A 57671-nucleotide genomic window follows, 5' to 3' on the forward strand; every position below is an offset into this window, starting at 1 on the left:
GTCTATCGCTAAGCCTGCTGGCACTGGCCATCGCGCAAACGGCGAGCGCGGCGCAGGACACCCGCGCAAGTGAATCGCAGGACAAGCCCGCCCATCTCGCCCCACTCGTCATCCAGGGTGATGTGCTCGGCCAGGCCAGCGACGAAGAAGTTCGGACCTACGCCGGCAGCCGCAGCGTGGTCGAGGCCGAGGACCTGAGGAAGGCCAGCGTACGCGGCCTGGACGACGCCCTGCAGCGGGTACCGGGGGTGAAGATTTTCGACGAGACCGGCACCGGCGTGTTGCCGCAGCTTTCCGTGCGGGGCCTGTACGAAAGCCGCAGCGGCCGCGTGCAGGCATTGGTCGACGGCATTCCGCTGGCTCTCGGCCCTTATGGCCAGACCAGCCTGTCGCTGTTCCCGCAGACCCTGGCCACCGTCGAGCGCATCGACGTGGTACGCGGCGGCGCAGCCGTGCAATACGGCCCGAACAACGTCGGCGGGGTAATCAACTTCATCAGCCCGCCGATCCCCACCGAGTGGGAAACCACCCTGCAGGAACGTGCCACCTTCGCCGCTGGCGGCCGCCAGTTGTGGGACAGCTATATCGGCACGGGCGGCCGGGTTACCGACAACTTCGCCCTGCAGCTTGACCTCAATACCCTTACCGGCGAATACGGCCGCGAGCATTCGGAAACCGAGGTGCAGAACTACCGCCTGCGCGGCCTGTGGGACATCGACGACACGCGCAGCCTGAGCTTCGGTCTGCAGCGCTACATCGCCGATGTGGACCTGGCCGGCGCGCTCAGCGTGGCCGACTACAAGGACGATCCACGCCAGTCGACCCGCGAACTCGACCGCTTCGAGGGCGACACCGATCGTGTCTGGGCCACCTGGAACCAGTACCTCGGCAGTTTCGGTCCCTTCGACAGCGTGGAGTTCAGCTGGACCAACTTCGTCCAGCACAGCTATCGCAACTTCATCGTCGGCCTGCCGTTCACTCCGGACGCCTCCCCCGCCACCCTGCAGGACGCACCGCGCGACTTCCGGGTCTGGGGCAGCGAGCCGCGCCTGAGCCTGAGCATCGACGGCGACACGGTCAGCCAGACCTGGGTGCTCGGCGCGCGCCTGGTCAGGGAGGACGTGGACTTCAAGGTCAACCGTGAAGACCTGAACACCGGTGTCCGCAGCGAGTTCCGCGACTGGACCTTCGACGACAAGGGCGAAGCCGCCTACATCAGCAACGCCATCAGCCTGCTCGACGGTCGCCTGACCATCACCCCCGGCATGCGCTACGAACACGCCACCATGGAATATGAGGGCAAGGTCAACGGCGTGACCCAGAAGCCACAGAAGAAGGTCGCCGAGGAATGGCTGCCAGGCCTCAGCATCGGCTACCAGTTGAACGACCAGTGGTTCCTCTATGCCGATGCCCAGCGCTCGCTGCGCATGCCGCAGATCACCTCGATCGTCTACGACGGCGATGTAGCCGCCGAGCTGGCCTGGAACTACGAAACCGGTGTGCGCTTCACGCCCTGGAATGGCCTGCGCATCGATGCGGGCGTATATCGCATCGACTTCAAGGACCAGATCGAATACAACGCCACAACGACACGCTTCGAAAACCTCGGCAGCACCCGCCACCAAGGGCTCGAGACCCAGCTGTTCTGGACCCCCGAGGCCATGCCGCAGCTGGATCTGCACGCCAGCTATGCCTACCTGGATGCCGAACAGCGCGCCGGGCAGTTCGCCGACAACGAGGTGCCCTTCTCTTCCAAGCACCAGTTCGCCATCGACGGGCGCTACCGCTTCGCCGAACACTGGACCTACAGCCTCGACGGCCTCTACGTGAGCAGCGCCTTCACCGACGCCGCCAACAGCGAGGACGAGAACGCCAGCGCCTCCGTCGGCAAGATCCCCGGCTACTGGCTGTGGAACACCGCGCTGGAACGTGAATTCAGACTGCGGGATGGCGACGTGCTGACCACCTCGGTGGGTATCAGCAACCTGTTCGACCGCGAATACTACTTCCGCGGCATGGATACCAGCCCATGGGGGCGCCAGCCGGCTCCCGGACGCACCCTGACGCTGGCGGCGAACTATCGCTTCTAGTCGCTGGAGCTCTGCCACGCCCGCTCGCACCCTTCGGTCGAGCGGGCACTCGGCGGCGAAAGCGCCTAGCGCCACCCTCCCCTCCGAGACGATCTGCGGATCCCCCGCAAAAGCCCAACAGGCCCTTTTCTACGGGCATAAAAAAAGCTGCCCTTGGCAGCTTTCAATGTTCCACCGCTTCATGGAAACGGCGGAGATATATGGCGCAGCGGACGGGACTCGAACCCGCGACCCCCGGCGTGACAGGCCGGTATTCTAACCGACTGAACTACCGCTGCGCGTCGGCCGGACTTTCGTCCGTATCTCGCAAGGATTGGTGGCTGATGACGGGATCGAACCGCCGACCCCCTGCGTGTGATGCAGGTGCTCTCCCAGCTGAGCTAATCAGCCGATCGCCTTGCGAGGCGCGCAATTTACTCACCCACCACCTGTAAGTCAACAACAGCATTGAATTTTTTTCGAAAAAGCACAGTCAACTACAATTGCCGCACAGCTTTGTAACCGCCCCAGGGCACCATGCCTCGCCAACGCTGTCAGTGTCCTGAGGATTTCACCGCGCCAAGGCCACGGCTGCGCCTGGAAGAACAGCAACGCCTGGGCCAAGGCTGGCCGCAAAGGGAACCCACAACAAAGCGCCACGGAGTATTTCGCTTGTCATTGCCAGGAAAGCTGCGCAACTACCGGCCCCCTGTCCCCTGGATCATCAGCGCCCTGTTGCTGTGCGCCTTCGCCGTCTACCTGGCCATGCAGATTCAGCACGGGTTGCACCTGGTTCGAGCCTCAGCCCCGACAGGCGGCGGCGAGCAGGCGTTTGGCAACTTCGCTCGTCCTGACCTGCAGCGACTGGAAACGCTCTTCGGCTCCGCCGCGCCAGCGCCGGGCTACGCGCCCTCCGCTAGCGACATCGGCCTGACCCTGCGCGGCAGCTTCGTGCATGCCGAGCCACAACGCTCCAGCGCGATCATCCAGCTCGAAGGCCAGCCACCCCGGCTCTACTGGCAGGGCGAGGCACTGGACAGCGGCATCAGCCTGCATGCCGTGTATCCGGATCGGGTGGAGATCCTGCGCAACGGCCATGTCGAAACCCTGCACTTTCCCCAGGTTCGCCCGACGACCTACATCCCCGACGAACCGCCCGAAGCGTATCTGGACGAACAACCCCCTGCCGAGTCACAAACCGAGGATGCACAGCTGATGCAGCAACAGATGGACGCCTTGCGCCAGCAACTCGAAGAAGCCGTGGACCAGACAGATCCCGCGCCCGCCAACGACCAGCCCACGGAAGACGATTGACCGATGCCCAAGCCTCTCTCGCGCCCGCTGCTTGTCCTGCTCGCCACCGGCCTGCTGGCCGCCCCCCTGCCCCTGCTCGCTGCCGAACCGGGTATCGAACCGAGCGGCACCCAGCAGGACGGCTGGACCATAAACCTCAAGGATGCCGATATCCGTGCGTTCATCGACCAGATCAGCCAACTCAGCGGGCAGACCTTCATCGTCGATCCCCGGGTCAAGGGCCAGGTCAGCGTGGTCTCGAACGCGACCCTGTCGCTGAGCGAGGTCTACCAGCTGTTCCTTTCGGTGATGGCGACGCACGGCTTCAGCGTTCTCACCCAGGGTGACGTCGCCCGCATCGTGCCCAATGCCGAAGCCAAGGCCGAGGCCGGTGGCGGCCCCACCGGTGGCGACCAGCTGGAGACGCGGGTGATCCAGGTGCAGCACACCTCCGCCGCCGAGCTGATTCCGCTGATCCGCCCGCTGGTTCCGCAATACGGTCACCTCGCTGCGGTTTCCTCGGCGAACGCGCTGATCATCAGCGACCGCAGCGCCAATATCGCTCGTATCCAGGACCTGGTGCGCCAACTCGACCAGGCCGAAAGCGGCGATTACGAGGTGCTCAACCTTCAGCACGGCTGGGCGGTGGACATCGCCGAAGTATTGAGAAACGCGCTGATCCGCGGCGAAACGAAAAGCCCATCCGGCGTGCAGATCATCGCCGACTCGCGCACCAACCGGCTGATCTTCATCGGCCCCCGCGACGCTCGTGGCAAGCTCGCCGCGCTGGCCCAGAGCCTGGATACGCCGACGACGCGCTCGGCCAACACGCGCGTGATCCGCCTGCGTCACAACGACGCCAAGTCGCTGGCTGAAACCCTCGGCGACATCTCCGAGGGCCTGACGGCCCCCGAAGGCGGCGAAACCCCGAGCGGCAGGCCGCAAAACATCCTGATCCGCGCCGACGAGAGCCTCAATGCCCTGGTGCTGCTGGCCGATCCGGAGTTGATCGGCACCCTGGAAAGCATCGTCCGCCAGTTGGACATCCCGCGCGCGCAAGTCATGGTAGAGGCCGCCATCGTCGAGGTTTCCGGCGACATCACCGACGCCCTCGGCGTGCAATGGGCCATCGACGCACGCGGCAGCACCGGTGGCGCCGGCGGGGTGAACTTCGGCAATACCGGGATTTCGGTGGGCAGCGTACTGAACGCCATCAACGAGAACGAAATCCCGAGCAACCTGCCCGATGGCGCGATCATCGGCATCGGCAGCCGCAGCTTCGGCGCGCTGATCACGGCACTCTCTTCCAATAGCAAGAGCAACCTGCTGTCGACCCCGAGCCTGCTGACGCTGGACAACCAGGAAGCGGAAATACTCGTCGGCCAGAACGTGCCCTTCCAGACCGGTTCCTACACCACCGACGCCTCGGGGGCCACCAACCCCTTCACCACCATCGAGCGCCAGGACATCGGCGTCACGCTCAAGGTCACGCCGCACATCAACGAAGGCGCCACGCTGCGGCTGCAGATCGAGCAGGAAATCTCCTCGATCGCCCCCAGCGCCAGCCTGACCGCCCAGGCGGTGGACCTGGTGACCAACAAGCGCGCGATCAAGAGCACCATTCTCGCCGAGGACGGCCAGGTGATCGTGCTCGGCGGCCTGATCCAGGACGACGTGACCCGCACCAATGCCAAGGTGCCGCTACTGGGCGACATTCCACTGCTCGGCGCCCTGTTCCGCTCGACCCAGGAAACCCACATCAAGCGCAACCTGATGGTCTTCCTGCGCCCGACGGTGATCCGCGACCGCGCCGGCCTGGCGGCCCTGTCCGGCAAGAAGTACAGCGACATCCGGGTGATCGAGACGGACTTGGCGAGCCCGACCATCCTGCCGGCCAACCCCTCGCAGCTTTTCGACGGCCAGGGCGAGCCGGCGCCAGCGATCGACCTGCGCCAGTGAGGACGGCGGCCCTCAGGGACTTCGAGATCGAGCCTGGCCCAACGCCCCCTGCCTAACGGCGTCGCCGGATGCGTAGGCCAGGCTGGCGGCCTGGTGCTTTTGTTGTAGGGGCGCGTTCAGAGCGCCGCCAGGCCCCGGGCGAGGTCGGCCTTGAGGTCGGCGACGTCTTCCAGGCCCACCGCGACGCGGATCAGGCTGTCGCGAATGCCGGCGTTCTCCCGCTCCTCGGCAGAGAGCCGACCGTGGGTGGTCGAGGCAGGATGGGTGATGGTGGTCTTGCTGTCGCCCAGGTTGGCGGTGATCGAGATCAACCGGGTGGCGTCGATGAAGCGCCAGGCGCCCTCCTTGCCTCCGGCCACCTCGAAGCTCAGTACCGCACCGAAGCCCTTCTGCTGCCGCTTCGCCAGCTCATGCTGCGGATGGCTGGGCAGCCCCGCATAGTGAACACGCTCGACCCCCGGCTGTTGCTCCAGCCATTCGGCGAGCTGCTGGGCGCTGGCACAATGGGCCTGCATGCGCAGGCGCAGGGTTTCCAGGCCCTTGAGGAACACCCAGGCGTTGAACGGACTGAGCGTCGGCCCGGCGGTACGCAGGAAGCCGACCACTTCCTTCATCTGCTCGTTGCGCCCGGCAACCACGCCGCCCAGGCAACGGCCCTGGCCGTCGATGTACTTGGTCGCCGAATGGATGACGATATCCGCGCCGAGCGCCAGCGGCTGCTGCAACACCGGCGTGCAGAAGCAGTTGTCCACCGCCAGGAACGCACCCTTGGCATGACAGAGCCGGGCCAGGGCGGCGATGTCCACCAGTTCGGCCAGCGGATTGGAGGGCGACTCGACGAATGCCAGCTTGGTATTGCCCTTGAACGCCGATTCCCAGGCCGGGAAATCGGTCAGCGGCACATACTCCACCTCCACCCCGAAGCGCTTGAAATACTTCTCGAACAACGAGACTGTCGCGCCGAAGACACTGCGCGACACCAGCACATGGTCGCCCGCCGAGCACAGGCTCATCACCGTGGCGAGAATGGCCGACATGCCGGACGCCGTGGCCACCGCCTGCTCGGCGCCTTCCAACGCGGCGATGCGTTCCTCGAAGGCACGCACCGTCGGGTTGGTGTAGCGCGAATAGACATTGCCCGGCACCTCGCCGGCAAAGCGCGCAGCCGCATCGGCGGCGCTGCGGAAAACGTAGCTCGACGTGAAGAACAATGGCTCGCCGTGCTCGGCTTCCGGCGTGCGCCGCTGCCCCGCCCGCACGGCCAGGGTGTCGAGCCCGACGCCTTCGAGATCGCTGTCCAGCCGCCCGGCTTCCCACTCAGTTGTCATGGTCGTCTCTCTCAGGCGTGAATCAGTTGTTGTACAGGTCGATGATGGCACTGACCGCGTTGGTCTTGGCCTTGCTCAGGTCGTTGCGCGCCTGCTCGATCTTGTGCAGATAGGCTTCGTCGATGTCGCCGGTGATGTACTTACCATCGAATACCGCGCAGTCGAAGTGCTCGATCTTGACCTTGCCGCCGCCCACCGCATCGATGAGGTCCTCCAGATCCTGGTAGATCAGCCAGTCGGCGCCGATCAGCTCGGCGACTTCCTCGGTGGTGCGATTGTGCGCGATCAGTTCGTGGGCGCTGGGCATGTCGATGCCATACACGTTCGGGTAACGCACCGCCGGCGCCGCCGAGCAGAAGTAGACGTTCTTCGCCCCCGCTTCGCGGGCCATCTGGATGATCTGCTTGCAGGTGGTGCCGCGCACGATGGAGTCGTCCACCAGCAGCACATTCTTGCCGCGGAACTCCAGGTCGATGGCGTTCAGCTTCTGGCGTACCGACTTCTTGCGCGCGGCCTGGCCCGGCATGATGAAGGTCCGGCCGATGTAGCGGTTCTTGACGAAGCCTTCGCGGAACTTCACGCCCAGGCGATTGGCCAGCTCCAGCGCGGCGGTGCGGCTGGTGTCGGGAATCGGGATAACCACGTCGATATCGTGCTCGGGGCGTTCGCGCAGGATCTTGTCGGCCAGTTTCTCACCCATGCGCAGGCGTGCCTTGTACACCGAAACACCATCCATCAGGGAGTCGGAGCGCGCCAGGTAGACGTATTCGAAGATGCATGGCGCAAGCTTCGGCGCCTCCGCGCACTGGCGGGTGAACAGCTTGCCGTCGGTGGTGATGTACACCGCCTCGCCAGGGGCCAGATCGCGGATCAGGGTGAAGCCCAGAACATCGAGCGATACGCTTTCCGAAGCGATCATGTACTCCACACCCTCGTCGGTATGCCGCTGGCCGAAGACGATCGGGCGGATCGCATTGGGGTCGCGGAAGCCGACGATGCCATAGCCGGTCACCATCGCCACCACCGCGTAGCCACCGCGGCAACGCTCATGCACCTTGCTCACCGCGGCGAAGACGTCTTCCTCGGTCGGCTGCAGCTTGCCGCGCACCGCCAGCTCATGGGCGAAGACGTTGAGCAGCACCTCCGAATCGGAGCTGGTGTTCACATGGCGCAGGTCCGACTCGTAGATTTCCTTGGTCAACTGGTCGACGTTGGTCAGGTTGCCGTTGTGCGCCAGGGTGATGCCGTACGGCGAGTTGACGTAGAACGGCTGGGCCTCGGCGGAACTGGAGCTGCCGGCGGTGGGATAACGGATATGGCCGATACCCATGTTGCCGACCAGGCGCTGCATGTGGCGCTGCTGGAATACGTCGCGAACCAGTCCGTTGTCCTTGCGCAGGAACAGACGGCCGTCATGGCTGGTCACGATACCGGCTGCGTCCTGGCCGCGGTGCTGCAGTACGGTAAGCGCGTCATACAGCGCCTGATTGACGTTCGACTTACCGACGATGCCGACGATGCCACACATGCAAGGAACCTCTCAGTTTTACAGGCTAACCGGATACCACGACAGGCCGGGCATCCGTAGAAATGGCTCAACCGGACGGGTTGAGCGAACTGGCGAACCACTGGCCGCTGAACCCGAGAATGAGGTTCTTCGACCAGTCGGCGATCAATAGAAAATGGGGCAACAGTGTCGACTCACGCCACCACGGATCCTGCTGCACCGGCGCCAGACTCAACAGGCCGGCAAGTACCACGACCAGCAATCCACCGCGTGCGGCGCCAAATACCATGCCGAGAAAACGATCGGTTCCCGACAATCCGGTAACCCTGATCAGTTCGCCGATCAGGAAATTCACCAAGGCCCCCACCAGCAGGGTGGCTACGAAGAGTATCGCGCACGCCGCAATGACCTGCGCCGAGGGCGTGCTGATGTATTCGGCAAGGTGGTGGGACAGCGCACCACCGAACATCCAGGCAACCACGCCGGCAACGATCCAGGTGAGCAGCGAAAGCGCTTCCTTCACGAAGCCACGCTTCAAACTGATCAGGCTGGATAGGGTGATGACAACGATGATGACCCAATCGACCCAGGTGAAAGCCACGGCGTCTTCTGCAAAGGAGGAAAGGCGGCGTATTTTAGCAGAGCGCGTCCCTGGGGGTAAGCGTCGAAAATCCCCAGCCAGATACGGCGGCACCGGCTACGCGCCGTCGATGCCCGGTTTTCAGCTGTCCTCGGGCTTGAAGCGCACGACGAAGCCATCCAGTTTCTGCTGTCGCTGCAACTGGTCACGCAGGCGGTCGGCCTCGGCGCGCTCCACCAGCGGCCCGACGAAGACGCGGTTCATGCCATCCGCCGTACGGATATAGGCGTTGTAGCCCTGGGACCGGAGGGTCTTTTGCAGGTTTTCGGCGCTGGCGCGATTGGACAGGCTGGCCAGTTGGATCGACCAGCTGACCGGCAGGTTGTTGCTGTCCAGGCGGGGCTCGGCCGCGGCCGGCTCGAGTGGCTTCGCCGGTGCGCCCGACTCCATCGGCTCGATGGGCTTGGCGGGTTCGGAAACTTCGCCAGTCGCGTCCGGCGAGGCGTCCTGAGGAGCCTCTTCCTCGATGATCTCGAAGCCCTCGGGCACCGATTGCGGCTCAGGCACTTCGGCCGGCTGCATCTCGATGGTCGCGCCTCCCGGCGCCGCCGGCATCGCCGGGGCATCGACGGTCACATGGCGCAGCTCGTCCTGCCGAGTGAACAGCATCGGCACGAAGATGACCGCCAGCGCAATCAGCACCAGCGCCCCGACCATGCGTTGCAGCAATCCCTTATCCAGCAATGCCATGCCCCTTCTCCTCAACCTGCCCTTGCAACCACGCCAGCGCTTCGGCCACACAGTAGAAAGAACCGAAGACCAGCACCTCGTCCGAGTCACCGGCCTTGGCGCACTGGGCCGCCAGTGCCTGCGCAACGCTCGCATACTCGCCGACCGATGCGCCGTGCTCAAGCAGGGTTTCGGCCAACTGGGCAGACGCCCGCGTACGCGGGGTCGGCAGGGGCGTCACCGCCCAGTCATCGATGTACGCGTGCAAGGCGGCGACGATACCATCAAGGTCCTTGTCCGCCAGCAGGCCGAACACCGCGAACCTGCGCCCCACGAGTGGTTGCAGGCGCTGGGCGAGGTAACTGGCGGCATGCGGGTTGTGTCCGACATCCAGCAGCAGCGAGACATCGCGGCCCTGCCATGCCAGCCGGCGGCGATCGAGACGACCGGCCACGTGCGTCTGCAGCAATGCCTCGGCCACGCTTGCGCAATCCCAGGGTAAACCAAGCAAGGCATAGGCCTGCAAGGCGAGCGCCGCGTTTTCCATGGGCAGGCTCAGCAACGGCAATCCGTGCAGTTCCAGAGGCTCCCCCGCCGGCCCGACACCACGCCAGTGCCATGCCTCGGGATCGATCGCCAGGTCGAAATCGCGCCCTCGCAGCAGCAGCGGCGCGTGCAGCGCCTCGGCCTGCTCCAGCAGCGAGGCCGGAACATCCAGGTCGCCGCAGAGCGCCGGCTTGCCTGCACGCAGGATTCCAGCCTTTTCGTAGGCGACGCTTTCGCGACTGTCGCCCAGCCAATCGGCATGATCCAGGCCGATGTTGGTGATCACGGCCAGCTCGGCATCGACCAGATTGACCGCATCGAGGCGGCCGCCAAGACCGACCTCCAGCACCACGGCATCCAGCCGGGCCTGCTCGAACAGCCAGAACGCGGCAAGCGTGCCCATCTCGAAATAGGTCAGCGAAACCTCGCCGCGCGCCGCCTCGACCGCTGCGAAAGCCTCACAGAGCTGGCTATCGCTGGCCTCGTGGCCGGCAAGTTGCACGCGCTCGTTGTAGCGCAGCAGATGAGGCGAATTGTAGGTGCCCACCCTGAGCCCCTGACGACTCATGAGCGAGGCGATGAACGCGCAAGTGGAGCCCTTGCCGTTGGTGCCGGTAACGGTGACCACCTGCGGAGCCGGCCGCGTCAGGCCAAGCCGCGCCGCGACCTCGCGGGCCCGTTCCAGGCCCATGTCGATGGCGGTGGGGTGCAGCTGCTCGAGATAGCCGAGCCAGTCGGCCAGACTCCGGGCGGTCATGCAGTGGCCGTTACCTGGGCCGGCTCGCTCGGGGACGGCAGCTTCTGCATCTGCGCCAGCAGGCGCGACAGGCGCGAGCGCAGCTCGGAGCGCGGGATGATCAGATCGATGGCGCCATGATCCAGCAGGAACTCGCTGCGCTGGAAGCCTTCCGGCAGCTTCTCGCGCACGGTCTGCTCGATGACGCGCGGGCCGGCGAAGCCGATCAGTGCTTTCGGCTCCGCGACGATGACGTCGCCGAGCATGGCCAGGCTGGCGGAAACGCCGCCATAGACCGGATCGGTCAGCACGGAGATGAACGGCAGGCCCTCTTCGCGCATGCGCGCCAGCACCGCCGAGGTCTTGGCCATCTGCATCAGGGAGATCAGCGCCTCCTGCATGCGGGCGCCACCCGAGGCGGAGAAGCATACCAGCGGGCAGCGCTTTTCCAGCGCCACGTTGGCGGCGCGGACGAAACGCTCGCCGACGACCGCCCCCATCGATCCACCCATGAAGGAGAACTCGAACGCACAGGCGACGACCGGAACGTTGACGACCTTGCCGCTCATGGCGACCAGGGCATCCTTCTCGCCGGTCTGCTTCTGTGCAGCGGAGAGACGGTCCTTGTATTTCTTGCTATCGCGGAACTTGAGGCGGTCGACGGGCTCCAGGTCAGCGGCGATCTCTTCGCGCCCTTCGGCGTCGAGGAACATGTCGAGCCGGGTGCGGGCGTCGATACGCATGTGGTGCTGGCACTTCGGGCATACATCGAGGGTCTTTTCCAGCTCGGGGCGATACAGCACCGCCTCGCAGGACGGGCACTTGTGCCACAGACCTTCAGGCACCGAACTCTTCTGCGTCTCCGAACGCATGATCGAAGGGATCAGTTTGTCTACCAGCCAGTTGCTCATGCTCTTGTTCTCCAAAGCTTCCAGTCCCGAGCGCAGGTGCGCTGCAGGCAGATTCATCGTTGCGACCGGAGGCATTCAAGCCCTCCCAGCCGCGTGAGCGATACGCCGGATGGCGCACTCGCGAAATTCCGACCCCGCCGACCGGCAGGAATCGCCAAACCCGGTGCTGGCCTCGCCAGCGACTCGTTACTGGACGGCCACGGCTGCCCTGGCGTCACATGGCCGAGCGCACACGCTGGATGAACGTCGCGACCTTGTCCGCATCCTTGATCCCCTTGCTCGCCTCCACTCCTCCGCTGACATCCACCGCGTAGGGACGAACCTGGGCGATGGCCTGCTGGACATTGTCCGCGGTCAGCCCCCCGGCAAGGATCAGCGGCTTGGACAAGGCAGGCGGGATCAGCGACCAGTCGAAGCGCTCTCCCGTACCACCCGGCACGCCCGCAACGAAGGTATCGAGCAGGATGGCACTGGCGTTCGGATAACGTGCGACCTGCGCGGCGATATCCTCGCCATTGCCGACCCGCAGCGCCTTGAACCACGGACGGTGGTAGCCCTCGCAATCGGCGGGCGACTCGTCGCCATGAAATTGCAGCATATCCAGCGGTACGGCTTCGAGCAGCTCGTTGATCTCGCAGCGACTGGCATTGACGAACAGCCCCACGGTCGTGACGAACGGCGGCAGCGCAGCGATGATTGCGCGTGCCTGCTGGACGCTGACCGCGCGCGGGCTGTGGGCGTAGAACACCAGGCCAATGGCATCGGCCCCGGCCTCGGCGGCGACCAGTGCGTCCTCGACACGCGTGATTCCACAAATCTTGCTGCGAACGACTGACAACGGATGCCTACCTGTTGGTAAAGAAACCGGATGGTAACAAAAGACCCAGGGCCTGCAAGCAAATAGGCGCAACGCCGCTCTGCTGGCAGATCATCGACGCGCGCAGTCCGGCAAGCCGGAGAGGAAATGCGGCCCGAGAAAACGCTTGGGCAGGACGAACTCCTCGGGATATTCCACCTCGACCAGATAAAGCCCATAGGGATGCGCCGTGACGCCGCCCTTCCGGCGTATGCGCGATTCCAGAACCTCTCGAGCCCATTCCACCGGCCGTTCGCCGGCACCTATCGTCATCAGCACGCCGGCAAAATTGCGCACCATATGGTGCAAGAATGCATTGGCGCGCACATCCATGACGATCAGGCGGCCATATTCGAGCAGTTCGAGATGATGAATGGTCTTGATCGGCGACTTGGCCTGGCATTGCCGCGCGCGAAATGCACTGAAATCGTGGGTCCCCACGAACGCCCTGGCCGCGGCTCGCATCAGCTCGATGTCCAGTGGGCGATGATTCCAGGTCACCTCTTCGGCCAGATGAGCCGGCCGAATCTGATCGTTGTAGATCACGTAGCGATAACGACGAGCCATGGCACTGAAACGCGCATCGAAGTGACTCGGCATCTCCTGGGCCCAGGTGACGCTGATATCCGGCGGCAGATTCATGTTCGCCCCCATCGTCCAGGCATGCATGCTGCGCTGCACGGGGGTATCGAAGTGCACAACCTGGCCGCTCGCATGGACCAGCGCATCGGTCCGTCCAGCACAGCTGAGCACGACGGGATGACCGCCGGCCACCTTGCTCAAGGCGGTTTCGAGTGATTCCTGGATCGAGGGAACGCCTGCACGCTGGCGCTGGAAACCACGATAGCGGGAACCCTTGTATTCGATACCAAGGGCGATTCTGGAAATGCCAACGGCAGCCTTGTCGGCTGCCGCTTCGGGTACTGCTTGGGTCATGGTCAGGCTAATTTGGCGAGCATCTCTCGCGCCTCTTGCTGCTGTGCATCGCTACCCTCGGTAATGACCTCATCGAGAATGTCACGCGCACCTTCGGCGTCGCCCATGTCGATATAGGCTCTGGCGAGATCCAGCTTGGTGGTGGTTTCGTCGGTATCGGAGAAGAAATCGAAATCCTCGTCCAACTCGTCGGCGGCAGTGGCGGCTGGTGCCACCGTGGCTTGAGCCGGCTGCTCCAGGTCATGGGACAAGCCCTGCAGTTCGGCCTCCACTTCCTCCAGCTGTTCGGCAAAGCTGTCGGCTTGGGGCTCGAGCTGCGCATCTTCCAGCGAAAGGTCGAAATCGTCCGGCAGCTCGGCGGCGCCAGCGCTGGGTTCAGCCAATGCGAAGTCGAGCTCATCGCCATCGGCAGAAGCCGGGGCGCCTGCAGACTCGCCGTCCAGGTTCAGCGAAAAGTCTTCATCGGCCAGGGGCTTGTCGGCCTCGTTCTCCAGATCGAAAGAAAAATCTGCTGCCAGCTCATCGGAACGAGTCTGATCTTGCCCAGCCTCATCCTCGAGATCGAAGGAAAAATCGCTCGCCGCCTGCGAACCAGTCGTGGCCAACGGCTCTTCATCCAACATCAGGTCATCCAGAGAGAGGTCATCTTCTTGCTTGGCAACGGGTTCGACAGTCGGACGCTCATCGTTCAGATCGATATCCAGATCATCCAGGCTCAAGTCGAACGCATCATCGAGATCCTGCCCCGCCACCGGCGCTACCGGCTCGTCAAGGTCAAGGTCGTCGAGATCGAGACTGTCCACGTCCAGCTGGCTGGCAGCCACCGCCGCTGCGGCCGCGCCGCCGGCTACGACCATTGCCGGGTACTTGCGCTTCAGCTGTTCGACATCATGGGAGGCGCCACCGATCTCACGCAATTCGGCTTCTTCGCGGGCAAAGCCATCGCGGTTACCCAACTCCGCATAGACTTCCATGAGCTTGAGTCGCAGGTCGCTGCGCTGAGGCTCATCGTTGAGGGCGTTCTGCAGCAGCTCGGCTGCCTGATTGAAGCGACCGTAGGCGATGTAGATCTCTGCCTCGGCCAGTGCATCACCAGTCGACGGCGCAAGCTCGTCAACGGTCTGGGCAGGTTCGGCGATAGCGGAAAGCGGGGCCGGCTGGCGATGCTCCTCGCCGATGTCGGCATATGCCGGCGTGCCGACCTCCAGATTGTCCACGACGCTATCGGCCAGCAGGCTTTCCTGCAGCTCCGCCTCCTTCATGGCGTTACGCCGGGACAAGGCCATCAGCCCGACCAGCAGCAATAGCAGCGCGCTACCGCCGAGAACCCCGAGCAGTAGCGTATTGGATAGAAGATCGTCGATCAGCCCCTTCGGCTCGGGCTCGCGGACGGGTGCTGCCGGCTTGGCAGGTGCTGGCTTTGGCGCCGGTTTGGCGGGAGCCGGCTTTGGCGCCGGCTTGGCTGCGGCCGGAGGCTCGGCGGGTACCGCTGCTGCGCCCTGCCCGGTCGGTTGCTCGTTGCCGCTCGCCGCGGGGCCGTCCGCAGGATCGGCGGAATCACCGTCGGTCGAAGCCCCTTCTGGGCTCGGCGCATCGACAGCCTGGCCATCGGCCGCCAACTGCGCCTGGAACTTGGCGAGCTGATCATCCTTGAGCTGCATCAACCGCTGGAGCTTCTCCAGCTGGCCCTGCAGGTCATTCAAGCGATCCTTCAATTCATCGTTTTCACGGCGGCTGGAGTCCAGGCTTTCCTGGGTGACGGCAAGCTTGTCACGCAGAGCCTGGTCGTTATCACCGGAGCCGGTATCGCTGCCTGCCGTCGACTTGCCCGCATCGGCGGCAACCAGGCGCAGACTGTCGCCGGTCTCGCTACGCGACGGTGCGGCTCCTGCCTCGGTGCGACGCGTTGCATCCAGCTGGCGCGTACCGGCAACGGCACCGCTTCTGGACTGGCGCCAGGCTGCGTTCTGTTGTGCAACCTGGCTGATGGCCTCAGCCTGGGAGCGACTGCCGATCTGCTCGGCGTCAGGCAGGCGCAGTACCTGCCCGCTCTTCATGCGGTTGATATTGCCATCGATGAAGGCGTTCGGATTCAGGTCCTGGATGGCCAGCATCGTCTGGTGCACGGTTCCACCACGACGATTCTGCTCGGCGATTTCCCAGAGTGTGTCGCGGGCCGACGTGCGGTATTCGTTGCCACCTTGCGAGACGGCAGCCGTGGAGACGCCGGTCACCGCTGGCGCAGCGGCAGGCTGGCGAGCCGGAGCAGGACGAGCCGGGGCGATACTCGGCGCCGGGGCGGCGATCGGCAGCTGCGGCGCGACGGCAACGGCAGTTTCCGGGGAGTACAGGGGCGGGTCGAGCAGCAGGGTGTACTCGCGAAGCAGGCGACCGCTGGGCCAGAGGACCTCTACCAGGAAGTTGAGATAGGGCTCACGCACCGGCTTGCTGGAGGAAACCTGAATGACACTCTTGCCATTCGGACGCAGTACGGGGGTGAACTTCAGATCGGTCAGAAAATACTGACGATCGATACCGGCCCGGCTGAAATCCTCCTGGGAAGCAAGTACCGGAACCACTTCGCCCGGAGCCAGATTATCGGCATCCAGCAGCTCGATTTCCGCGACCAGCGGTTGATTCAATGACGACTGAAGCGTGACCTCTCCCAACCCAAGCGCATGGGCCATTTCTGTAGTCAGCGCGGTAGCAGCCGCGATTGCCAGCACCAGATTGCGAACCCGAACCATTATTTAATCCCTTGTTTATCTTTTTCTCGAACTTCGAGAGGGTCTTATGCCACTGCCCGCGCCACCTCGTGGTGGCTCCCCATCAGCGATAAGCCGTTCAGCGCATCGGCTAGAATTATTCTTCGAATTTCGAGTAAGTATCTTTTACAGGTAGTGTTTTATCAACAACTCACCAGACTGCACGGCATTCAGTGCCGCGCCTTTTCGCACGTTATCAGACACAATCCACAAATTGAGTTCGCGCGGGTCATTCATTCCCCGGCGCAGCCTGCCCACATAGATGACATCCTGCCCAACCGCGTCACCGACGACTGTCGGATAGTCACCGGCCTCCACCAGCTCGATGCCCGGCGCTGCGTCCAGCGCCGCCGACAACCGGTCGACATCCACGCTTTCCCGGCTCAACAAGGACAGCACAAGGCTTTCTCCGAAGAAAACCGGCGCCTGCACGAACGTAACGGCCACAGCCAGCTCGGGGAGCCCCAGCAACTGCCGGAGCTCGTCGACCAGACGCCGCTCCTGCCGAGCATGTCCTTGGGCGTCGACCTCTTCGGTCTGCGCCAGCATGTTGAAAGCAACCTGCCGATCGAAAACCCGCGGTTCCAGGGGACGCGCATTCAACAACTCGGCGGTCTGTCGGGCCAGCTCGTTCACCCCGGCGCGCCCGCGTGTGGAAACCGGCAGGCAGGCCGTGACCGAGACGCGCTGCACGTCCAGCTGCTGGCGGACGGGCGCGAGCAAGGTGCTCAGCGCCACAGCCTCGGGGAGCGGGCTGGCGACGGCACGACAATCGTGCAATGTGTCGAGCAATCCGCCATTCACTTCGGGCACCAGGCACGGCAGATCATCTACCGAACAAGCGCCGCTCAGATCGACCATCAGGCAGCCCGCCGCCGCAGCCACTTCCCAATGGCTGGCGGCCAAGTCCGCATCGCATGCGAAAAATACCAGGCGCGCCTTGGTGAAATCGAACCCGGCGGTATCACGCACCCGCAGGTTACGCCCCTTGAACGCGTGCGCCTGCCCGACGGAATCGGCAGCATCCAGCAGATACAACTCCGCGACCGGGAAATCACGCTCTTCGAGCACTTCCAGCAGCGCCTCGCCAACCAGGCTGCTGGCACCGACTACTGCAACATCAACACGCGAGGGCATCGCCACCTCCAAGCATTACGGACCGGCACTGTAGCGAAATGGCCGCATGCTGCAAGCACCACTGCCAAGCGGCACATCGAGACAAATGAAAACGCCGCGATCGGGTCGCGGCGTTTTTTTTCACCCATCGGGCAAGCGATCAACGTTCCAGCAGGATTCGCAGCATGCGCCGCAGCGGCTCCGCGGCGCCCCACAGCAACTGGTCGCCCACGGTGAAGGCGCCCAGGTAGTGCGACCCCATGTTGAGCTTGCGCAGGCGGCCAACCGGCACGTTCAGGGTGCCGGTGACGGCAGCCGGACTCAGGTCCTGCATGCTGGCATCGCGATGATTCGGCACCAGCTTGACCCAGGGGTTGTGCTGGCTGATCAGCCCCTCGATGTCGGAGATCGGCACATCCTTGTTCAGCTTGATGGTCAGCGCCTGACTGTGGCAACGCATGGCCCCGACACGTACGCAGATACCATCGACCGGAATCGGGTTCTTGAAGCGACCAAGGATCTTGTTGGTTTCGGCCTGTGCCTTCCACTCCTCGCGGCTCTGCCCGTTCGGCAGCTCCTTGTCGATGTAGGGGATCAGGCTGCCGGCCAGCGGCACGCCGAAATTGTCGACCGGGAAGGCCTCGCTACGCTGGGTTTCGGCCACCTTGCGGTCGATGTCGAGAATGGCGCTGGCGGGATTGAGCAGGTCGTCGGCCACCGCCGCATTGATGGCACCCATCTGCTTGATCAGCTCGCGCATGTTCTGCGCGCCGGCACCGGACGCCGCCTGATAAGTCATGGCGCTCATCCACTCCACCAGGCCGGCCTCGAACAGGCCACCCAGCCCCATCAGCGCCAGGCTGACGGTGCAGTTGCCGCCGATATAGTTCTTGGTCCCGGCATCCAGCTGCTGGTCGATCACGCGGCGGTTCACCGGGTCGAGCACGATCACCGCGTCGTCCTGCATGCGCAGGGCCGAGGCTGCGTCGATCCAGTAGCCCTGCCAGCCGGCTTCGCGCAGCTTGGGGAAGACTTCGTTGGTGTAGTCGCCGCCCTGGCAGGTCAGGATCACATCGAGACCTTTCAACTCGTCGATGCTGTAGGCGTCCTTCAGCGCAGCGGTTTCCTTGCCAATATCGGGGCCCTGGCCGCCAACGTTGGAGGTGGTGAAGAACACAGGCTCGATCAGGTCGAAGTCCCGCTCTTCCAGCATCCGCTGCATGAGCACGGAACCGACCATACCGCGCCAACCGATCAGACCTACACGTTTCATCGCAACTACACCTATAGAAAAAGTGGCCCGCGCAGATTAAGGCGGGCCGAAAGATTACAACTTCGCGAGGGCCGCGACTACTGCATCACCCATCGCCTGAGTACCGACTTTGTTACAACCTTCGGACCAGATGTCGCCAGTACGCAGGCCCTGATCGAGCACATCGCTTACCGCCTGTTCGATGGCATCGGCCGCCGCGACCTGGTTGAAGCTGTAACGCAGCATCATCGAAACGGAAAGAATGGTCGCCAACGGGTTGGCGATACCTTTGCCGGCGATGTCCGGTGCCGAGCCATGACACGGTTCGTACATGCCTTTGTTGCCGGCATCCAGCGAGGCGGACGGCAGCATGCCGATGGAGCCGGTGAGCATGGAGGCCTCGTCCGACAGGATGTCGCCGAACATGTTGTCGGTGACGATTACGTCGAACTGCTTCGGCGCGCGCACCAGCTGCATGGCCGCGTTATCGACATACATATGGCTGAGTTCGACTTCCGGGTAGTCCTTGGCGACTTCCTCGACGACCGCGCGCCACAGCTGACTGGAAGCCAGCACATTCGCCTTGTCCACCGAGCAGAGCTTCTTGTTGCGCACCATGGCCATGTCGAAACCGACCTTGGCGATGCGGCGGATCTCGCTCTCGCTGTACGGCAGCGTGTCGTACGCCATGCGCTCGCCGTTCTCCAGCACCTTGCTCTCGCGCGGCTGGCCGAAGTAGATGCCGCCGGTCAGTTCGCGCACGATGAGGATATCCAGCCCGGCGACGATTTCCGGCTTGAGCGACGAGGCCCCAGCCAACTGCGGATAGAGCAGCGCCGGCCGCAGGTTGCCGAACAGGCCCAACTGGGAACGGATCTTCAGCAGACCACGCTCCGGACGGATGGCCGGATCGATGGTGTCCCACTTGGGCCCGCCGACCGCGCCCAGCAGAATGGCGTCAGCGGCGCGGGCGCGCTCCAGCGTTTCGTCGGCCAGCGGCACACCGTACTTGTCTACGGCCGCACCACCCAGCTCGTCATAGCTCAGCTCGAAGCCCAGATCGAACTTGTCACTGGCCAGCTGCAGCACCTTGACTGCCTCGGCCATGATTTCCGGGCCGATGCCATCGCCGGGGAGAACCAGAATCTGTTTGGACATTTCCTATTCCTTATAAGAGGTCACATCGAGGCAGGGCGTACCGATGGGCTGAGCCCACCTGGTTTTTCGTTCGGCACCAGCCTCGGCTTTTTTGCGTTGCCGAATGGCGCCGAGCAGTCGAGGCGCCATTGCGAGGATCTTTCCGCAGGATGAGACCGAACCCCACCCTGCTTGTCGTACAGACTACTTGATCGCGCCGAACAACCAAGGCTGGCTCTGCTGGTGGCGAACTTCGAAGGCCTTGATCGCCTCGGCGTCCTGCAGGGTCAGGCCGATATCGTCCAGACCATTGAGCAGGCAGTGCTTGCGGAAGGCATCGACCTCGAAGCCGTATTGCTTGCCGTCCGGACGGGTAACGGTCTGCGCAGCCAGATCGACGGTCAGCTGGTAACCTTCGGTCGCCTCGGCCTGCTGGAACAGCTCGTCCACCTCCTCTTCCTTCAGCACGATCGGCAACAGGCCGTTCTTGAAGCTGTTGTTGTAGAAGATGTCGGCGAAGCTCGGCGCGATGATGGTGCGAAAACCATACTCGTCCAGCGCCCACGGCGCATGCTCGCGGGAGGAGCCGCAGCCGAAGTTCTCGCGCGCCAGCAGCACACTGGCGCCCTGGTAGCGCGGGAAGTTCAGCACGAAGTCCTGGTTCAGCGGACGCTGCGAGCAGTCCTGGTTCGGCTGGCCGACGTCCAGGTAACGCCATTCGTCGAACAGGTTGGGGCCGAAGCCGGTGCGCTTGATGGACTTGAGAAACTGCTTGGGAATGATCTGGTCGGTATCGACGTTCGCGCGATCCAGCGGGCAGACCAGGCCGGTGTGTTGGGTAAAGGCTTTCATCGGTTCTCTCCTCAGGCCTGGATCAGTTCGCGCACATCGATGAAGTGACCGGTCACCGCCGCGGCGGCGGCCATGGCCGGGCTGACCAGGTGGGTACGCCCGCCGGCACCCTGGCGGCCTTCGAAGTTGCGGTTGGAGGTCGAGGCGCAATGCTCGCCGCTGCCCAGCTTGTCCGGGTTCATCGCCAGGCACATGGAGCAGCCCGGCTCGCGCCACTCGAAGCCGGCCTCGAGGAAGATCTTGTCCAACCCCTCGGCCTCGGCCTGCTGCTTGACCAGGCCCGAGCCCGGCACCACCATCGCCTGCTTGACGTTCGCGGCGACCTTGCGCCCCTTGGCGACTTCGGCGGCGGCCCGCAGATCCTCGATCCGCGAGTTGGTGCAGGAGCCGATGAACACGCGGTCCAGCTTGATCTCGGTGATCGGCTGGTTGGCCGCCAGGCCCATGTACTTCAGCGCACGGACGATGGAGTCGCGCTTGACCGGATCGGCCTCGACGGCCGGGTCCGGCACGTTCTGGTCGACCGCCAGCACCATCTCCGGCGAAGTGCCCCAGCTGACCTGCGGCTTGATCTCTTCGGCCTTGAGCTCGACGACGGTATCGAACACGGCATCGGCATCGGAAACCAGGCCCTTCCACAGCGCAACGGCCTTGTCCCAATCGGCGCCCTTCGGTGCGTACGGGCGCCCTTCGACATAGGCGATGGTCTTCTCGTCCACGGCGACCATGCCCACGCGGGCACCGGCCTCGATGGCCATGTTGCAGAGGGTCATGCGGCCTTCCATGGACAGCTCGCGAATGGCGCTGCCGGCAAATTCCAGCGCGTGGCCATTGCCGCCGGCGGTGCCGATCTTGCCGATCACGGCCAGCACGATGTCCTTGGCGGTGACACCGAACGGCAGTTGGCCTTCGACGCGCACCTGCATGTTCTTCATCTTCTTGGCCACCAGGCACTGGGTGGCGAGCACGTGCTCGACCTCGGAGGTACCGATGCCATGGGCCAGCGCGCCGAAGGCGCCGTGGGTCGAGGTGTGCGAGTCACCGCAGACCACGGTCATGCCTGGCAGGGTCGCGCCCTGCTCCGGGCCGATGACGTGGACGATGCCCTGGCGCACGTCGTTCATCTTGAATTCGAGGATGCCGAAGTCATCGCAGTTCTCGTCGAGGGTCTGCACCTGGATGCGCGAGACCTCGTCGGCGATGGCTTCCAGGCCGCCCTGACGCTCGCCCTTGGTGGTCGGCACGTTGTGGTCCGGGGTGGCGATGTTGGCGTCGATGCGCCACGGCTTGCGGTTGGCCAGGCGCAGCCCTTCGAAGGCCTGCGGCGAGGTCACTTCGTGGAGGATGTGACGGTCGATGTAGATCAGCGACGAACCATCGTCGCGCCGCTTCACCTCGTGCATTTCCCAGAGCTTGTCGTAGAGCGTCTTGCCGGCCATCGGACTTTTCCTCATCTGCTTTCTATGCGGGGCGAATAGCCCTTGCGCTTATGAGGGTGATGCTATGGGCTTGCATTGAATTACTCAAATTCATATTTTTTATCCAAAGCATTCCTTACAGGAATCACCATCAACGCGAGGGGAATGATGGATCTCGCCAACCTCAACGCCTTCATCGCCATCGCGGAAACCGGCAGCTTCTCGCTGGCCGCGGAACGTCTGCACCTGACCCAGCCAGCCGTGAGCAAACGCATCGCGGCACTGGAAATGCAGCTCGACGTGCGCCTGTTCGACCGCCTGGGCCGCGAGATCAGCCTGACCGAAGCCGGCCGTGCCCTGCTCCCGCGGGCCTACCAGATACTCAATGTACTGGACGACACCCGCCGCGCCTTGACCAACCTCAACGGCGACATCGGCGGGCGCCTGAGCCTGGCGACCAGCCATCACATCGGCCTGCATCGCTTGCCGCCGCTGCTGCGCGCCTTTACCCGCGCGCATCCACAGGTGAGTCTGGATATCCGCTTCCTGGATTCGGAAATAGCGTACGAAGAAGTACTGCATGGCCGTGCAGAACTCGCGGTCATCACCCTGGCCCCGCAGACGGCCGCGCCCATCCAGGCGGTCAAGGTCTGGGACGACCCGCTGGATTTCGTCGTCGCGCCCGAGCACCCGCTGGCGCAGAAGCCCGACATCACCCTGGCCGATGTAGCCGGCCATCCGGCGGTATTCCCCGGCGGCAATACCTTCACCCACCACATCGCCCAGCGCTTGTTCGAGCGTGAGGGGCTGACGCCCAATATCGCCATGAGCACCAACTATATGGAGACGATCAAGATGATGGTCTCCATCGGCATCGCCTGGAGCGTGCTGCCGCGCAGCATGCTCGACGAGCAGGTGGTGCGCCTGCCGCTGCCGGGCATCCAGCTGTCACGGCAACTGGGTTACATCCTGCACACCGAACGCACCCTTTCCAATGCCGCCAAGGCCTTCATGGCCCTGCTGGATGCCGACAAGGACCGCTTGCGCTGAGCCCTGGCCAACGGATAACGTCGATCCATAACAATAAGCGGAACGGCCATAAATGACCGATCACTCGTCCATCGCCGACACCCCGTCTTCATCTGCCACGCACAACCAGGAAGACCGCAACCACAGCGCCTCGTCTCGCTCCCGCACCCGCCCGTTCGACCTCGCCATCCCGCAAGGGCATCCCTGGAACGACACCGCTCACCTGCTGGCGGTGCTCGGTGATGCCCGCTTCGGCGTCTGGGCCTGGGAGCTGAAAACCGGCAGGCTCTACTGGTCGCCCCGCAGCCAGGACCTGTTCGGGCTCGATGGCGGGCCGGAGTTCGCCACAGGCATCGCCGGCTACCTGGAGCTGGTCGCCGAAGAGGACCGCGAGACGGTCGGCCAGGTCTTCGAGGCGGCACTGCACAACGACGACCGGCACCTGCGCCTGGAACACCGGGTCCGCTGGCCGGACGGCAGCCTGCACTGGCTGGAACTCACCGGGCAGCGCCACGGCGCCGAAGCGGCCGAACAGCCGATGCTGATCGGCGTGATTCGCGACAATACCGAACAGCGCCAGCAGGCCGAGGCGCTGCAGCAGAGCCAGGAGCGGCTGCAACTGGCCCTCGAGTCCGTCCAGCTGGGCACCTGGGAATGGCATATTCCCAGCGACATGCTCTATGCATCGGCGCGCGCCTCGGACCTGCAAGGGACCATGGAAGGCCCCTATCATGGCTCGTTCCGCGAGTTCTTCGCCCATGTACCGACCGAGGACCGGCAGAAGATGCGCCACGCCTACAGCGATCTGCTCGCGGGCCGCATCGAGCAGTACCAGGTCATCTACCGCGCCCAGTCGGCAAGCGGCGGCACCCGGCACCTGGAAAGCACCGCCAAGCTCTACCGGGACGCCGAAGGCCGCCCGCTGCGCATGGCCGGCATCATCATGGACATCACCGAGCGCGTGCTGCGCGAACAGCACTTGAGCGCCTCGGAGGAAAAATTCGCCACGCTGTTCCAGGGCAGCCCGGACCCCATCTGCGTCTCGCGCATCCGCGACGGCAGCTTCCTGGAAATCAACCCCAGCTTCAGCAAGACCTTCGGCTGGCAGCCGCAGGACATCGTCGGCCGCACCGCGCCGGAAATCGGCTTCTGGCGCGATGAGCGGCGGCGCCAGACGCTTTACGCACAACTGACCGCGGAGCAATCGCTGGAAAATGCCGAGGCCGAGTTCCGCTCGCGCGATGGCGAATCGATCACCTGCGTGGTGTCCAGCCGCTTCATTCGGGTCGAGCGCAGGCTGTGCATCATCACCACCTTTCGCGACATCACCAAACGCAAGCAGGCCGAAGCGGCGCTGCGCGCGAGCGAAGCGAAGTTCGCCAAGGCGTTTCGCGCCAGCCCGGACGCCATCACCATCACCGAGCGCGCCAGCGGCCGCTACATCGAGGTCAATGAAGGCTTCTGCCGGCTGTCCGGCTATCGCATGGACGAGGTGATCGGCCGCACCGCGCACGAATTGCGCGTCTGGCCCGAGTCCCAGCGCCAGGAAATCATCGAGGCGATCGAGCGCGAGGGGCGCCTGAGCAACCGTGAAATGCGTGGCATGGACCGCGACGGGCGGATCAAGCACATCGAGGTCTCGGTCGAACCCATCGAACTCGACGGCATGGACTGCCTGCTGCTCACCGCCCGCGACATCGGCGAGCTCAAGGCGGCGCAGGCGCAGGTCCATCACATGGCCTACCACGACCCGCTGACCAACCTGCCCAACCGCGCACTGCTGATGGACCGCCTGACCCAGCACAGCGCGCTGCACCAGCGCCACGACCTGCGGGGCGCCCTGCTGTTCCTCGACCTCGATCATTTCAAGCACATCAACGACTCGCTCGGGCATCCGGTCGGCGACGCCGTGCTGAGAATGGTCACCGCGCGGCTGGAAGCCAGCATTCGCCAGGAGGACACCGTGGCGCGGCTCGGCGGCGACGAGTTCGTCGTGCTGCTGACCGGTCTCACCGGCCGACGCTCGGAAGTCACCCGCCATGTCCGCCAGGTGGCGGAGAAGCTGCGCAAACTGCTCGCCGAGCCCATGCAGTTCGAAGGCCACCGCCTGCAGGTCACGCCGAGCATCGGCATCGCCCTGATTCCCGATCACGGGGCGACGCCGGCCGACCTGCTCAAGCGCGCCGACATCGCCCTCTACCGGGCCAAGGACGCCGGGCGCAACGCCATCCAGCTGTTCCGCAACACCATGCAGGAAGCCGCCAGCGCGCGCCTGCGGCTGGAGAACGAACTGCGTCAGGCGTTGCTACGCAACGAATTCGAGCTGCACCTGCAGCCGCAGGTGGATGCCCGCAACGGCCAGATCATCGGCGCCGAGGCGCTGTTACGCTGGCAGCACCCGCGGCAGGGCATGCAGACGCCCGCGGCGTTCATCCAGGTCCTGGAAGAAGGCGCCCTGCTGCCCGAGGTGGGCAGTTGGGTTATCGACGAGGCCTGCCGAATCGGCGCGGCACTGATCGAAGACGGCCTGGTCGATCCTGCCGCTTTCAGCCTGTGCATCAATATCAGCCCGCGGCAGTTCCGCCAGAACGACTTCGTCGAACGCGTCGTCCTGGCCCTGGACAAAAGTGGCTTGCCGCGCCAGATGGTGAAACTGGAAATCACCGAAAGCATCGTCATCCAGCACCTGGACGACACCATCGCCAAGATGCGCCGCCTGCGAAAACTCGGCATCGGCTTCGCCATGGACGATTTCGGCACCGGCTATTCGTCGCTCACCTATCTCAAGCGTCTGCCGGTGGACCTGCTGAAAATCGACCAGTCGTTCGTGCGCGACGCGATCGCCGATGGCAACGATGCGGAAATCATCCGCGCCATCGTCGCCATGGCCTCCAGTCTGGGCCTCGAGGTCATCGCCGAGGGCGTCGAGCAACGGGCCCAGCTGGACCTGCTCCAGCGGCAGGGCTGCCACCTCTACCAGGGCTATCTGTTCAGCCGCCCGCTGCCCGTCGCCTGCTTCCGCGAGCTGCTGGAGGCTGGCCGCTAACCACGAAAAAGGGCGCCGCAGCGCCCCGAATCGCTGTAGGAGCCGGCTTGCCGGCGATCCGCCGCAGCAGAGCATCGCAGCGAGGACTGGGCGTCCCCCAGACGCCTACAAGAAGCCCCCGGATCAGCCTTCCAGCGCCGGCCGCGGCTCGGCATTGATCGGGATGCGCTTGGGCTTGGCCTCTTCCGGCACGACACGCACCAGATCGATGTTCAGCAGGCCGTTGTTCAACGCGGCCCCCTTCACCTCGATATGGTCGGCCAGGCGGAACGACAGCTTGAAGGCGCGCTGGGCGATGCCCTGGTGCAGGTAGGTGACGTTCTGCGCCTCGTTTTCGCGCCGACCGCCACTGATGGTCAGCATGCTGCGCTCGACCTGCAGGTCGAGGTCCGACTCCTGGAAGCCGGCGGCCGCGATCACGATGCGGTACTGGTCATCGCCGTGCTTCTCGATGTTGTAGGGCGGATAGGAGCTGCCGGAATCGTTGCGCAGGGCCGACTCGAACAGGTCGTTGAAGCGGTCGAAGCCGACCGATTGGCGGAACAACGGAGCCATGGAAAAAGAAGTCATGATGCAAACCTCCTGAGATTTCAGCAAAGTCATGAGGCGGAACCCGAATTCGGCATTCCACATTGCCTAGATAGGAACCCTGTGCAAGATTTCAAGAGCCACTTCGTACACTTTCTGATCAGGAAACCCTCCATGCCCAAGGTCATGCTCATCACCGGCGCCAGCCGCGGTATCGGCGCTGCCACCGCGCGCCTGGCGGCTCGCCAGGGTTACGCCCTGTGCCTGAACTATCGCCAACGTGAGGACGCGGCGCTTTGGCTGCTCGACGAAGTTCGCGCGCTGGGCGCCCATGCCATCGCGGTGAAAGCCGACGTCGCGGAGGAGGACCAGGTGCTGGAACTGTTCGCCGCCCTCGACCACGAGTTCGGGCAGTTGGACGTGCTGGTCAACAATGCCGGCATGCTGGAGCGGCAGATGCGCCTGGAACAGATGGACGCGGCGCGCTGGACACGCGTGCTCGGTGCCAACGTGATCGGCAGCTTCCTCTGCGCGCGCGAGGCGATCAAGCGCATGTCCACCCGCCATGGCGGCCAGGGCGGTGCGATCGTCAACCTGTCCTCGGTGGCCGCGCGCCTCGGCGCGCCGGGTGAATACATCGACTACGCGGCAGCCAAGGGCGCCATCGACAGCATGACGCTGGGCCTGGCCAAGGAAGTGGCCGGCGAAGGCATACGCGTCAATGCCGTGCGCCCCGGCGTCATTCATACCGAAATCCACGCCAGCGGCGGCGAGCCGGAGCGGGTCGAGCGGGTCAAGGCGAGCGTACCCATGGGCCGCGGCGGCCAGGCAGAAGAAATCGCCGAGGCGATCCTCTGGCTCGCCAGCGAGCAGGCCAGCTATACCAGCGGCGCGCTGCTGGACGTCAGCGGCGGGCGCTGACCGCAACACCGCTCGACGATCCCCGTAGGCTGGGTTGAGCGCAGCCAAGCCCAACGAACAGATGCCGGGCATCACGCAGGATTTCGAGCAGGGGATGCGCTACGGCATCGCTTGCTCCATCCCCTACCCCAGCGCGGCCTGCCGGATGACGGTGGTATCGACGCCCAGCAGCGCATCGATGCGAGCGCAATCGTTCTCCCTGCGCAGCTCGGCGAACAACGCCACGGCCTCGGGATAGGTACGCGTCAGCAGCGCCAGCCACTGCTTGAGCCTGCCGGGCGCATAGCGCGGCGCTAGCTTGCCCCGCGCCTGTTGCCAGAAATCCACCAGCATGGGCCGGAACTCGTCCCAGCCCATCTCGGGTGCTACCCGTCCCGCCCGCGCCGCGGCGATCTGCCGGGCCAGATCCGGTCGCGAAACCAGCCCGCGGCCGAGCATGATGTCGTCGACACCGCTGACCTCCCGGCAACGATGCCAGTCGGCCAGCGACCAGATATCACCGTTAGCGTACACCGGCACATCCACCACGTCCCGCACCCTGGCCACCCACTCCCAATGGGCCGGTGGCTTGTAGCCGTCCGCCTTGGTGCGCGCATGCACCACCAGTTGCTCCGCCCCACCCGCCGTCAATGCCTGTGCGCAATCGAGCGCAGCATCCGGGCTGTCGAAGCCCAGACGCATCTTGGCGGTCACCGGAATATGCGCAGGCACCGTTCGGCGCACCTCGCGAAGAATGGCATGCAGCAGCTCCGGCTCCTTGAGCAGCACGGCACCGCCGCGCGACTTGTTCACCGTCTTCGCCGGGCAGCCGAAGTTCAGGTCGATGGCCGGCGCGCCCAGCGTGCAGGCATAGGCGGCGTTGTCCGCCAGGCACGCTGGGTCGGAACCGAGCAACTGCACCCGCAGCGGCGTACCGGCGCGGGTGACGGCGCCGCTCTCCAGTTCAGGGGCGAGTTTGCGGAAGCTGTTCTGCGGCAGCAGGCGATCGGAAACCCGGATGAACTCGGTCACGCACCAGTCGACCCCACCGACGCGGGTCAGGACATCACGGAGGATCTCGTCGACGAGGCCTTCCATGGGTGCCAAAGCGATTTGCATTGCGGATTCATCTGCCGAAAAGGGACGGCATTGTACGGAGGCCCGGTGGATTTATGAATCACCGCACGGCGTCCCGCCTCACCACAGCTTCCCGGGCCGCACGGCACGTATCCGGCCTTCCGCTATCGATCGCGGTGCCGCTCCAGCCGGGGGCGCGGGTGATGTTCCATATCCGTTTCGTTGTCACCGTGACCGGGTTCACCCGTTCTTGAACGCGGCGGCACCGATGAAGACCGACGTTGCGCCGAATCGTCGCGTTCATCCGCCTTCTCGTCATCCAGATATTCGATGCCCTTCCCCATTCCCATGGAACCGCTCCCGGCTGCACCCCGATCGACAGCGCCGGTGTTTTGCACCAAGGGCAGATCGGAAAACGGGGCGTCCTGCGCACCGGCGCCCACGGCGACAAGCATCGACACCAGGGCCGCTACAAGAACACGCATGGTCGTTACCTCCACCTCGCCTCTCATCGTTATAGGCAACGGGCGGGCAGTGGAGTGCGGTTGCCCTGGGCCATCGACGACCGGTGGCCCGGCCGGAACCGTCTTCGGCGGCCAGGGTCCGATTTACAAGGATGACCGTTCAGACTGCAGAGAAGGAAGCCATGGCCATGACACCTGCACTGATACTCGCGATGATGATCCTGGGCTGGATATCCGTGGCACTCGCCATGCTCTGGGGCATGCTGCGTATCGCACGCCGTCACCACCCACCGCGCCCCGTGCAACCTTCCATCCGCCGCCATGCTCATGCCGGGAGCCACAGGGTTTCGGCACACCTGGGCGCCTGAGGGGCTTTTTCTCAATTAAACCGTGACAGCCGGAATGAAAGCTGTAGAATGCGCGTCGCGGGATGGAGCAGTCTGGTAGCTCGTCGGGCTCATAACCCGAAGGTCGTCGGTTCAAATCCGGCTCCCGCAACCAATTTCAAAGGCCACTCGACGAGTGGCCTTTTTTGTTTTCGCAATCTCGCTACCTGCCATCACTTGCCGACCTAACCGCTTGAATGGAAAAACTTTTTTCAAAAATTCCGGTTGACAACGCATGGATTGGCTGTAGAATGCGCCCCCACAGACGCGGGATGGAGCAGTCTGGTAGCTCGTCGGGCTCATAACCCGAAGGTCGTCGGTTCAAATCCGGCTCCCGCAACCAAAACCACGAAAAAGGCCACTCATTCGAGTGGCCTTTTTCGTTTCCGGCATCCTTCCCCTCATGCCAGAGCTAATTCCTCCTGGCATCGCACGAACGAATTAAATCCCTCACGCAATGACTCGAGCCAATGCCAGAGTTATTACGCTTGGTAGCAAGAGAAGCGCACTTATAAAGTTCCCCGAGCATTAACCAAGCACCGCGCTCAACTTAGCCACCCTTGTTGAGAAGAATAAACATTAGCGGTGATCGCCATCTTGCCACTGGGTGCCATGCCGCAAACATCCGCCAAAAATACATCATCCTTATAAATCAAATAGTTATCAGAACCAAAAAACCTTCAATCAGGAAAATAACAAAAAATTGGCTAACCGTCTTGACTTCGGTTTCGTTATGACGGATACCTATTGCCCACAGGGAGCAACACGGTGCAGAGCAGTTTAAGACCAACAGGAAAGGTCAAGTTCTGCGGCGAAAGAATTAAATCCCCCTGCCTGAAAAAACAACCGCCAAGTGTGTTGGGACACTTTCGTTCGCCACCTGGTTCTTGATTGGCCTCGGGCAAATACCAGAGTGCGGTAGCTTTGCCTGATGTCGGCAAACAACCAGGATGGAGCGAACTGCCGAGCGGATAGTTACCAAAAGGCAGGCACTTATAAGTAAAACTTCACCACGGCATATATATGCCGATGGCGGTAGCTTTGCCCAAAACTTCTGTTTCATGCCTGTTCTTGTCGGCGCCTCATATGTTGCGCTAAGCGAGCGCTGCTGGCTGCCTTGTGCAGAAGTTCTTTCGAATCATTTTTCCTCTTTTGAATACAGATAGTTAGGTAATCGCAGGAAGCACCCATTCAACAGGAATGCCTTCTTATCTGCCTACCCACCGTTTCGCCTGGCCCGCGTGCAGGGAGATAAACGTGTTATCTACATTTCGCAGCCTTGAATATAAGGAAAAGGCATTGCTCGCCTGGGAAATGGAGCAAAACGGCTATGTCTGTATCCCCGGTTATCTAACCCCCCAGCAGTTGTCACAACTGCGCGAACAAGTGAAGGAACAGGCACGCCTCCATCGGGGTGAGTATTTCGCTCACCACGACGGAGCGGAAGTAGCCGGTTCATTGCTGGCCGTGCTGGGTGCCGCGCAGGAATTCAAAAGCCTGTTGGCCGACGTCTACCAGTTCGGCGCGGGTAAGCCGGCCCATAGCGACAGGATCTATCTGGTGATGCGTTGCCTACAAGGCCAGACGGGACGCAGGGAATCGAACTGCTACCACTTCGACGCCTCGCTGGTCACGGCCCTGGTGCCGGTGGAAATCCCGCAGGAAGGGGAAAGGCGCGGCGATCTGCTGCTGTTTCCCAACCTGCGCCGGATTCGCTCGTACGTGCTGTTCAACGTTCTGGAAAAGACCCTGCTGCAGAACCGCCTGAGCCGCATGTTGATCACCCGGGCGATACGCCTCGGTCTGCTCAAGCCACAGCGCCTGCAGCTGGTTCCAGGCAACCTCTACCTGTTCTGGGGCTATCGCTCCCTGCATGCCAACGAGCCCTGCGACCCGGCCTATCTCCGGGCCACGGCCATCTTCCATTACGGCGACCCCCACGCCGGTAGCCTGCTGACCCGGATGATCCTCAAGCACAACCAGCGCCGGGCGCGCCGTGCCAGCACGCTTGGCGAGCAACAACCGGTCTGAGCGGGCACCACCGCGCTCCGGGCCCGCCGGCAAGCGGCGCGACGCATCCTTGATAAGGAAATCCCCATGATCAATGTGACCAAGACTTACCTGGGCAACAAAAACAAGTTCAAGGCTTACGTGGATCGGATCTACAACTCCGGATGGCTCACCAACCACGGCCCCCTGGTAACCGCGCTGGAGCAGAGGCTGAAGGAGTACCTCGGGGTCAGGAACATCATCCTCACCAACAACGGGACCATCGCGCTGCAGATCGCCTACCGGGCGCTGGGGATCAGCGGTAGCGCGATCACCACGCCGTTCAGCTTCGTCGCCACCACCAGTTCGCTGCAATGGGAAGGCATCAGGCCGATTTTCGCCGATATCGACCCGGCAACCTGGAACCTCGATCCGGAGCAGATCGAGGCGAACCTGGCCAGCGACACCAGTGCCATCGTCGCCACCCATGTGTTCGGCAACCCCTGCGACGTCGAGAGTATCGAGCAGATCGCCCGCCGGCATGGCCTCAAGGTGGTCTACGACGGGGCTCATGCCTTCGGCGTACGCCAGCGTGGGCGATCGGTCTACAACTGGGGCGACATCAGTACCCTGAGCTTCCATGCGACCAAGCTGTTCCACACCATCGAAGGCGGCGCGATCGTCACCAATGACGACGAGATCGCCGAGCGGGTACGCCTGCTGTGCAACTTCGGCATCGTCGATACCGACCGCATCGACGGCATCGGCATCAACGCCAAGCTCAACGAGTTCTCGGCGGCGATGGGCATGTGCGTACTCGACGATATCGAGCTCATCCTCGAGAGCCGGGCCGAAATCGGCCACCGCTACGAGAAGGGCCTCGGCGACCATTTCGATCTGCAACAGCTGCAACAGGGCTGCCAGCGCAACTACAGCTACTTCCCCGTTGCCCTGGCCGACGAAAACCAGTTGCTGCGTTGCCGCAGCCAGTTGAACGGGAACGGCATCAATCCGCGCCGCTACTTCTACCCCTCGCTCGACACCCTCGAGTACCTGCAACCCCAGCAGCCGCAGCCGCGCTCGCGGGCGTTGAGCCGCCGGGTGCTGTGCCTGCCGATCTATCCCGGGCTGTCGCGCAAGGTGCAGGAAAGCGTCATGCAGACGCTGGTCCAGGAATCGATTCATAGCGCGCAATCCAGCCGAATCCTGTTCCAGCCGTTCGTCGAGGCGCTGGGCATGCTGAATGTCGCCGAGCAGGTGCCCAGCACCAGTGCCGGTGCTTTCCCCGAGCAATCCAGGTAGGCCCGCGCGCATGTCCGATCCCAAGCGGTTGTCGGTGATACGCAATACCGGCCTGAACTACCTCGGCCAGGCCTATGCCCTGCTGATCGGCATCCTGATCCTGCCGTTCTACCTGGGGCACCTGGGCGCCGAGGCCTATGGCCTGATCGGCTTCTTCGCCGTGCTCCAGGCCTGGCTGCAACTGCTCGATGCGGGCATGTCGCCGGCACTGGTACGGCAGGTAGCGCACTATCGCGGTGAGCACGAGAATCTCATCCGTGGCGGCGAGGCCGGACGCCTGCTGCGCGCCTTCGAACTGCTGCTGCTGCCCATCGCGCTGGCCGCCTGTCTCGCCATTTATCTGGCCAGCGGCTGGATCGCCCAGACCTGGCTGCAGGCCCGTGAGCTGAGTACCGACACGATCGGACAATGCATCAGCCTGATGGGCCTGATGGTCGGCATGCGCCTGTACGCCACCTTGTACAAGAGCGGCCTGCAGGGTGTGGAGCTGCATGGCTGGCTGAACGCGGCGAACATGGCGATCGCCACCCTGCGCTATCTCGGCGGGCTGTTGCTGGTCGCCCAGGTATCCCAGGAGCCGCTGGACTTCTTCGTGTTCCAGGCCGTGGTCGCCCTGGTGGAGGTCCTCGCCTTCGCCGCCAAGGCCTACGTCCAGTTGCCCAATCCCGGCCTGTTCACCGGCCTGGACTGGCGGGTGGTCAGGCCGGTATTGCCGTTTGCCGGCGGCATGTTCTTCACCTCGCTGCTGTGGATCATCCTGACCCAGCTGGACAAGGTGTTGCTGTCGCGGGTGCTGCTGCTCGAGGAATACGGCTACTTCTCGCTGGTGGCGCTGATCACCACCGGCATCATGACGCTGACCAACCCGCTGGTGCAGACGCTGCTGCCACGCATGACCATGCTGGTTGCCGAGGGGCGGATCGCCGACATGGAGGCGCTCTACCTCAACGCCAGCCGCTTCGTCTGCAGCCTGCTGTTCCCGCTCGCGGCGGTGATCGCCTATCACGCCAGGGCGCTGATCTTCGCCTGGACCGGCGATCCGCAGGCCGCCGACTGGAGCGAGCCGATCCTGGCCTGGTACGTGCTGGGCAGCGCCCTCATGGCGGCCGGGGCGTTCCAGTTCTACTTGCAGTACGCCTATGGACAGCTGCGCCTGCACATCGGGTACAGCGTGATCTCGACCGCCCTCAGCGTTCCGCTGGTGGTCTACGCCGCCCTCGCCCATGGCGCCTACGGCGCGGCACTGGCGTGGTTCTTCCTGCGCCTGGCGACGTTCCTGGCCTGGCCGCCGGTGGTGCACCGGCGCTACGCCGCCGGCCTGCATCGCACCTGGATGATGGAACTGCTGCGGATCGCCGCGATGACCGCCCTCGGGCTGGTGCTCGGCGACCCCCTGTTCGCCATGCTCGTCGGCGACAACCGTTTCGACATCCTGGTGGCGCTTGCCGTGAGCGGGGCCATCTGCCTGTTGCTGGTGGCTGCCAGTTCGAGACCACTGGTACTCAAGCTGTTTGTACTGATAACCAAGCCGAGCATCCAAAAATGGAATTGAAGAACGAGCACGCCTTGATGGAACGCTGGGCAGGCAAGACCGAGCCGTTGCTGAGCATCGTCTGCCTGGCCTACAACCATGCCGCTTTCATCAGGAAGACCCTGGAGAGCTTTCTCCAGCAGGAAACGGATTTCCCTTTCGAGGTGATCGTCCACGACGACGCCTCGACCGACGCCACCGCCGCGGTCATCGCCGATTACGCGGCACGTTATCCCGCCATCATCAAACCGATCTACCAGACGCAGAACCAGTTCAGCCTCGGCGTGCCCTTCAGTACCCGACTGTTCGCCCGTGCCGCCGGCAAGTACATCGCTTATTGCGAGGGCGACGACTACTGGACCGATCCGCGCAAGCTGCAGTTACAGGTGGACTTCCTCGAGCGGCACCGCGACTACGTGATGACCTATCACGACGCGTTCATGTTCAACAGCCAGGGGATCATCCAGACGCCACAGCTCACCGGGAAATACCGCAAGGACGCCACCGCGCTGGAGCTGATGCAGGCCCGCCCGGTCTCGACGCTGACCGTGTGCTTTCGCAACCTGATCCAGGAACTGCCCCCGGAACTGCTTGGCGTGGAAGTGCTGGACATCTGCTGGTGGTCGCTGCTCGGCGCCTATGGCAAGGGCAAGTTCATGGAAGAGATCAGCCCCGCCGCCTACCGCATCCATGAAGGCGGCATCTTCTCGATGCGGCCGAGCAAGCAGCGCATCCAGATGGCCATGCACGCCCATTACTCGCTGGCCCGCTACTACAACCGCATCGGCAACCATGCGCTCTACGAGTACTTCCTGATCCAGGTTTTCGGCGAGTGCCTCTCGCTGATCTCCCCGCTCAGCAAGATTCGCGCGCTGTCCAGCATCACCCAGAACATCAGCCTCAACCTGCTGCGCAAATTGAGCCCGAGGCTGGTCAAGAGTTGAACGTCCCCAACGAAGCCCACCGCCCTATCGCACCATGAGGAAGGATCCCCGATGACTGCCTTGACCCGCTCTTCGCTGGAATATGACACAGACAACCGCATCGACCTCGCCGGCATCATGCGCACCGCCTACGACCACAAGGCGCTGATCGCCAGCATCACCGGACTGTTCGCCGTGCTGGGCATTGCCTATGCGCTGGTCGCCACGCCGATCTACCAGGCCAGCGCGATGATCCAGATCGAACCGAAGAAAGGCGCCATCACCGGGGTGCCGGAGATCGTTCCAAGGCCCGACTCGGTATCCCAGGCGACCACCGAGATCTCCCTGCTGAAATCGCGCGCAGTACTGGGCAAGGCGGTGGAGGGACTCAAGCTCTACATCACCGCCAGGCCACGACATTTCCCGTTGATCGGCAGCTACCTGGCGCGCAGGCATGACCCGTCGACCGACGGCGCCCTGGCCGCACCGCTGTTCGGCCTGGACGGCTACGCCTGGGGCGGCGAGAAGCTCGAGGTTTTCCAGCTGGACGTACCCGATGCCTATCTCGGTCAGAAACTCACCCTGGTCGCCGGCACCGCCGGCAACTACAGCCTCTACGACGACGACACGCAGCTGATCCTGCGCGGGCAGATCGGCCAGGCCGTGGAAAGCCAGGGCTTCAAGGTGCAGATCGCCGAGCTGGCCGCCCACCCGGGCACCGAGTTCGTGCTGTTCAGGAACCGCCCGCAGACCACCGCGCTGGACTATCAGAAGCGCCTGAAGGTCGGCGAGGCCGGCAAGGACTCCGGGATCATCTATATGTCCCTGGAAGACCCGGACCCGCAGTTGGCCAACCGTGTGCTGGATGAAATCAGTCGGCTCTACGTCCACCAGAACATCCAGCGCAGCTCGGCCGAAGCCGCCCAGCGCCTGGAATTCCTCCGCTCGCAACTGCCCCAGGTACGCAAGGAGCTGGAGCGGGCCGAGGACGCGCTGAACGCCTACCAGACCAGCGCCAAGTCGGTGGATATCAGCATCGAGACCAAGGGGGTGCTGGATCAGATCGTCGCGCTGGAAACGCAGCTCTCCGAACTCACCCTCAAGCGCGTGGAATACGACCGCCTCTACACCCATGAGCACCCGACCTATCGCACGCTGATGACGCAAATGAACGAGCTGCAGGCGCAGAAGGCCCAGCTGCTGAAGAAAGTCGACGCCCTTCCCATGACGCAGCAGGAGCTGCTGCGCCTCAAGCGTGACATGGAAGTCACCACCCAGACCTACACGCTGGTGATGAACCAGGCCCAGGAACAGGACATCCTGCGCGCCGGCACCATCGGCAACGTGCGGATCATCGACAACGCCTACTCGATGATCGAGAAACCGGCCAAACCGGTGCGGCCGCTGGTGGTGGCGATCGCCATCTTCATCGGCCTGCTCGTCTCCGCCGCGGTGATCCTGACGCGCCAGGCGTTCTACCGCGGCGTCGAGAGCCCGGACGTGATCGAGAAGCTCGGCGTGCCGGTATATGCCGGCCTGCCCTACACCCCCCGGCAGGAGCAGCTCGACCGCACCCGCAAGGCACGCGACGGCAAGGCCAGGCTGCTCAGCCTCACCGAGCCCGGCGACCTGGCGGTCGAATCGCTGCGCAGCCTGCGCACCAGCCTCAAGTTCGCCATGCTCGAGGCGCGCAACAACGTGCTGATGATCACCAGCCCGACCCCCTCGGTGGGCAAGTCGTTCGTCTCCAGCAACCTGGCGGCGGTGATCGCCCAGACCGGCCAGCGTGTGCTGCTGATCGATGCCGACATGCGCCGCGGCTACCTGCACGCCCTGTTCGGCATGAGCCCGCGCAACGGGCTATCGGATGCGCTGGCCTCCGGCCTGAGCCTGGCCCAGGTCACCAATCGCACCGAACAGAAGAACCTGCACTTCATCCCGGCCGGCTTCACCGCACCGAACCCCTCCGAGCTGCTGATGCACGAAAACTTCTCCAGGCTGCTCAGGGAAGCGGAGAAACTCTACGACTTCATCATCATCGATACGCCACCGGCACTGGCGGTGACCGACGCGGTGCTGGTCGCCCAGCAAGCCGGCACCAGCCTGCTGGTCGCCCGCTTCGGCCTGAGCACCAGCGCGCAGATCGATGCCGCCAAGCGCCGCCTCGCGCAGAACGGCGTGCTGCTCAAGGGCGTGATCCTCAATGCCGTGAAACGCAAGGCGTCGACCTCGCCCTACGACAGCGGCGCCTACGGCTACTACAGCTACACCCAGAAAGCCTGAAACAGGGAACACTCACCAAGGAGATGTGCCGTGCTCAGAACCGTCGCGATGATGCAGCCCTACCTCTTCCCCTATCTGGGCTACTTTCAATTGATCGCCATCAGTGACGTCTTCGTGCTGGGGGACGACCTGCAATACGTGAAGGGCTCATGGATGAATCGCAACCGGGTGCTGGTCAACGGCCAGCCCAAATTGATCACCTTCCCGCTGAAGAAAGGCCACCAGGTCGAGAGCGTCAACCAGCGCTGGCTCTGCGATGACTTCGAGCGCGAGGCCGATGCGCTGTTGCGGATGCTCGAACGCTGCTACGCCAAGGCGCCGCAGCGGGAGCAGGTGCTGCCCTTGCTCCGCGACATCCTGCAATACCCCGAGCGCAACCTGGCGCTGTTCACCGAAAACTCGATTCGCCGCCTCTGCGCCTACCTGGACATCGAGACCCCGATCTATTGCGGCTCCAGCCTCGGGCTGCCGGCCAGGATGGAGATGCAGGACCGGGTCATCCAGATCTGCCATCGCATGGACGGCGAGTTGTATCTCAACCCCATCGGCGGCCTGGAGCTGTACTGCCCCGCCCGTTTCCGTGCCGATGGCCTGTTACTGCGCTTCCTGCGCATGGACGACATCACCTACGCGCAGTTCAAGCATCCATTCGTACCGTCGCTGTCGATCATCGACGTGCTGATGTTCAACAGCCGTGACGAGATCAAGGAACTCCTCCAGCGCTTCTGCGTGGTGGAGGGCCAGGAAAAACGGCCGACGCTGAGTCTGGCCTGACCGCTGCGCAGCTCATCCGGACAAACGCAGGCAACAAGGAAAGGAACGCCTCATGTCACCGAACGATGCACCCCGCTGGTACCTGATCCAGACCAAACCGCGACAGGAAGCACGCGCCGAGGAACACCTGCGCCGCCAGCACTTCGAATGCTACCGGCCGCTCAAGACACATCCCCCGCTACGCCCGGGCCAGCAGGCCAGGGCGGATGAAGCGCTGTTTCCCGGTTACCTGTTCATCCGCCTCGATTGCCTCCACGACAACTGGTATCCGATCCGCTCGACGCGCGGAGTCAGCCGGGTGGTGACCTTCGGCGGCCAACCGATACCGGTGCGCGATGAGCTGATCGAACAGCTGCGCCGGCGCCTCGCGCAGCCCGAAGGCACATCGGCCGCGGCATTCAAACCCGGCGAGCGGGTGCAGCTCAGCGGCGGCTTCGGCGACATCGAAGCCATCTTCGTCAGCAGCGATGGCGAGGAGCGCTCGGTCATCCTGCTCAAGCTGCTGCAGCGCGAGCAGAAAGTCCGGGTGCCGACCCGCTATCTCCATTGCTTCGCCTGAGACCAGGCACAGCACCGGCAAGCGCTTCAGGGCAGCCCGACAGGTTCGAACAGCGAGTCGATCGATGAAGATCCTATTTCTCAATGCGTTCTACGCCCCGCATATCGGTGGCGGGGCGGAAATCGTGCTCCGCCAGCAGGTCGAGGGGCTGCAGCGGCGCGGATGCGAGGTGGTGGTACTGGCCACGGGGTCGGAAGCGGGCCTGCACCTGCAGATCCAGGACGGCGTGCCGGTCTACCGCGCCGGGCTGGAAAACGGCTACTGGCACTACACCCAGCAGCGCCCCTCGCGCCTCGCCCGGCTCGGCTGGCACTACCGCGACCGTTACAACGCCGGCATGCGCCGCTACGTGCGCGAGGTGATCGCCCGCGAACGACCGGACATCGTGCTCAGCAACAACCTCACCGGCTGGTCGATCTCCGCCTGGGACGAGATCAGCGCCGCCGGCCTGCCCATCGTCCAGGTGCTGCACGATCTGTATCTGCTCTGCCCGAAGGACACCATGTTCAACCACGGCAAGAGCTGCCAACGTCAGTGCGGCCTGTGCTCGGCCCTGCGCCTCAGGCACGCGGCCGCCTCTGCGCAGGTGGCGACGGTGATCGGCGTCAGCCGCTTCGTGCTCGAGCGCGTCGTCGGCCAGGGCTACTTCGCCCGAGCCCGTCAGCATGTGGTGCACAACTGCACGCCGGCCAACCCCGGGCAGGATCGCCCGCCGAATAAGCAGGCCAACTACCCGCTGCGCTTCGGCTACATCGGCACGCTTTCCGATAACAAGGGCGTCGGCTGGCTGATCGAACAATTCCAACGCCTGGAGATAGATGCCCAGTTGCACATCGCCGGGCGCGGCAAGCTGGACTACGAGGCCAGGCTCAGGGCCATGGCCGACCCGGCCAAGGTCAGCTTCCTCGGCTACTGCGACAGCGATGACTTCATGCGCAGCATCGACGTGCTGGTGGTGCCCTCGCGCTGGGCCGAGCCGTTCGGCCTGGTCGCCGTCGAAGGCTGCGCCAACCACCTGCCGGTCATTGCCGCTCGCATGGGAGGGCTGCCGGAGATCATCCGCGACGAATACAACGGCCTGCTCTGTTCGCCGGACGACCCGGACTCGCTCGGCATCGCCATGCTCTGGCTGTACATCGATTGCGATCTGCGCCGAAAGCTGGGCAACCAGGCCCGCGCCAGCGTCCTGCCAATGCTGGATATGGAACGCATGCTGGACCAGTACCAGTCCATCCTGCACGAGACACTTCAGGGAACGAGTAGCCACCATGAACCAGAGCCTGTTGATCACCCCGCGACGCCGCGACTCGAATCCATTGGCATTCGACAAGCCGACGCTGCTGACGCTGGTCGTCGCCTCGCTGCTGCTGACTGAGACCTTCTCCGGCGCGCTGCGCTACTACTTCGACATGCTGGGCATTTCCTGGCTGCTGTACCTGCCCAAGGTCGCCTGCCTCGCCGCGCTGTGCCTGGAACTGCTGCGCTACCGCGGCTGGCCGCTGTTCTGGCTGGCGTTGCTGGGGCTGCTCACCTCCAGCCAGCTGGCACTGATGCATGGCGCGGAGCTGCGCAACATCGGCTTCAGCCTGTTCATCTACATTCCACTGCTGTTCGGCCTGATCTGCGGCCGGCACCTGGAACTGCGCCTGTCGCTGCTGCGCAGAATCATCGGCTTCTGCCTGATCGCATCGTTCGCCGGCATCGCCCTCGACCTGCTCACCAACGTGCCGTGGAAGGGCTACAGCTACATGGTGGGCGAGGTCGAGCTGAGCGCCAACCGCTCCTGGGCGTTCGACGATATCGACCGCATCGGTGGTTTCGCCCGGATGTCCACCGCCCTGTCGGTGATGATCGCCATCTACAGCCTGTTCATCGCCGCCTTCATCCGGTCGCGGCTGCTCAGGCTGGTGCTGTATGCCGCTGCGCTGGTCGGCATCGTGCTGACCACCAACAAGTCCACCGCGGCCGCCTATGCGCTGACCCTGCTGATGCTGGTCGTCACGGCATACCGCTTCGCCAGCGCCTCGGCATTCCTCATCGCGGTGCTGACGGGCCTGGCGCTGCCGATCGCCAGCCTGCTGCTGAGCCTGGACCCGAATGCGGCCAACAACGGCACGTTGCTGGCGTCCTTCGCCGACCGCCTGATCAACAGCTGGCCGAATTTCATCGCGGTGATCACTGGCGAGGGCTGGGGCTGGTGGGGAGCCGGCTTCGGCGTGGTGGGCAGCGCCGGCCAGATCTATCGAGTACCGGGGCTGGAGCTGCTGAGCATCGCCGACAACACCGCGCTGTACCTGTGGGGGATGCTCGGCGTATTCGGCGTGCTGCTGTACCTGTTGCTGTTCCCACTGCTGCTGCGCCTGCAGGAACGGGGGCCGCGCCTGCGCAATGCGCTGCTGCCCATCGTCTTCTGCCTCTGCCTGGTGGCCTGGGCCACCGATGTGCTGGAAGTGACCACCGCCACCTTGTTCCTCGGGCTGGCCATATCCCATGTGCTGACGCCGGCGCGAGCCCCGACGGGCATCCTGGCGGCACAGCGACTTCCCGAACTGCAACGCCTGATCTGAGAACGGACGGTCACGGATGTTTCATATGCGCTCTACCCTGCACGCAGCGCTGCTCGGCGGGCTGCTTGGCTTGTCCTTCGATGGCTCGGCGCAGCCCCTCGATGCCCCCTTCACCGTCGGCGTCTGCGCGCATGAACTGCACAAGGGCGACCCCAGCGGCCGTGCCTACGCGATGATGCGCGACGCTGGCATTACCTCCGTACGCACCGATGCCCATTGGGCCTATGTCGAGCGCCAGCGCAGCCAGCTGAAAATCGACCCATCCTGGCATCGCTACCTGACGGTGACGGCCGAGCACGGCCTGACTACCCAGTTCATCCTCGGCTACGGCAATCCGCACCACGGCAAGGGCGAGAAACCACGCAGCGAGCCGGTCAGGGCAGCCTTCAATCGCTACGTCGACTTCCTCGCCGAAACGTTCAAGGGCCGGGTGGCGTACTACGAAATCTGGAACGAGTGGGACGTGGAAGACCCGAAAGACCCGCAGTTCACCCAGGATTACGCCCGCCTGATCGCCGATGCGGCGGGCATCATCCGCCAGCGCGACCCGAACGCGAAGGTGCTCGCCGGTGCGGTGACCAGCCAGGGCATCGAATCGGGGTTCGCCCTGCGCCTCCTGGAGAATGGCGTCATGCAGTCGCTGGACGGCTTGTCGCTGCATCCCTACGTGCACTGCCGGGGCTGGCGACGCAACACCCCGGAAGCCTGGATCAAGTGGATGGACGAAGTCGACAAGACGCTGACCCGCGCCGCCGGACGACCGGTGCCGCTCTACCTGACCGAAATGGCCTGGCCATCGCACCAGGGCGCCTGCGGCATCGACGAAAGCCTGCAGGCCGCCTACCTGGCCCGCAGCTTCTTCCTGGCCAGGACGTTGCCCAACATCAAGGGGATGTGGTGGTACGACTTCCGCAACGATGGCACCAACCCGCGCGAGCGCGAGCACAATTTCGGCCTAGTCCGCCAGGACTTCACGCTGAAGCCGGCCTACCTGGTACTCGCCGCCATCAGCGAAATCGCCAGCCAGTACGAATTTCGTGGGCGGGTCGAGCACGCTATCGCAGACGTGGTACTGCTGCGCTTCGCCCGTGGCGACGATGACCTGATGGTGGCCTGGAGCGCCGGCAAGCCACGCGCGGTCGAGCTGCAGCCCAGCGAGGGCAAGGCCGGGCAGCTGGCACTGCTGGATACCGCCCGGCCTCGGCGCGGCCGGATCACCACCGCCACGCGCTGGGAATGCCCGGCCAGCGGCAGTGCCTGTAGCGCAACGGTGGAGCTCGATGACTTTCCGAAGATCATCAGCCTGCGACCGGTACCGGCCGAACAATGATCGCGTCGATTCCCCGAGCGTTCGCGTAACCACCCAGGCTTCGCCAGTTTCGCCCCAGCCCCGTACGTCCCCCGAAGCGGCGCCGCAGCCGCCCCCTTGGGCCCGGCCCCCCGGATCGCCCATGCCTTCATAGGGAGAACACCGACAATGATCGTCATCAACGCACGTTTCCTGACCCAGGAAACCCGTGGTGTGCAACGTTTCGCCGAGCAGGTCTGCCTGGAGCTCGGCGCCATGCGCAAGGACCTGGTGTTCGTCGCACCGCACGCCATCCGCATGCACGAAAGCGCCGACCGGCTGCAGGTACGCCGCATCGGCCGCAACACCGGCCATCTCTGGGAGCAACTGGACCTGCCGCTGTGGCTGGCACGCCACGGCAACCCGCCGCTGGTTTCCTTGTGCAACACCGCGCCGCTGGCCTATCGCAACCAGATCGCCACCCACCACGACATCACCTACGTCCGCCACCCTGAAAGCTACTCGCGCCTCTTTCGCAGCCTCTACAAGGGGATCACCCCCGTGCTGCTCAAACGCATCAAGGCGCTGATCACGGTCAGCGACTTCTCCCGCCGGGAGATCTCGCGCTATTACGGCTATCCGAGCGCGAACATCTGCGTGATACCCAATGCCGTCGCGCCGGCGTTCCGCCCGCTCTGCGCCAGCGCGCCCGAAAGCCACACCACACCCTATCTGCTGGCCGTTTCCTCGCCCAACGCGCACAAGAACTTCACGCGGATGGTGGCGGCCTTCCTCAGCCTCGAAGGTTTCGACGAGGTCGAACTGCGCATCGTCGGCGACTCGCACTCGGTGTTCTCGGCCCCGGACTACAGCGTCAACGGCAACCAGCGCATACGCATGCTCGGCCGCCTCAGCGACGCCGAACTGGTGCAGCAATACCGGGGCGCCACGGCATTCGTCTTCCCCTCTCTGTACGAGGGCTTCGGCATACCGCCGCTGGAGGCGCAGGCCTGCGGCTGCCCGGTGATCGCCGCACGTGCCGCGTCGATCCCCGAGGTGCTCAGGGAAAGCGTGCTGTATTTCGAACCGCTGAACATCGAGGACATCGCCCGCTGCATGAGCCGCGTGCTGCAGGACGCCACCCTGCGCAACGACCTGCGCACCCTGGGGCTGGCGAATGCCGGGCGCTATTGCTGGAAGCATTCGGCGCGGGAGGTTTCACAGCTGATCGACCGGACGCTGATCGGCAAGAGCGGCCAGCCACGGCTCGCGGCCTGGTCCTCCGAACGCTCCTAGGCAAACGCGCCGCCTTGCACGGCATGACGGTGCAACGGCTTTCCACCCTCCCATTCCAGTCCATCGACCGAGGCTATCCATGGAACGCTTGGCGCATATCGACGCGCTGCGCGGCAGCGCGGTGTTGCTGGTGCTACTGCAGACCCTGTTCGTGCCGCTGCTCGGCCAGCCATGGCTGTTGCAGCACGTGCTGGATCCGGGGCTGCTGGGCATGCTCTGGTTTCTCTTGATCAGCGGCTTCGTCGTGCCGGCCAGCCTGCGGGCCAGCCATGACGATGCATACCGTTTCCTCGTCCGCCGTTTCTTGCGCCTGTTCCCGGCCTATGTCGTGGCGACCATGATCGTCGTCGCCATGCTCGGACCTGCGGCGGGCTGGTTCGCGGGTGCCACGGCAACGCTCGCCACCCCGTCGTTCGAGGTGCTCGAGCAATACGGGCCCTTGCCCGTGGTACTGGTGTTCTACCTGCTGTGCCTGGGGCTCCAGTGGAGCGGGCTGCTGCACAGCGTGAGCCTGCGTTCCGCTGTCGCCCTGCTGCTGCTCGCGCTGGCCCTGTTGCTGGCGCTGGCCCGGCAGCTGTTCATGCTGAACCTGCCGGTGACGCTGCCACTGGTGTTGTCGCTGATGTTCTTCGCCTCGGTGTGGTACGAGGCGCAGCACGAAGGCAGCAGCTACGCCCGCAGACGCGCGCGGGAGTATGCCCGGCATGCGCTGCGCTTCTATGGGTTGGTGTTGCCGGTGATCTTCCTCGCGGGCTGGGCCGCCGCACCGACCCCGGGCGAGAGCTGGCCGCGCTACCTGCTGACCTATGTCCTGGGCATCGCCGGGTTCCGCCTGCTGAGCAGTCGATTGCCGATGAACAGCCCGCTGCTGATCTGGCTCGGCAGCATCAGCTACTCGCTCTATCTGCTGCTGCCCGCGCTGCAGCAGCTGACACACAGGCTGACGACCGGCCTGGGCCTCGATGGCGGCGCCGCCGCGTTGATCACCGCGACACTCGGCATGCTGCTGGCGCTGGCTGCCGCGCAGCTGTGCCGCTACCTGGTGGAGCAACCGTTCATTCTCCTCGGCAAGCGGCTGACCGGCCGACGCGACATGCAGCCACTCGCGCGCCTGCACTCACGCTGAAAGGACCATGCGCACCTGCCCCGCGGCCACAGGCACGCGCTGCCTCATACATTCGAACAAGGAAGGTCATCCAATGAAAATCGCCATCGTTCATGACTGGCTGGTGACTTATGCCGGCGCCGAGCGGGTACTCGCCAGCTTGTGCGCAGTCTGGCCGGAAGCCGATCTGTTTGCGGTCATCGATTTCCTCTCCGATGAAGACCGTGCCCATCTGGGAGGCAAGCACGCCACCACCACCTTCATCCAGCAACTACCCAAGGCCAGGACCCACTACCAGAAATACCTGCCGCTGATGCCGCTGGCCATCGAACAGCTGGACATGTCGTCCTACGACCTGATCATCTCCAGCAGCCATGCCGTGGCCAAGGGCGTGCTGACCGGCCCCAACCAGCTGCATATCAGCTATGTGCACTCGCCGATCCGCTATGCCTGGGACCTGCAGCACCAGTACCTGCACGAGGCGAGCCTGGACCGCGGCGTCAAGGCCAAGCTCGCACGCATGCTGCTGCACTACATGCGCATGTGGGATCAGCGCACCGCCAGCGGCGTCGACGAATTCATCGCCAACTCGTACTTCATCGGGCGGCGCATCAACAAGAGCTACCGGCGCCAGTCCACGGTGATCTACCCGCCCGTGGATACTCAGCGGTTCCTCCTGCATGAGGAAAAGGGGGATTTCTATCTCACCGCCTCGCGCATGGTGCCGTACAAGAAGATCCCGCTGATCATCGAAGCCTTCGCGGCCATGCCGGACAAGCATCTGGTGGTGATCGGCACCGGCCCGGAGATGGACAAGGCCCGCGAGATCGCCGGTGCCAACGTCAGCCTGCTCGGCTACCAGAGCTTCGAGGTGCTGTTGCAGCACATGCAGCGCGCCAAGGCCTTCGTCTTCGCCGCCGAGGAGGACTTCGGCATCGCACCGATCGAGGCGCAGGCCTGTGGGACACCGGTCATCGCCTTCGGTCGTGGTGGCGTGCTGGAGACCGTACGCGGCCTCGACCATCCCCACCCCACCGGCGTGTTCTATCCCGAGCAGACCACCACTGCGATCATCGCGGCCGTGGCCAGGTTCGAAGAGCAACGCCTGCGCATCAGCCCGCAGAACTGCCGCCGGAATGCAGAGCGTTTCTCCATCGACCGCTTTCAACAGGAAATCCAGGCATTCGTCGAAGCGCGCATCAGGGAGACCGCGCTCTACGACAACCAGGAACCATTGCCTGCCCGAGCGCCCAACGTGCAGGTCTACCCGGCCGCGGTATCGCCGTGAAACACCCCTGAGCACAACCGCCCCCATGAGGATTCAAGGATGAATACTGTAAAGCTCTGGATCAGAGCCACTCGCACCCTGGGCTTCGCCCTGCTGCTTTCCTGCCCCGCCTGGGCCGCCCCGGTGGCCGAGTCGCTGACCAGCACCCCGCGTTTTTCGCCTACGCGCGATACCGGGAAGGATAACGACGGCTGCCAGAAAAGCACCCCGAGCACGATCGCCTTCAGCCTGTCATCCGCACAGGCCACAGCCGACTGCGCCCCGCTATCCGGCGACCAGACAACGCCCCAGCCACCCAGCTACCAGGGATATCGCTTCGCCGATCCGGCGGCGGATTCGTTCCTGCAGCAACCGACAGACAACAGACGATATTCATTCTGACCAGGGCCGTATCGCCCGGATACAGAGGAGCACAGCATGAGCAAAGAAGGACTGATCGGCATTGCGCTGGTCCTGGCGGATGGCTACTCGTACACGGAACTCATCCCCTTCCCGAATACGCCGGACGGCACACCGGGGGCCGGCTTCATCCGCATATTCCATTCAATCTTCGCCCCCGCCGAAGACCCCATGCCTGCGACGAATCCGATCCACCCGCCGCTCACCACGCCCGAACAGCCCTGACGGAACCGCCACGTGATGATCCAGCCCCTTGCCCGACACCGCCGCCAGAGCGCGCAAATAATCGACTTCATGCCTTGCGAGGAGCCGCTGAAGCACCGGACCACGATCGTGACGGTGACCTACGGTGACCGCCTGGCCTATCTGCAACGCATGATCGAAACGGCCCTCACCTTCGATGAGATCGGCCAGGTGCTGGTCGTCAGCAATGCCTCCAGCGCCCCCCTCGAGCAGTTGCTCGAACGCTGGCCGGCACGGGTCCGGCTCATCGAACTGGAACGCAACACCGGTTCGGCCAATGGCTATGCCGTGGGCCTGGAGGCCGCGTTGTTGGCCGGCGCGGAATATATCTGGATGATGGACGACGACAATGCCCCCACCGCCTCGGCGGTGCGAATCCTGCACCGCGAGCTCGAACGGCTCGCCCGGCAGCATGGCCAGTCGCAGGTCGCGGTGCTGGGTTTCCGCCCGACCCAGCAGGAAGACATCGCCACGGGTGTGCCGGCACGGTTCGCCATTCAACCGCGCTCCAGCTACTTCGGCTTTCACGTCGCCCAACTGCCCTACAAGCTCTGGCGGCGACTGCCCTGGGGCAAGCCGGCGGGCAAGCCGGCGCACGACATCAGCCTCCCCTTCGCGCCTTACGGAGGCATGCTGGCGCACCGCAGCCTCTACCAGAGCATCGGCCTGCCGCTACGCGAGCTGGTGCTCTATGCCGATGACACCGAATACACCCGGCGCATCACCGCCGCCGGCGGCAAGCTCTACCTGTTCACCGAGGCCGTGATCGACGAACTGGAGCTGTCCTGGAACATCAAGGCGCACACCCGCAACATCTATGAGGCCTTTCTGCTCGGCAACTCGGACTTGCGCGCCTATTACACGGCACGCAACCAGGCCTGGTTCGACAAGCACATCTGGGCCGCCCAGCCCTGGGTGTACCACCTCAACCGCGTGCTTTTCCTCTTCCTGCTACGGCAGTTCGCCCGCCGCCACCGCACGCCGGAACGCCTGGAGCTCATAGAGCAGGCGATCCGCGATGGCGAAACCCGCAGCCTGGGCATGAACGAATCCTTCCCTCTGCAATGACATCACCCCCTGGTCGTCCGCGAACCAGGCCGAATCGATCGAGAGGTCCATGCCGATGCAGACGCGGTCCCTGCAACACAGCGAAAACAACTTCGACTTCCTACGCTTCCTTGCCGCATCGCTGGTGGTGGTCGGCCACAGTTACTGGCTGTCCGGCCGCGGCATGAGCGAACCTGTGCGTCTGTTCAGCGGCAGCTACGACACCGCCGACATCGCGGTACACGTGTTCTTCGTAATGAGCGGATTCCTGATCGCCGGCTCCTGGCACAACAGCCGCAGCGCCCTGGAGTTCGTCGTGAAGCGGGCGTTGCGAATCTTTCCCGCGCTCATCATCGCGGTGCTGTTCGCCATGCTGGTGGTCGGGCCGCTGGCGACGCAACTGCCGCTCGGCCAGTACCTGGGCAGCAGCAGGACACTGGCCTATTTCAGCAACGTGGCGATGCTCACCCAGTTCCATCTACCGGGCGTATTTGCGGCCAACCCCTTCCCGGATACGGTGAATGGCTCGCTGTGGACATTGCCCTACGAAACCCTGATGTACGTGACAGTGCTGCTGCTCGGTCTGCTGAAAGTGTTCGCCAGCATGGCGCTGGCCGTGTTGCTGCTGTTGTTCGTGGTGCATTTCTACCTGTTGCCGGAGCTCGGTCTGCAGGGCGACCTGCTGTTGAAAATCACCCGGCTCGGCACGTTCTTCTACTTCGGCGTGGTGTTCTACCTGTACCGTCTGCGCATCCCCTGGAACTGGCGGATCGCCCTGGCGCTGCTCGCCCTGACCCTGCTCAGCGCCCGCACCGAGCTGTGGCAACCCCTGCATGCGCTGACGCTGCCGTATCTCACCCTCTACGTCGCACAGCTGAAGATTCCGCACCTGTCGGGCTTCGGCAAGTACGGCGATTTTTCCTACGGCATCTATATCTTCAGCTTTCCGCTCCAGCAGTTGATCATGCACTGGGCCGGGCCGGACCTGCCCCTGCCGGTGTTCATGACGCTGAGCCTGCTCGCCAGCATTCTGCTCGCGGTGTTTTCCTGGCATCTGGTCGAGGCGCCGGCGCTGTCGCTGAAGCGCTACCTGCCCAAACGCAAGCCACGGTCCGGCGCTGCGGTGATCTCGACAAATCGATGAACGCCGTATTCCAACAAGGCACGGAAAAAAGGCCAGGACGCTCACGTCCTGGCCTTTTTTGTGGTTCATCGCGCTTTCCTGGGGAAGCAAGGATTGACACCGGACTGGCAAGATTGGGTGTGTTGAATGAAAGTTTTGCTTTCATTGGCGATTAACGAGTTGCTTGAGAGCTTGGTTTCGCCCTGCTGGGCGACTCACTTTTTTCAGTCGCGAAAAAAGTAAGCAAAAACGCTTGCCCCTGCATCCGGCCCTGCGCTTCGCTCCGGGTCCGTTCTCTCCATCGCCGCTCCAGGGGCACGCCGCGAAGGGACGTCCCTGTCCCTTCGCGTCTCTCGCGGCGTCCATGCCGCTCAACCCCCTACGCAACGATTCCGCTCACCCTCCTGAAGGGGCGTTGGGTGTCGCCTGATGGTTCGTGCAGAAAGAAAAAACCAAGCCAAAGCTAACATCAGCGATCTTCCAGGTGACTCGGACTCCGTTCCCGTCAGGAGGCCGAGTGGAGGTGTCGCGCAGGAGGACGCGAGGCAGGGACGCCGAGCGAGGAACGATGGACGGGGCCGCCGAGGTAGGGACGTCCCATCGTGACGGCCCCCGGAGCGGCACCGGAAGGAGGGAAGTCTGGCCGCGCAGCGGACAGACCTGGATGTCGGGTGCCCTTCTTCTTTGGTTACGTTCTCGGCAAGCAACGAGATACGGAGCGTAGCGGAGTAACAGCCGCAGGCTGGCCCGAAGGGCGAGCGAAGCGAGTCAAGTGACTCGGCCGAGGGGCCGAAACCAGAAGTGTCAGCACACTCGGTAAGCGCCCTGATCACCGAGGCGCAAGCTCAAACCAAATGGCAGCAACACCCAATCTTGCCAGTCCGGTATCAGCAGCCTCCGCCACGATAATCTGCAGAGAACCTCACGCACTGGCCTTTGTCTTGTAACCTTGCCGTCCCTGACGGACGATCGCCGCCGTGGCGGTTTTGCACAGAATTTCCCGATTACACTGGAAGCCTTGCGATTCTTGGGCCTAACATGCGGTGCCGCCAGCCAAGCCCGGTAACCTATGCTCACCGCTTCCGTATTCCGCCTGGATCTGCGCCGATTGATTCTGCTGCTGGCAATACTGAGCTCGCTGGCGACGCTGGGGATCAGCTTCTACGCCAGCTACCAGGTACAGCGGCAGCTACTCATCGATAGCACGCTGGAGGCCAACCGCACCTACGCAGCCAAACTCGCCGACAGCACCGAGAAGTTCTTCCGCTCGGCCCAGCAGCAACTGCGCTTCAGCGCGGCCCAGCTGGCCCAGCAGCTCGATGAATCCCGGATGGTGGAGGCAGAGGCACGGCGCCTCAACGAGCAGACCAACAGCTTCAACAGCATTGTCATCACCCGCGGCGACGGCGAGGTTCTGGCCACGGCGCCGGCGACCCTGGAGATCATTGGCCAGCAGCTTGCTTCACCGGGCGCGCTGGAGGCGCGGCGTGAACGTCGTCCCATGATCAGCAAACCGTACGTCTCCGCCGCGGGCAACCTGGTGGTCTTCATCTCGCAGCCGATCATGCGTGACGGGCAATACCTGGGATACGTGGGCGGCACCATCTATCTGCGCCAGGAGAACATCCTCAACAGCCTGCTGGGCGAGCATCATTACCAGGACGGTTCCTACCTCTATGCCGTCGACGGCGACCGCCGGCTGCTGTACCACCCCGACGCCGCGCGCGTGGGAACCATCGTCACCAATAACCAGGTGATCGATGCGGTCGTGGCCGGGCGTTCCGGCAGCCAGCGCGTGATCAACAGCCAGGGCGTCGACATGCTGGCGGGCTACGCCGTGGTGCCCATCGCCGGCTGGGGAATCGTGGCCCAGCGTCCGACGGCCTCCACGCTGGTCGAGCTCAACGACCACATGCTGGGCGTGCTCGGCCATACCGCGTTCCCGGTGGCGCTGGTGCTGCTCTGCATATGGGCCCTGGCGCGCCTGATTTCCCGTCCGTTATGGCAGCTGGCGCAGGGGGCGAGCGAGTTGGATACGCCGGATATCTCCGAGCGCATTCGCAAGGTCCCCTCCTGGTATTTCGAAACGGCGCAGCTCAAGCGCGCCCTGCTGCTGGGCATCGGCCTGCTCGAACAGAAGATCGGCAGGCTGCATCAGGATGTCCAGACCGACCCGCTGACCGGCCTGCGCAATCGCCGCGGCATGGCCAATGCGCTGGACATACTGCAGGCGCAAGGCAACCCGTTCGCCGTCGTCGCGCTGGACATCGATCACTTCAAACGCATCAACGATGGCCATGGGCACGCGGCTGGCGATGCGGTGATCGGCCAGGTCGCCGAACTGATGCGCTCAGCGTCCCGCTCAGCGGACGTGCTGTGCCGATACGGCGGTGAGGAATTCCTCATGTTTCTGCCGGATGCCGACATCGACGTGGCCGTGCTGGTCGCCGAACGCCTGCGTGAGTGCGTGGCACGAATGCCATGCATCGAACCGGTCACCATCTCGATCGGCGTATCGCTCTGCCAGCCTGCCGAGCAGAGCGTCGAACAAGCGATCAAGGCAGCGGACAAGGCGCTGTATCAAGCCAAGCAGCGCGGCCGCAACCGGCTGGTGATCGCCGAGGACCGATAGGCCGGCGGCCATGACCAGACGTCGCGCCTTCATGCCGCATACCAGGCGGAACCCGCCCCTCCGCGCAACATCACAGGTCTAGCAATCCCGCTGCGCGGATTGGAGAAGACCATGACGACTACCGATGACTCTATGCGAAATAGAAGTCATCCCATCCAAGAGGACATGGAGGTTCAGGCCAGGCTCTGGCACATGGAGCGCCTGGGTTGGATACTGCTCGGCGCCATCGTTCTGGCTACGTTGCTGGGTTTGTTCAGCACCGGCCCGCTCAGCAAGAGCATATCCGCCACTGCGTCCAGGGAGCTGCAGGTCGAATACCAGCGATTCGAACGCAATGCCGCATCGAGCAGCATCAGGATTCGCGCAAAAGCCAACCCCGAAGGCGATGCCCGGATAACCATCGACGGGAAATTTCTCGATACCTTCACGATCGAGACGATCCAGCCCCAGCCGGTGGAGTCCCATAGTACCGGGGCGGGGCTGGTGCTGCAGTTCAAGGCCGACGGCGATGGTTGGGTCGCGGCCTACTTCACCATTCGCCCCGACGCCATAGGTCTGGCCAGATTCTCGGTGAGGTCGAACGGACAGCGTGTCGGTATCTGGCAGCTGGTCTACCCATAGGACGCCAAGATGGACTCGGTTCTACGAGCTGCCGCGATATATCTGATCCTGCTTGTACTCTTCAGGATTGCGGGACGGCGAACGTTATCCGAAATAACCAACTTCGACTTCGTCTTGTTGTTGATCATCGGCGAAGCGACCCAGCAGGCGCTGCTCGGCGATGACTTTTCCGTCACCAACGCCATGCTGGTGATCTGCTCGCTGGTGGCGATAAACATATTCCTGTCATTGATCAAGCAATGGTCGCCCAGCGTCGCGAAATACCTGGATGGCGAACCGATGATTCTTGTTGAGTACGGCAAGACCATCAAGCCACGTCTGGCGCGAGCGAGAGTGGATGAGAGCGACATCCTGGAGGCGGCTCGGAGCACGCAGGGGTTGGAAAGCCTCGCTCAGATCAAGTTCGCGATACTCGAAAGGAACGGAAAAATCTCCATCATTCCGCAGGAATAGCCTGTCGTTTAATCGCAGCCTATCGGTCACTCCGGTAAAAAAGGCGTACCCGCAGGCACGCCAAATCAGTTCCGATCCTGGCCTTCTATTTGATATCGCTGATCAAGCCTCGCCGCACCAATGTCTTGATCTTGATCAGATGGTCATCTTCCTGCGCCTTGGCTTTGACGAAGCCCTTGGCGATACCGGAGTGACCGCCGGCTTCGGCCAGCTCGATCAACAGTTCCCACGCGGCATTGTCCTCCAGCTCGGCGGTCAGGAGCGCATTGAGGCCCTGCGCGATGTTGGTTCGCGGATCGGTCAGTACCTGCATCAGGCCCATGGACTTTACCGCGGCGACATCGGCGCACGGTGTCTGCGCGGTGGGGTCGGCGCCCAGATTCCTGATGGCATCCTCGACCATCAACATATGCTCGAACTCCTCGTCGCGAATATGCTGGAGCACAGCCACCAGGTCGGAGCCCACGACATCCATTGCCTTGACCTTGGCGAGCATCGCGTCGTACAGGCGAACCCCGTTGCGCTCGAAGGCGATCCGTTCGCCAAGCTTGTCGACCAGTACTTCAGGGCTCTTGCCCTTGACCATGTCGAAAGTGGATTTGAGCATTCCCTTCGCCGAACCGGGAACGGGGACCGAGCCGATACGGTCGGCCTCTTCATTGCGCTTGCTACGCTCGATCATGAGCAGGCTGTCGTCACCTGCGACATCGGGATGCGTATGTTCGACGGCCTCCATCAGCCGCTGAGTATCTTTCGGGGACATCTGCACACCGGTGAAATTGGTGCCAAGCTTTGCTGCAGTCGCCATCTTGGTTCTCCTCAGGAAGCCTTGCGAAACAGTTCACCACCCGGTGCCCACTGGTAGCCCGCGGACACGATGTCCGATGCGAGCCCTTGGGAAGCCAGGTGTTTACGGTAGTCAAGCGAGGATTGCGGCTCCTTGGCCTTGTCCACGTAGGCCGTTCCGGCAGAGCGCAGGTCGACCTCGGCCGCCAGTACCTGGCGCACGAAATCGCGTTGGCTCTTGAACTCCACCATCTTCGGCAGCGGGCCGGCCAGGATCTCCGCCGGATCACGGCCCTCGATCTTCTTGAACCATTCGCAGGCGACGTTCAGGTGGCCCAGTTCGTAGTCGAGGAAGCGCTCCCAGATCGCCTTGATCCGCGGATTGGTTTCCTGCTCAGCGCAACTGGCGTACATGTAGACCTCCATCGCCTCGTGCACCAACCACTTCTCGATGTGGCTCTCGCTGGGGTCGGACAACGAGCCATACTGGGTGACGTGCTGTTCTTCCACCGAGGCGATCTCGGCATAGAGCTGCCGCGCCAGCGGATCGGCGAACAGAGGACCGATGTTCTGGTAATAGTCGTGGGTCTGGTATTCCGCACCGGTGATCAGTGCCGCGTGAATCTTGGTGATCAGCGCCGCCGTGTTCTTCTCGTAGTTGTCGCGGATGTCGTTCTGCGGATGGCGATGATGCTCGGAGGTTTTGCGCCCTGGGACGATATCGGTATAACCCTGCAGGATATTGTTGGCATCCTTGCCTTCCAGGCGGTCGAGCATGGCAGAGTAGCGGTACAGGTGGTCGAAATCCTCCAGCAGGCCGAAGCGATAGGTTTGTGCCTGGTAGGGATCAGGCTCGTTCTGCGCCACCGCGGCAGTGACCTCGATCGCGACCTGTTCATAGGCGACGGTGGTTTCCAGCGGCGAGTGGTCGGCACCGATCAGCCAATTGATCATGGTCGCCTGGTGCTGCTCGGTGCGACGAATCTCGGCCAGCGGCAAGCGCAGCTCCTTGTTGAAACGGGCAATGCCGTGCTTGAGGCGTAGCGAATCGGTTTCCACCCCATTCATGAGGATGATGCGCACGCGGGTAAACGCATCGTCATCGAGCTTGCTGATCGGTTTGCCGGCCATTTCCTTCCATGTGAATTTCTGCTTATCCAGGGGCGTACCTTTGTTGTCGAAAATTCCGGAAAGGGTCTCCATGGAGCCTCCGTTGTCGTGCGTGAATATCGGGCAATCAGGGATCGCGCCGGGAAGTGGGCGATCCTTAAGACTGACCGGTGAGCCGCGCCGAGAATTCAATTGCCCCCGCCAGGCGGAAACGTGCTACAGGCGCGGATGACCGATGAAGCGAGCCAGTCAAGAAATACCGCCCCGCCAGACATCCCGTGCCTGCCCGCCTCGTCGCTTCGCTTGCCCGCGCTTACAGGACTCTACCCGCTCGTCGGGATAATTCCGATGGTGCCCCGGGTAGGGTAAGAAGGCGTCGGGGAGGAACTACGCTTCACCTAGGAGCAGCGGGCCACTGGTAGAGGCATGGTGGAAAGCGCTTGACGGTACTCATGGAGCAGCGACCCCGGATTGCAATGGCGCAACGCAAGCATCGACCTCGGTTCGCCCCGTACCCCATTGCTCAACGGCAAAGATTTTGCACTGGTGAGAACGAATCGATCAGTAACGCTCGGCAGCGCCGAGCGTCCTGCCTGCCATGGGAACCCAGCGATGAAATCCTTGCGACTGCCTGAAGCGTTCAATGCGATTCGGGCGTATTTTTCCCCCCTCCACTTCTATGCCGCGATGGACTCACCCAGCACCATCACGGTCACCATCCGCGACGAAGCCGGCGTCAGTTGCACGCTTGACGGCATTCCTTGTGCGACCTCGCTGTCCCATGCCGAACTCTTCCAACTGATACGCACGATCGAGGTTCATCTCGAGGCCGCCAATCCCGGGCTCATAGATCAGCTGGCGCGTCCCCGCATGCAGTTCGACGGAAAAAAACTGTCCTGAGCGGCAAGGCCGGCAATGCCGAACCACGGTATCCGCGCACTGACGATCGGCGCTGCTTCAGCTACGCGACAGGCATCGAAAAACTTCGGATAGCTGTATACTCGCGCGCTATTTTTTCCATGCCGTGAGAGCCGAGGCGGCCTGCAATGTCGAAGAAAGTCGGAAATATCGGGTTCGTGTCGCTGGGCTGTCCAAAAGCAACCGTCGACTCCGAGCGCATCCTCACCCAGCTGCGCCTGGAGGGTTACCAGATCGTGCCGTCCTACGAGGATGCCGATGTGGTGGTGGTCAATACCTGTGGCTTCATCGACAGCGCCAAGGCCGAATCGCTGGATGCCATCGGCGAGGCGCTCGCCGAGAACGGCAAGGTGATCGTCACCGGCTGCATGGGCGTGGACGAGAACAACATCCGCGGCGTGCATCCCAGCGTGCTGGCCGTTACCGGTCCGCAGCAGTACGAGCAGGTGGTCAATGCCGTGCATGAGGTCGTACCGCCGAGCATCGAGCACGATCCCTTCATCGACCTGGTGCCGCCGCAGGGCATCAAGCTCACCCCGCGCCACTACGCCTACCTGAAGATTTCCGAAGGCTGCAACCATACCTGCAGCTTCTGCATCATTCCGTCCATGCGCGGCAAGCTGGTCAGCCGGCCGGTAGGCGACGTGCTTTCCGAGGCCGAGCGCCTGGTCAAGGCCGGCGTGAAGGAAATCCTGGTGATCAGCCAGGACACCAGCGCCTATGGCGTGGACCTCAAGTACAAGCTCGACTTCTGGAACGGCCAGCCGGTCAAGACGCGCATGCTCGAGCTGTGCGAGGCGCTCGGCCAGATGGGCGTGTGGGTGCGCCTGCACTACGTCTACCCCTACCCCAACGTCGACGACGTGATCCCGCTCATGGCCGCCGGCAAGATCCTGCCGTACCTCGACATCCCCTTCCAGCACGCCAGCCCGAAGGTGCTCAAGGCCATGAAGCGCCCGGCCTTCGAGGACAAGACCCTGGCGCGCATCCAGCAGTGGCGCGAGACCTGCCCCGAGCTGACCATCCGCTCCACCTTCATCGTCGGCTTCCCCGGCGAGACCGAGGAAGACTTCCAGTACCTGCTCGACTGGCTCACCGAAGCCCAGCTCGACCGGGTCGGCTGCTTCCAGTATTCGCCGGTCGAGGGCGCGCCGGCCGAGGAAATGGGCCTGGAGCCGGTACCGGACGAGATCAAGCAGGAGCGCTGGGACCGCTTCATGGCACACCAGCAGGCGATCAGCGCCGCCCGCCTGCAGCGCAAGGTCGGCCAGGAACTGGACGTACTGATCGACGAAGTCGACGAGGACGGCGCCATCGGCCGCTCCTGGGCCGACGCCCCGGAGATCGACGGCATGGTCTACGTCGACAGCGAGCGGCCACTGCAGCCCGGCGACAAGGTACGCGTACGGGTGACCAACGCCGATGAGTATGACCTCTGGGCCGAGGCAATCTGACCCGCCCGCCGCGAGACGCCCCGCACAGACGGGGCGTTTTCATTTCTACCACCTGGCAATGCGGCGCTGCGCCCGCTTGCAGCATCGCGGCCAATGGCTATGATCGGCAGCCCGCCTTCGCCTCCGGAGCAAAAACCATGTCGTCCGATTCTCGCTTCACCGCCATGCCCGATGCCCATGGCTACTTCGGCCCCTACGGTGGCCAGCTGGTGCCGCCGCACCTCAAGCAGGCCATGGACGACATCGACCTGGCCTACGAAGAGATCCGCCAGCGCGAGGATTTCCAGCAGGAACTGGCGGCGCTGTTCGCCGACTACGTGGGCCGGCCGAGCCCGATCTTCCATGCCCGGCGCCTCTCCGAGCAGCTCGGTGGCGCGCAGATTCACCTGAAGCGCGAGGACCTGAATCACACCGGGGCACACAAGATCAACCACTGCCTGGGCGAGGCACTGCTTGCCCGGTTCATGGGCAAGACCAAGGTGATCGCCGAGACCGGCGCCGGCCAACACGGTGTCGCCCTGGCCACCGCCTGCGCGCTGGTGGGCATCCCCTGCGAGATC

The 57671-nt window shown here is 63.7% G+C and carries 49 protein-coding genes and 4 tRNA genes (2 of these 53 only partly in view); 32 read left to right on the forward strand and 21 right to left on the reverse strand.

Annotation, left to right across the window (positions count from 1 at the left end):
* Positions 1–2090, forward strand: the 3' portion of a protein-coding gene (locus tag CXK94_RS10015) for a TonB-dependent receptor family protein (RefSeq protein WP_102894226.1). 25 nt of this gene lie to the left of the window's left edge; only the last 2090 of its 2115 coding nucleotides appear in the window; the start codon falls outside the window, past its left edge; it ends in the stop codon at positions 2088–2090.
* A 201-nt stretch (positions 2091–2291) separates the two neighbouring features.
* On the opposite strand, the gene CXK94_RS10020 is transcribed toward CXK94_RS10015, so the two are convergent.
* Positions 2292–2368: transfer RNA gene (locus CXK94_RS10020), tRNA-Asp, on the reverse strand.
* A 36-nt stretch (positions 2369–2404) separates the two neighbouring features.
* Positions 2405–2480, reverse strand: a tRNA-Val gene (locus CXK94_RS10025).
* 261 nt (positions 2481–2741) lie between these two features.
* Between CXK94_RS10025 and CXK94_RS10030 the strand changes: the two genes are divergently transcribed.
* Positions 2742–3383 carry a type II secretion system protein N gene (locus CXK94_RS10030; protein WP_102894227.1) on the forward strand — a complete coding sequence of 214 codons (642 nt, stop codon included), beginning with the start codon at positions 2742–2744 and terminating at the stop codon, positions 3381–3383.
* Positions 3384–3386: 3 nt separating this feature from the next.
* Positions 3387–5321, forward strand: coding sequence for a type II secretion system secretin GspD (gene gspD / locus CXK94_RS10035; protein ID WP_102894228.1), 1935 nt, complete (start codon positions 3387–3389; stop codon positions 5319–5321).
* Positions 5322–5437: 116 nt separating this feature from the next.
* Here the strand turns inward: gspD and CXK94_RS10040 are convergent, their stop codons facing one another.
* The 14 genes from CXK94_RS10040 to leuC all read right to left on the reverse strand — a co-directional run bounded on the left by CXK94_RS10040 (position 5438) and on the right by leuC (position 22011).
* On the reverse strand, positions 5438–6649 hold the full coding sequence (locus tag CXK94_RS10040; protein WP_102894229.1) for an O-succinylhomoserine sulfhydrylase: 1212 nt from the start codon (positions 6647–6649) through the stop codon (positions 5438–5440).
* 22 nt (positions 6650–6671) lie between these two features.
* Positions 6672–8177, reverse strand: coding sequence for an amidophosphoribosyltransferase (gene purF / locus CXK94_RS10045; RefSeq protein WP_102894230.1), 1506 nt, complete (start codon positions 8175–8177; stop codon positions 6672–6674).
* A 67-nt stretch (positions 8178–8244) separates the two neighbouring features.
* Entirely contained in the window at positions 8245–8757 is a 513-nt protein-coding gene (locus tag CXK94_RS10050; RefSeq protein ID WP_102894231.1) for a CvpA family protein, read from the reverse strand.
* 120 nt (positions 8758–8877) lie between these two features.
* Positions 8878–9486: an SPOR domain-containing protein gene (locus CXK94_RS10055; RefSeq protein WP_102894232.1), complete on the reverse strand. Its 609-nt coding sequence runs from the start codon at positions 9484–9486 to the stop codon at positions 8878–8880.
* Positions 9470–10768, reverse strand: coding sequence for a bifunctional tetrahydrofolate synthase/dihydrofolate synthase (folC, locus tag CXK94_RS10060; RefSeq protein WP_102894233.1), 1299 nt, complete (start codon positions 10766–10768; stop codon positions 9470–9472). Before folC ends, CXK94_RS10055 begins: the two co-directional genes overlap by 17 nt.
* Positions 10765–11658 (reverse strand): acetyl-CoA carboxylase, carboxyltransferase subunit beta, encoded by an 894-nt coding sequence (accD, locus tag CXK94_RS10065; RefSeq protein ID WP_102894234.1) that lies wholly within the window; start codon positions 11656–11658, stop codon positions 10765–10767. The genes folC and accD overlap by 4 nt, the downstream gene beginning before the upstream one ends.
* A 214-nt stretch (positions 11659–11872) precedes the next feature.
* The gene (locus CXK94_RS10070) at positions 11873–12496 is read right to left on the reverse strand and encodes a phosphoribosylanthranilate isomerase (RefSeq protein WP_102894235.1); all 624 of its coding nucleotides are present in this window, start codon (positions 12494–12496) and stop codon (positions 11873–11875) included.
* A 90-nt stretch (positions 12497–12586) separates the two neighbouring features.
* Positions 12587–13450, reverse strand: a complete 864-nt coding sequence (truA, locus tag CXK94_RS10075) for a tRNA pseudouridine(38-40) synthase TruA (protein WP_102894236.1) — start codon at positions 13448–13450, stop codon at positions 12587–12589.
* Positions 13451–13452: 2 nt separating this feature from the next.
* Positions 13453–16197 carry a FimV/HubP family polar landmark protein gene (locus tag CXK94_RS10080; protein ID WP_102894237.1) on the reverse strand — a complete coding sequence of 915 codons (2745 nt, stop codon included), beginning with the start codon at positions 16195–16197 and terminating at the stop codon, positions 13453–13455.
* Between the two features lie 144 nt (positions 16198–16341).
* Positions 16342–17352, reverse strand: a complete 1011-nt coding sequence (locus tag CXK94_RS10085; protein ID WP_102894238.1) for an aspartate-semialdehyde dehydrogenase — start codon at positions 17350–17352, stop codon at positions 16342–16344.
* 139 nt (positions 17353–17491) lie between these two features.
* Positions 17492–18604, reverse strand: a complete 1113-nt coding sequence (asd, locus tag CXK94_RS10090; RefSeq protein WP_102894239.1) for an aspartate-semialdehyde dehydrogenase — start codon at positions 18602–18604, stop codon at positions 17492–17494.
* Between the two features lie 54 nt (positions 18605–18658).
* Entirely contained in the window at positions 18659–19741 is a 1083-nt protein-coding gene (leuB, locus tag CXK94_RS10095) for a 3-isopropylmalate dehydrogenase (protein WP_102894240.1), read from the reverse strand.
* Positions 19742–19924: 183 nt separating this feature from the next.
* Positions 19925–20572: a 3-isopropylmalate dehydratase small subunit gene (gene leuD, locus CXK94_RS10100; RefSeq protein ID WP_102894241.1), complete on the reverse strand. Its 648-nt coding sequence runs from the start codon at positions 20570–20572 to the stop codon at positions 19925–19927.
* Between the two features lie 11 nt (positions 20573–20583).
* Positions 20584–22011: a 3-isopropylmalate dehydratase large subunit gene (leuC, locus tag CXK94_RS10105; protein ID WP_037037582.1), complete on the reverse strand. Its 1428-nt coding sequence runs from the start codon at positions 22009–22011 to the stop codon at positions 20584–20586.
* Positions 22012–22158: 147 nt separating this feature from the next.
* Between leuC and CXK94_RS10110 the strand changes: the two genes are divergently transcribed.
* Positions 22159–23040: a LysR family transcriptional regulator gene (locus CXK94_RS10110; RefSeq protein WP_037037614.1), complete on the forward strand. Its 882-nt coding sequence runs from the start codon at positions 22159–22161 to the stop codon at positions 23038–23040.
* A 52-nt stretch (positions 23041–23092) separates the two neighbouring features.
* Positions 23093–26065 carry an EAL domain-containing protein gene (locus tag CXK94_RS10115; protein WP_102894242.1) on the forward strand — a complete coding sequence of 991 codons (2973 nt, stop codon included), beginning with the start codon at positions 23093–23095 and terminating at the stop codon, positions 26063–26065.
* Positions 26066–26188: 123 nt separating this feature from the next.
* Here the strand turns inward: CXK94_RS10115 and CXK94_RS10120 are convergent, their stop codons facing one another.
* On the reverse strand, positions 26189–26635 hold the full coding sequence (locus CXK94_RS10120; RefSeq protein WP_037037615.1) for an Hsp20 family protein: 447 nt from the start codon (positions 26633–26635) through the stop codon (positions 26189–26191).
* A 132-nt stretch (positions 26636–26767) separates the two neighbouring features.
* Here CXK94_RS10120 and CXK94_RS10125 point away from each other — a divergent pair, with 132 nt between their 5' ends.
* Positions 26768–27514: an SDR family oxidoreductase gene (locus CXK94_RS10125; protein ID WP_102894243.1), complete on the forward strand. Its 747-nt coding sequence runs from the start codon at positions 26768–26770 to the stop codon at positions 27512–27514.
* Between the two features lie 123 nt (positions 27515–27637).
* On the opposite strand, the gene CXK94_RS10130 is transcribed toward CXK94_RS10125, so the two are convergent.
* Positions 27638–28612: a tRNA dihydrouridine synthase gene (locus tag CXK94_RS10130; RefSeq protein WP_037037585.1), complete on the reverse strand. Its 975-nt coding sequence runs from the start codon at positions 28610–28612 to the stop codon at positions 27638–27640.
* 122 nt (positions 28613–28734) lie between these two features.
* A complete protein-coding gene (locus tag CXK94_RS10135) occupies positions 28735–29055 on the reverse strand; it encodes a hypothetical protein (RefSeq protein ID WP_102894244.1) in 321 nt (106 codons plus the stop codon).
* A gap of 167 nt (positions 29056–29222) precedes the next feature.
* Here CXK94_RS10135 and CXK94_RS10140 point away from each other — a divergent pair, with 167 nt between their 5' ends.
* The 23 genes from CXK94_RS10140 (at position 29223) to CXK94_RS10250 (ending at position 52843) form a co-directional block, all read left to right on the forward strand.
* The gene (locus CXK94_RS10140; RefSeq protein ID WP_037037617.1) at positions 29223–29402 is read left to right on the forward strand and encodes a hypothetical protein; all 180 of its coding nucleotides are present in this window, start codon (positions 29223–29225) and stop codon (positions 29400–29402) included.
* A 56-nt stretch (positions 29403–29458) separates the two neighbouring features.
* Positions 29459–29535: transfer RNA gene (locus tag CXK94_RS10145), tRNA-Met, on the forward strand.
* Between the two features lie 151 nt (positions 29536–29686).
* Positions 29687–29763: transfer RNA gene (locus tag CXK94_RS10150), tRNA-Met, on the forward strand.
* 971 nt (positions 29764–30734) lie between these two features.
* Positions 30735–31451, forward strand: coding sequence for a hypothetical protein (locus CXK94_RS10155; RefSeq protein ID WP_102894306.1), 717 nt, complete (start codon positions 30735–30737; stop codon positions 31449–31451).
* A 66-nt stretch (positions 31452–31517) separates the two neighbouring features.
* Complete coding sequence (locus tag CXK94_RS10160; protein ID WP_102894245.1) at positions 31518–32711, forward strand: DegT/DnrJ/EryC1/StrS family aminotransferase; 1194 nt, start codon at positions 31518–31520, stop codon at positions 32709–32711.
* 10 nt (positions 32712–32721) lie between these two features.
* Positions 32722–34263: a lipopolysaccharide biosynthesis protein gene (locus tag CXK94_RS10165; protein ID WP_102894246.1), complete on the forward strand. Its 1542-nt coding sequence runs from the start codon at positions 32722–32724 to the stop codon at positions 34261–34263.
* Entirely contained in the window at positions 34254–35186 is a 933-nt protein-coding gene (locus tag CXK94_RS10170; RefSeq protein ID WP_102894247.1) for a glycosyltransferase, read from the forward strand. The genes CXK94_RS10165 and CXK94_RS10170 overlap by 10 nt, the downstream gene beginning before the upstream one ends.
* 51 nt (positions 35187–35237) lie before the next feature.
* A complete protein-coding gene (locus tag CXK94_RS10175) occupies positions 35238–37448 on the forward strand; it encodes a polysaccharide biosynthesis tyrosine autokinase (RefSeq protein WP_102894248.1) in 2211 nt (736 codons plus the stop codon).
* A 30-nt stretch (positions 37449–37478) separates the two neighbouring features.
* A complete protein-coding gene (locus tag CXK94_RS10180; RefSeq protein ID WP_102894249.1) occupies positions 37479–38222 on the forward strand; it encodes a WbqC family protein in 744 nt (247 codons plus the stop codon).
* A 52-nt stretch (positions 38223–38274) separates the two neighbouring features.
* Positions 38275–38781 carry a transcription/translation regulatory transformer protein RfaH gene (gene rfaH / locus CXK94_RS10185; RefSeq protein WP_102894250.1) on the forward strand — a complete coding sequence of 169 codons (507 nt, stop codon included), beginning with the start codon at positions 38275–38277 and terminating at the stop codon, positions 38779–38781.
* A gap of 64 nt (positions 38782–38845) precedes the next feature.
* Positions 38846–40156: a glycosyltransferase family 4 protein gene (locus CXK94_RS10190; RefSeq protein WP_102894251.1), complete on the forward strand. Its 1311-nt coding sequence runs from the start codon at positions 38846–38848 to the stop codon at positions 40154–40156.
* A complete protein-coding gene (locus tag CXK94_RS10195; protein WP_102894252.1) occupies positions 40050–41348 on the forward strand; it encodes a hypothetical protein in 1299 nt (432 codons plus the stop codon). The genes CXK94_RS10190 and CXK94_RS10195 overlap by 107 nt, the downstream gene beginning before the upstream one ends.
* 16 nt (positions 41349–41364) lie before the next feature.
* Positions 41365–42678, forward strand: a complete 1314-nt coding sequence (locus CXK94_RS10200) for a hypothetical protein (RefSeq protein WP_102894253.1) — start codon at positions 41365–41367, stop codon at positions 42676–42678.
* A 147-nt stretch (positions 42679–42825) separates the two neighbouring features.
* Complete coding sequence (locus CXK94_RS10205) at positions 42826–43932, forward strand: glycosyltransferase family 4 protein (protein WP_037037597.1); 1107 nt, start codon at positions 42826–42828, stop codon at positions 43930–43932.
* Positions 43933–44011: 79 nt separating this feature from the next.
* The gene (locus CXK94_RS10210) at positions 44012–45058 is read left to right on the forward strand and encodes an acyltransferase family protein (protein ID WP_102894254.1); all 1047 of its coding nucleotides are present in this window, start codon (positions 44012–44014) and stop codon (positions 45056–45058) included.
* Between the two features lie 73 nt (positions 45059–45131).
* On the forward strand, positions 45132–46325 hold the full coding sequence (locus CXK94_RS10215) for a glycosyltransferase family 4 protein (RefSeq protein WP_102894255.1): 1194 nt from the start codon (positions 45132–45134) through the stop codon (positions 46323–46325).
* A 39-nt stretch (positions 46326–46364) separates the two neighbouring features.
* The gene (locus CXK94_RS10220) at positions 46365–46706 is read left to right on the forward strand and encodes a hypothetical protein (RefSeq protein WP_102894256.1); all 342 of its coding nucleotides are present in this window, start codon (positions 46365–46367) and stop codon (positions 46704–46706) included.
* 36 nt (positions 46707–46742) lie between these two features.
* The gene (locus CXK94_RS10225; protein WP_102894257.1) at positions 46743–46949 is read left to right on the forward strand and encodes a hypothetical protein; all 207 of its coding nucleotides are present in this window, start codon (positions 46743–46745) and stop codon (positions 46947–46949) included.
* Between the two features lie 69 nt (positions 46950–47018).
* A complete protein-coding gene (locus CXK94_RS10230) occupies positions 47019–48035 on the forward strand; it encodes a glycosyltransferase (protein ID WP_102894307.1) in 1017 nt (338 codons plus the stop codon).
* A 55-nt stretch (positions 48036–48090) separates the two neighbouring features.
* On the forward strand, positions 48091–49158 hold the full coding sequence (locus tag CXK94_RS10235) for an acyltransferase family protein (protein WP_102894308.1): 1068 nt from the start codon (positions 48091–48093) through the stop codon (positions 49156–49158).
* 1048 nt (positions 49159–50206) lie between these two features.
* On the forward strand, positions 50207–51769 hold the full coding sequence (locus CXK94_RS10240; protein WP_102894258.1) for a sensor domain-containing diguanylate cyclase: 1563 nt from the start codon (positions 50207–50209) through the stop codon (positions 51767–51769).
* 111 nt (positions 51770–51880) lie between these two features.
* Positions 51881–52390 (forward strand): hypothetical protein, encoded by a 510-nt coding sequence (locus tag CXK94_RS10245; protein WP_102894259.1) that lies wholly within the window; start codon positions 51881–51883, stop codon positions 52388–52390.
* Between the two features lie 9 nt (positions 52391–52399).
* The gene (locus tag CXK94_RS10250) at positions 52400–52843 is read left to right on the forward strand and encodes a DUF421 domain-containing protein (RefSeq protein ID WP_102894260.1); all 444 of its coding nucleotides are present in this window, start codon (positions 52400–52402) and stop codon (positions 52841–52843) included.
* 85 nt (positions 52844–52928) lie between these two features.
* On the opposite strand, the gene CXK94_RS10255 is transcribed toward CXK94_RS10250, so the two are convergent.
* Both CXK94_RS10255 and CXK94_RS10260 read right to left on the reverse strand, forming a co-directional pair.
* Complete coding sequence (locus tag CXK94_RS10255) at positions 52929–53651, reverse strand: ferritin-like domain-containing protein (RefSeq protein ID WP_037039465.1); 723 nt, start codon at positions 53649–53651, stop codon at positions 52929–52931.
* 11 nt (positions 53652–53662) lie between these two features.
* Complete coding sequence (locus tag CXK94_RS10260) at positions 53663–54832, reverse strand: hypothetical protein (RefSeq protein WP_037039463.1); 1170 nt, start codon at positions 54830–54832, stop codon at positions 53663–53665.
* A gap of 378 nt (positions 54833–55210) precedes the next feature.
* Here CXK94_RS10260 and CXK94_RS10265 point away from each other — a divergent pair, with 378 nt between their 5' ends.
* The 3 genes from CXK94_RS10265 to trpB form a co-directional block, all read left to right on the forward strand.
* Positions 55211–55639 (forward strand): DUF1652 domain-containing protein, encoded by a 429-nt coding sequence (locus tag CXK94_RS10265; protein ID WP_256046179.1) that lies wholly within the window; start codon positions 55211–55213, stop codon positions 55637–55639.
* Between the two features lie 146 nt (positions 55640–55785).
* Entirely contained in the window at positions 55786–57111 is a 1326-nt protein-coding gene (gene rimO, locus CXK94_RS10270; protein ID WP_102894262.1) for a 30S ribosomal protein S12 methylthiotransferase RimO, read from the forward strand.
* Positions 57112–57248: 137 nt separating this feature from the next.
* Positions 57249–57671 carry the 5' end (the start) of a tryptophan synthase subunit beta gene (trpB, locus tag CXK94_RS10275; RefSeq protein ID WP_102894263.1) on the forward strand. The gene runs 786 nt beyond the window's last position, so 423 of the gene's 1209 nt are visible here — the first part of the coding sequence; the start codon lies at positions 57249–57251; the stop codon falls past the right edge of the window.

Source organism: Stutzerimonas stutzeri (genome assembly GCF_002890915.1).
Taxonomy (GTDB): Bacteria; Pseudomonadota; Gammaproteobacteria; order Pseudomonadales; family Pseudomonadaceae; genus Stutzerimonas; species Stutzerimonas stutzeri_AF.

Excerpts from the sequence above, each read along its gene's own strand:
- gspD (WP_102894228.1), top strand. The coding sequence starts at position 3,387 with ATGCCCAAGCCTCTCTCGCGCCCGCTGCTTGTCCTGCTCGCCACCGGC.
- CXK94_RS10040 (WP_102894229.1), bottom strand. The coding sequence starts at position 6,649 with ATGACAACTGAGTGGGAAGCCGGGCGGCTGGACAGCGATCTCGAAGGC.
- purF (WP_102894230.1), bottom strand. The coding sequence starts at position 8,177 with ATGTGTGGCATCGTCGGCATCGTCGGTAAGTCGAACGTCAATCAGGCG.
- CXK94_RS10055 (WP_102894232.1), bottom strand. The coding sequence starts at position 9,486 with ATGGCATTGCTGGATAAGGGATTGCTGCAACGCATGGTCGGGGCGCTG.
- folC (WP_102894233.1), bottom strand. The coding sequence starts at position 10,768 with ATGACCGCCCGGAGTCTGGCCGACTGGCTCGGCTATCTCGAGCAGCTG.
- accD (WP_102894234.1), bottom strand. The coding sequence starts at position 11,658 with ATGAGCAACTGGCTGGTAGACAAACTGATCCCTTCGATCATGCGTTCG.
- truA (WP_102894236.1), bottom strand. The coding sequence starts at position 13,450 with ATGACCCAAGCAGTACCCGAAGCGGCAGCCGACAAGGCTGCCGTTGGC.
- CXK94_RS10080 (WP_102894237.1), bottom strand. The coding sequence starts at position 16,197 with ATGGTTCGGGTTCGCAATCTGGTGCTGGCAATCGCGGCTGCTACCGCG.
- CXK94_RS10085 (WP_102894238.1), bottom strand. The coding sequence starts at position 17,352 with ATGCCCTCGCGTGTTGATGTTGCAGTAGTCGGTGCCAGCAGCCTGGTT.
- asd (WP_102894239.1), bottom strand. The coding sequence starts at position 18,604 with ATGAAACGTGTAGGTCTGATCGGTTGGCGCGGTATGGTCGGTTCCGTG.
- leuB (WP_102894240.1), bottom strand. The coding sequence starts at position 19,741 with ATGTCCAAACAGATTCTGGTTCTCCCCGGCGATGGCATCGGCCCGGAA.
- leuD (WP_102894241.1), bottom strand. The coding sequence starts at position 20,572 with ATGAAAGCCTTTACCCAACACACCGGCCTGGTCTGCCCGCTGGATCGC.
- leuC (WP_037037582.1), bottom strand. The coding sequence starts at position 22,011 with ATGGCCGGCAAGACGCTCTACGACAAGCTCTGGGAAATGCACGAGGTG.
- CXK94_RS10110 (WP_037037614.1), top strand. The coding sequence starts at position 22,159 with ATGGATCTCGCCAACCTCAACGCCTTCATCGCCATCGCGGAAACCGGC.
- CXK94_RS10115 (WP_102894242.1), top strand. The coding sequence starts at position 23,093 with ATGACCGATCACTCGTCCATCGCCGACACCCCGTCTTCATCTGCCACG.
- CXK94_RS10120 (WP_037037615.1), bottom strand. The coding sequence starts at position 26,635 with ATGACTTCTTTTTCCATGGCTCCGTTGTTCCGCCAATCGGTCGGCTTC.
- CXK94_RS10125 (WP_102894243.1), top strand. The coding sequence starts at position 26,768 with ATGCCCAAGGTCATGCTCATCACCGGCGCCAGCCGCGGTATCGGCGCT.
- CXK94_RS10130 (WP_037037585.1), bottom strand. The coding sequence starts at position 28,612 with ATGCAAATCGCTTTGGCACCCATGGAAGGCCTCGTCGACGAGATCCTC.
- CXK94_RS10135 (WP_102894244.1), bottom strand. The coding sequence starts at position 29,055 with ATGCGTGTTCTTGTAGCGGCCCTGGTGTCGATGCTTGTCGCCGTGGGC.
- CXK94_RS10140 (WP_037037617.1), top strand. The coding sequence starts at position 29,223 with ATGACACCTGCACTGATACTCGCGATGATGATCCTGGGCTGGATATCC.
- CXK94_RS10155 (WP_102894306.1), top strand. The coding sequence starts at position 30,735 with ATGGAGCAAAACGGCTATGTCTGTATCCCCGGTTATCTAACCCCCCAG.
- CXK94_RS10160 (WP_102894245.1), top strand. The coding sequence starts at position 31,518 with ATGATCAATGTGACCAAGACTTACCTGGGCAACAAAAACAAGTTCAAG.
- CXK94_RS10165 (WP_102894246.1), top strand. The coding sequence starts at position 32,722 with ATGTCCGATCCCAAGCGGTTGTCGGTGATACGCAATACCGGCCTGAAC.
- CXK94_RS10170 (WP_102894247.1), top strand. The coding sequence starts at position 34,254 with ATGGAATTGAAGAACGAGCACGCCTTGATGGAACGCTGGGCAGGCAAG.
- CXK94_RS10175 (WP_102894248.1), top strand. The coding sequence starts at position 35,238 with ATGACTGCCTTGACCCGCTCTTCGCTGGAATATGACACAGACAACCGC.
- rfaH (WP_102894250.1), top strand. The coding sequence starts at position 38,275 with ATGTCACCGAACGATGCACCCCGCTGGTACCTGATCCAGACCAAACCG.
- CXK94_RS10190 (WP_102894251.1), top strand. The coding sequence starts at position 38,846 with ATGAAGATCCTATTTCTCAATGCGTTCTACGCCCCGCATATCGGTGGC.
- CXK94_RS10195 (WP_102894252.1), top strand. The coding sequence starts at position 40,050 with ATGAACCAGAGCCTGTTGATCACCCCGCGACGCCGCGACTCGAATCCA.
- CXK94_RS10200 (WP_102894253.1), top strand. The coding sequence starts at position 41,365 with ATGTTTCATATGCGCTCTACCCTGCACGCAGCGCTGCTCGGCGGGCTG.
- CXK94_RS10205 (WP_037037597.1), top strand. The coding sequence starts at position 42,826 with ATGATCGTCATCAACGCACGTTTCCTGACCCAGGAAACCCGTGGTGTG.
- CXK94_RS10210 (WP_102894254.1), top strand. The coding sequence starts at position 44,012 with ATGGAACGCTTGGCGCATATCGACGCGCTGCGCGGCAGCGCGGTGTTG.
- CXK94_RS10215 (WP_102894255.1), top strand. The coding sequence starts at position 45,132 with ATGAAAATCGCCATCGTTCATGACTGGCTGGTGACTTATGCCGGCGCC.
- CXK94_RS10220 (WP_102894256.1), top strand. The coding sequence starts at position 46,365 with ATGAATACTGTAAAGCTCTGGATCAGAGCCACTCGCACCCTGGGCTTC.
- CXK94_RS10225 (WP_102894257.1), top strand. The coding sequence starts at position 46,743 with ATGAGCAAAGAAGGACTGATCGGCATTGCGCTGGTCCTGGCGGATGGC.
- CXK94_RS10230 (WP_102894307.1), top strand. The coding sequence starts at position 47,019 with ATGCCTTGCGAGGAGCCGCTGAAGCACCGGACCACGATCGTGACGGTG.
- CXK94_RS10235 (WP_102894308.1), top strand. The coding sequence starts at position 48,091 with ATGCAGACGCGGTCCCTGCAACACAGCGAAAACAACTTCGACTTCCTA.
- CXK94_RS10240 (WP_102894258.1), top strand. The coding sequence starts at position 50,207 with ATGCTCACCGCTTCCGTATTCCGCCTGGATCTGCGCCGATTGATTCTG.
- CXK94_RS10245 (WP_102894259.1), top strand. The coding sequence starts at position 51,881 with ATGACGACTACCGATGACTCTATGCGAAATAGAAGTCATCCCATCCAA.
- CXK94_RS10250 (WP_102894260.1), top strand. The coding sequence starts at position 52,400 with ATGGACTCGGTTCTACGAGCTGCCGCGATATATCTGATCCTGCTTGTA.
- CXK94_RS10255 (WP_037039465.1), bottom strand. The coding sequence starts at position 53,651 with ATGGCGACTGCAGCAAAGCTTGGCACCAATTTCACCGGTGTGCAGATG.
- CXK94_RS10260 (WP_037039463.1), bottom strand. The coding sequence starts at position 54,832 with ATGGAGACCCTTTCCGGAATTTTCGACAACAAAGGTACGCCCCTGGAT.
- rimO (WP_102894262.1), top strand. The coding sequence starts at position 55,786 with ATGTCGAAGAAAGTCGGAAATATCGGGTTCGTGTCGCTGGGCTGTCCA.